Origin of the sequence: Nostoc sp. NMS4 (genome assembly GCF_017115095.1) — a bacterium.
Taxonomy (GTDB): Bacteria; Cyanobacteriota; Cyanobacteriia; order Cyanobacteriales; family Nostocaceae; genus Nostoc.
This window is the reverse complement of the sequence record NZ_JABXKI010000165.1, coordinates 1-57,671: the sequence shown is the minus strand read 5'-3', so window position 1 is coordinate 57,671 and position 57,671 is coordinate 1. Positions and strand designations below refer to the sequence as shown.

Here is a 57,671-nt window from a genome sequence, read left to right as displayed (position 1 = left end):
TCCATGTGTGCATCAGCGATGACGACCAGTGGCGCATTGTATACTATATATTCCAGTACTTCAAGTATTGCTGCACGGTGTTGTTTGCAAGTATTACTGTGTAGTAGGTGGGTAAGGTATTGGCAGGCTTCATCTATAAATATGCAGCCGTAGGTGAGAGACTGAGTATTCAGCTTATGCAAGCTGTCAATAGTAATACTAAGGGCTTGGGCTTGAGCTAAACCTGTGTAACCCAAATCAGAGTACATGGCGGTTTTGAGTCGTTCGGCAAGATTTTTCAGCAAATTTACGCGATGCCCATTGTTGAGGAACCGCGCGTCGGGGTTTTGGTTACGCCACCAGCGCATAAGTTCAGTTTTGCCTGTACCCATGTCGCTCCAGAGTACAACCAGTCCTGATTTTGGGAAATTGAAGGTAGGGGATTTCTTCGATTTGGATGAATCAACTTCGCCAGAATTGGTAGACTCCTTGTTTCTTTGATGTCCTTTTATAGATGGCGTGAAAAGTTGTTCCTTTTCAAGCTCATAAAGCTCAGGCACTCTCAAGCATTTTTCTTCAAGTTCAGGAATGCACAAAGCCTCAGAGAGATACTTGATATTAATAGTGACATCTGGTTTGTATTTGCTAAGTCCCCATTTCTTAGCCCGATACGAGCGCTGGTAATCGGCAAGTGATTTGGCATCGTCTATAATTGCAGTTAGTAGTGCATTGGCATCTTCACTGCGACTAACTACAAAATCATCAACGCCTTTTTCTGGCCCCGGCAGTAATGCAACTTCACAAAAGCAACCTGCCGATTCGATTGCTTTTGCAGTGCGAACAGTGGCTTGAAACACCGACCACCTGGTTTTAGAAGAAGTTTCGTAGTCGAATAAAATAATGAACTTGCGCCCCGCCTGAGCCATTGGTACTAAGTCAGGATGCAACCGTTCATCAAAATCTTGTTTGCCCACGCGCCCGTTCCAAATTCCCGGAAGTGCGATCGCTACAAACCCCAGACTCAGCAAGCAAGCGGCTTTCTTCTCCCCTTCGCATAATATTATCGGAATCTCTGGATGCTGTTTCACCCACTCCCAAAATATTAGTGGATTGAGTTTATCCAGTAAGCGCAGGGCCAAAAGGGAATGATAGCGCTTAATTAAATAACGTTTTGCTACTTTGTCCCAGATGGGGTTAGCAACATCAAAGTAGGTAACGCGGTTGGGGGTTTTGGGGGGTGACTCGTATTTGACGGGTTTACCTTTCTCCCAATCAATGCGCGGGAAGTTGGGCTTAATCCGCCCCCACTCCATTGGTTGCCAGTTTTTAAACGGGTCAAGAGATTGAATCCATGTTCCTCCCAGCAATAGATGCTGATATTGCCTTATGTATGCATCTGTGACTCGACCTGCATTTTTTCGAGGGATTTTGTTGGAGATAAACAGGTAATCGTAAATTGATTCTCCTTCGATGTGGAAGAAGCAGCTCTCAATCAGGGCTGGATGAATGGCACTACCAACATATAACTCATGGTATTCAGCAGCCTTGAGATTGTTTGGGTATTCAATTGGGTGTAATATCTGCTCAATTGATACCTTGCAATCTGGTTTCGGCTCGAATGGCTCTTTGTTGCCACTCTTAATTGCATTTTTATTTGTATTCACATTCAATACCTTTATTTTTCCATGACAATCTGAGCGACATTGCACCTATGCCGCATTCATCAGTCATCAAGTATCCGCATTATCAGCGATAAGGACGGAGCATTTATTTACAGCGAATTGCAATCAAATGTGCCACAACTAAAAGCAATACTGGGCTTTGTTTTAGGATTTATTTTTGTGGCGGGTTTGCTCGAAAACTGCTGTAAGTTGCATAAAATCTCCCTCTGTACTGCGGGAGCAGAACCCGTAGGGTTATCCTTACAGCGAATCAACCTCGAAAAATGAATGACGATCAGCTTAACTGTTAACTGTTAACTGTTTTTCCTTTTCTTTTGTGATTAAATCAGTCTCCTGGGTGGTAAGTTCAGCCCAGTAGTCTGCTTTGATCACCTCGTATTTTTCAGCCACAGCCCAAAATTCCTGCCATGTAAACTCAAGACGAGCAAGTACTTGCCTAATTTCCCTAATAGCCACAGGTAATAGTTGTAATTGCTCCGTCCTTGTTGCGATCGCTTCTTTTGTGGGTTCACTCCCCAAAATTATCGCTGCCGCCTTGAGAGCTTGGGTGTTGTTCATGGCAACGCTTAGGTTTTTCAGTGCCATGCCCATGAGCCGTAGACATTCTTGGGCATTTTCTTTGGGGGGTTCGGCTGCAAGAGTTCGCAAATCAATGGTTTTTTCTAACGCCTCTTTGACTTGCTTGTTCAACACAATAGTCGCCTGTTGCGTCATAGTATTTCCCCACTGCTGTTGAGGGCGTTCAAGTAGTGCGTTTTCTAGTTCCTGGATACGTTGGTGGAGTTGCTGATTCTCAATATCGAGCTTTCTCAACCCCTCCATTTCATCCAATCGCTGCTGCAACTGGATATTTTGCTCCCTCTGCTGCTTGTACAGGTCTTGCAGAGATTGGATTTGCTCACTTACTTGGGCTTCGGCTCTAGCCCCCGCTTCTGCTTGTAGTCCAATCCTCAATTCCTGCTCTAGGCGCTCTAACTCAAGTTTGTGTTGCTCTTTGAGTGCTGCGATCGCTTCGGCATAAACTTTAGGATATGTACGCTCAGTCGATTGGGACACAATTGCGGCATCCAAATCAGTGTTGTTTACCAGCAGCCTTTCACCATCAGAGAAGGTGACAATCTGCTGCGAATTATTCGGAGCCGAAGCCTCAATTACTCCCGATTCTCCATAACGGGGATGTTCTGGTGATGAAATTGTGACTTTCATGTTTTTGGGAACCAATGGTTCCTGATTTTTGGGAACCAATGGTTCCTGATGGAATGGCTTTCTGCCTAAAGGCATTGGGGCAACAATATTAGCCGCAGCTGCGAAATCTGATTCACTAGGGTCTGGGTTTGATTCAAGAGCCAGTGTGATCGCAGCAATAAGTTTTTCTGGTTCTTTGGCTAACCTCAAAAGAGGACGGGCTTGGCGCTCATTTTTAATCTGTGACCCCAACTCCCCTGCTGCAACAATAACTTTTGATGCCCCTAAGAGTTGATTTATACGCCGATAGCCGCCATATATATGCAATTCGCCTTGGCAATATTTTTCAAAGTTTTTGTATCCAGCGATTCTGTACATCTGCTCGTCATGCATGATGCGAACCTGTTCTACTGCTTGCAACTCAAATTGGTCAAGAGCAGCGAAGGTGTCTTTGATACTACTGTTGAGATCATCGTAATGAAGTTCTGATTTGGTTTCTCTATCTACTGTCAGCATGTTTCTCTCCTGTCGTGATCACTAGGAGAGGTGTTTGAAAAAATTTTTGATGTAGCCTTAACCCGGACACCCTGTTGTATTGGCCTTATGTCATTTTTCACGATATTTTTCCCTGATAACTTGGTTGACAAGCTTTTACTCGGGGGTTGTATCAGTTATCAGTTATCAAAGACTCTGACTGATAAGTGGTAACTGTTATTCGCGCTGCTACATCTTTTAACTACAAAATTCGGAATCTTTCTTAACCAAACTTAACTTTACCTAAAATTTATGAATTTTGACAGCAAAAACATCCCGCAAGGAATGGACTTTCCAAGCGGCAGACCCTATAATGGATCTGGCAGCGCGGTAAAAACTCTCGGACAATTTTAGTAGTCGCACCAGTGGCCAAACTTTAGCGACAACTTCTTTTGTTCCTTCGAGATCAAACCCGCTCTAGATCAATATGAAATTTGCAATACGCAGAAAGCGCGACTCCTTAGTGGCGCTTTCTGCGTTAGGTTGTCGTACTGTTGTATCTTCACCTCCATGCCTCCTTTCAATTAGCTTGATTTTACAGAAGTTCTGGTCGTTTTACTCAGTTGAGCTAAGAGCTTTCACTCAAATGTATTAGTAGAAGATATTTGGTTTAGGTTAAGATACCTAGACACAAGCTTTTCAAAACAAACCCATTGAGTTAATCAGTGATCAAAAATACCCGCATGCGGTGTTCCTTGGTTGACGCTGGTCAACTTCTTTCACAGTTTTATGCTCAAGCTAGACCGGATAATGTACTAGAGATGCGTTAAATCTCCCTATTAAGATGTAGCATTTAAATCATATAGCCTAGAAAGGTAATTTGAGAACCTAGCTTCAGTTAATAATTGTGAATTTTGTAGACATTTTAAGTACTAATGAGTAAAATGTAACTGTATGTATACCTACTTACGTAAGGAAAAGTCGGCATGAATTCAAGCCAAGTTTTAGACGTAAAAAGAGTATTAGCTGTATTAGAAGAACAAGTGTTTCAATCTACGGGAAGGTATTTAACAGAAGTAGAAAAAGTTCTTATTAAGGGAGTTTGGGATAGTAAAGATTATAAAGAGATGGCAAGTGATTCGGGGTATAACGCATACTATTTGCAGCAGAAAGTAGCTCCACCACTATGGAGTATGCTTTCAGGAATTATTGGTGATGGAGTGAAAGTAACAAAAATATCGTTGAAATCTATTTTGCTTAAACTAGCAAAGAGCGATTATCTGAAGGAAGAGGCATCCAGACTGGATAACGATAGTTTCGTTGGGAATATTAGAATTTATGGGGAGCTGCCTAAAATCAAATCTTTTTATGGACGAAAAGATGAAATTAACTATTTTAAGAAACAAATTACTCTATTTAAAGAGCGCTGTATAGTTTTTACTGGAGTTGGAGGAATAGGAAAAACTTTATTAGCCGCTAGATTGGTTGAAGAAATACTTTTTGATTCTTTAAACAGTATATATGAATGTGTAATCTGGAAAACAATTAATCATTCGTTATCAATTGATGAGTTAGTCATTGATTTAAATAAAAATTTTGACATAGAAGCAAATGAAAATTCTTTTATAGATAGCATATCTTTACTATCAAAACAGCTTCATTTACATCGTTGTCTGCTAGTAATTGATGGATTTGAAAAGCTATTGTTAGCAGATGATTTTGGAAAAAGATTACAATATGAAAAATTCCTTTTAAGACTTACAGAAGGAAAGCATCAAAGCTGCATTATTATAACAAGTCAGTTGCCTTTAAAAGAATTTGCTTCTGTGACTACAAAACTACCTATTCGCTCTTTCAAATTAGAAGGTTTAGATGTAAATACAGGAATGCAAATATTACAAGAAAAAGGTTTAACTGGGCAGGAATGTAAGCGATTAATTGAAAATTATCATGGTAATCCATCAAGTTTAGAAGCGTTGGCTGACAGAATTAATCGTTTTTTTGAAGGGAGTGTTAAAACGTTTTTTAGATATCAAACTACTATGATTGATCCTCAACTTGAAACAATGCTACATCAGCAATTTGGACAAGTTGGACTTTTAAGTAATCTTCAAAGGCAAATAATGATTTATTTAGCAGAAGAAATGTCACAAAATTCGACTCCCATTCAATTCTCTAAACTCATTGATAATTTAAAAGAGCGAGTAGATTTAAAGTTGTCAGTTTTTGAACTAATAACAGCAATAGAAGTTTTAGAACAACGCTCGTTAATTGAAATTGCTGGGAAATCAAACAAACGAGAAGCTAGTTATAGTTTACAAGCATCTATTAAGAAGTATATTTTAGTTGATCCATTGGGATTAGTGCATAAAATACCAGATACAATACAAACAAGGGAAGTTACCTTGTGGGCTACTGCATAAATCCTCTTTGCACCCAGCGTCATAATCCTGATAGCGCTGAAAATTGTTTAGCATGTGGAAATCCATTGATAATAAACGGGCGTATTCGTTTGCTGCGCCCGTTGCGTTCTTTAGAGCAAAATCCATATACTTACACAGATGTCTTTGAGATAGAGGATACTGGCACAGAAGAACATCCTCAGCCTCAGATAAGAGTAATGAAAGTATTAAGATGGATTGATGATTCTAAGTTAGTTGAGCTACTTAAAAGAGAATCACTCATATTACAAATCCTAGACCATCCTGGGATTCCCAAGTCTAATAGGGAAGATTATTTCACATTTAGACTGAATGATAATCTTCTAGAACTACATTGTCTAGTTATGCATAAGTTTGAAGGAGAGAACTTAACTCAGTGGGTACAATCTTACGGACGAATTAGCCAAGATACGGCTTATGAATGGTTATTGCAGTTGATGGAGATTCTTGATTTAGTTCATCGGTCTGGTTTCTTCCACAGAGATATCAAACCAGAAAACATTGTTCATCAACCCGATGGGAATTTAGCACTTGTTGACTTTGGTGGAGCAAGACAGCTTAGTAGAACCTACTTTGCGAAAGTTAGTACCAGTGGAGGAACTACTACAGGATTCGGTAATGGTTACGAAATAACTGCTGTTAGGACAGCTTGTTACTCTCCCTTAGAGCAAATTCATGGACAAGCTGTACCACAGTCAGACTTTTACGCTTTAGGTAGAACTTTTGTTTACTTAGTCACAGGTATTTCTTTAATTGAAATCAAAATGGACGAGCACACAGGAAGACTAATTTGGAGAGATAAAGCACTTCACATAGATAAATTTTTGGCTGATTTACTTGATGATATGATGGCTCCTTTTGTAGGGCAGCGCCCACAAAGTACTCAAATAATAATACAGCGTTTGGAGCGCTTACCTAGTAAATCAAAGCTTAATCGAGTAATTAAATCAAAGCCATTTCAAATTAGTGCGTTTGTATTAGGCTTAATGAGTATTGTTGGTTTGATATATGCATCTTTACCTCTAGTAGCAAAATATTATTTAGATTCCGGTAAAAAAGCTTATGCAGAAAATCAATTTGACCAAGCTGAGAACGATTTTCAAAAAGCAGTGAATTTGAATAATAGCTTAAAATACACAGTAGCAGATTATTTTTTTAATCAAGGTAAAGAAGCTTATAAAGAAAATAGGAATGCCGATGCGGAGAAAGACTTTCAAAGAGCAATAAAGTATGGACATAATTTAACTAACTCAGTCTCATTTTTTTACTTTGAGAAGGGTTTACAGCATCAAAATGAGCCTAAGATTGCTAGAAATAATTACGAACTAGCTATAAAATATAATCCTAAAGATGATAGTGCTTATAATAATTTAGCAATTGCATGTCAGCAGTTACATGACTACAATTGTGTTAACAAAACTTACGAGATAATTTTTAAATTAAAACCTAATAAATGGGAATCACATTACGGATTAGGTGATTTTTATGATAGACAGGGAGAATATGATTTAGCACAAAAGCAATATGAAATCGCTATCAGAAGTAGCGATCAAGCAATATTTGCTGTTGCAGGTTTAGCAAGATTGAAAAATAAAAAAGGGGATTACAACGCCGCAGCTACTTTAGCGTTAAGCGGGTTAAAAAAAACTAATAATAAAGAGTTGCAAGCATCGTTGTATAAAGATTTAGGATGGGCAAGGTTAATGCAAAATAAGTTAAATGAAGCACAAAAATATTTAGAAAAAGCAACAAAGTTAGACAGTGAAAGAACAGATGCATATTGTTTACTATCTCAAATAGAAGAATCATTAGGCCAACTTAATTACGCCAGAGCTTATATAGATGCTTGTATATTGACTAAATCTAGCCTACCAGAAGTGTTTGTCTGGAGAGAAGAATTACTAGATCGCATACTTGACAAATGATAAGATGCTAAGACAATTTATGTTTGTCAAACAATGAAAAAGCTGATTTTTTTGGGGGGAATGTGCTGTTTAACTTCTCTAATACTAATTCACCTACCATTGCTAGCCAATGTACCGCTCATAAGAGTAAGAAGAAATCAGGCTCGTTGTGAGCCACAGTTAGGAAGGATAGTAAGCAAAGGCGACAAACGATTTGAAGTAGGAAGTTTAATTTGTAAGGGAGATGAATTAGAGGTTTTAAATGGTGGTTCTGTACAATTCTTATGTTTTAGTTCTGGAAAATTTTTAAATTTACCTAGTGGGACTATTCCTCTTGATAAATGTGCAGAATCTGAACAAGCCTCATCTCCTTGCAATCCAAGCAACACTGATGGATGTCGCATACAAAAAGGTGGCACAGAAGGGAGCGATGAGCCAACAATCATTTCTCCTTATAGCACATCAACATTGAATTCTCGTCCCGAAATAATTTGGACTGCTGTTAAGGGTGCTACTTCTTACAAAGTCAAAGTAAAAAGTTACGAGTTTGGGTGGGAGAAAGTTGTAAATCAAACTCGGCTTGCCTACCCAAGTGATGAAAAGGAATTTCAACCAGGTACTCCATATACAATAGATGTTTTTGCATATATTGATGGTCAAGCTTTTAGCTATGATGAAACGTTTGTGGACGTATTGTCTGTAGCAAAGCAAGAACAAATTGCACAAAAGATTAAACGCATCAAAGACTTAGGGCTACCTCCAGATGAAACTATTCTTGACATAGATGTTATCTATACGGCAGAAAATCTTTTAAATGAAACAATTGAGATGTTAAAAACGGCAACAGCAACTAATAGCCAAAATCCGACTCTTTACAGAGTACTGGGCGATCGCTATCTCAAGTCCAAGTTACCAAAGGAGGCGAAACCCGAATACCTGACCGCAGCTGAGTTAGCCAAAAGCAGTAAGAATTCCAAAGAGTTAGAAAAAGCCCAATCAGGGCTAAAATTAGTGGAATTTTACAACCAGCTTCCAACCAGTAGGAACCCACCCCAATAATAAGGCTTTTTATATTTAGGATTTGACAGTAAACTCAATTGCGCCTGACGTAGTGCTTCTGCTTTTGGCAAGCCATTGTTCAAACCTTTATAAAATTCTTGCATAAGCAAAGCGGTAGAATTGGCATCCACGCGCCACAAAGTAGCAACAGTACTACGCGCACCTGCGGTAGCAGCTATTCCCGCAATACCCATTGCTGACTGCTTGTTGCCTTTAGCAGTTTCGCAGGCGCTGAGAACAAGTAACTCAATTGCATCTTGACTATTTTCAGTTTTACCTCTGATTAAGCTGTCAAAGTCTCTAATATTAATTAGCTTGTCATAGGCAACCAGTACTGTTTTGAGTGGGTCAGAACTAAATTGACCGTGGGTAGTAATATGTACAATAGGAAAATTATTTTGAGTTAGTTCTTCTTTGAACCTTTTAAGGGTAAACTTCTTGTCTAACAAGGCAACTGACGATAAGGTTTGTTTTTCTACATTTTCTATTTCTTGTTTAGATGGGAGCAAATTCTCCATATTTTTAGGTGCATTTGGATCTATAGAACTGGGGCTTAGTTTTGATAGTCCAGCTATTAAAGCTATCATCTGGTTTTCATGCAAGACTCTAGGCTGTCTAATTCTGGAACCTAAAGTTTCTGCAATACTGTAACGCTCTATTAGATAATGTTTTCCATCATATAACAATGCCATTGGTATGCTTTGGAAAGATTTATCTAAAGTGAATACGAGTGTTCCTGATGGGGGTAGATATGTTTTAATTGGTGCAATTAGCTTTTCATAAATTCCTTGAGAAGAAGTAGTAATGCTACTTTCGCCTACTTCAGAAAAATTTTCATTTTGTAAAGCTTCTAAAAGATGATCTATCTGGAATCGAACTAGTTTAGATTCAATAGAATGGTGGTGAAGTGAGCCATCTGTTGACTGAGTAATTACTTCTATAGTATCCCCTAAATCAATAATGTGAATAACTGTTGGGGCGCTATTGAGGTTCTGAAGCTGATTCAAAGCAACAAGGTCAAGCTTGCCACATCGAAGAAAGTTTTCTAAGCGTGCTATCTGCAATCCTTCATTTATCTCTATTACTTTTTTTAAATCAGGACTAGGAGATGCTAAGAGTAATCGCATATAATTGCGATAGGTCGGCTCCATTTCCTCCTGAAACGATAACTGTAAATCTCCGTTACTTGACAAAAGACTATCACGAACTTGAGTCATGTTTGCGATCGCAGCATTATAGTTCTGAATCGCTAACTCAGTTTTTCCCTGCTTTTGGTAAATTAGTCCTAACTGCTGCTGCCATTGGTAGGCGATATCCGAAGCCCGAATTGATTGAGCAAATCCTAGAGCCTTCTGAAAATATGCCTGTTTTTGTTCTGTTTGAGTTGATAATTTACCCAAAGTACCAAAACTATAGGATAACCATCGGATACTATTAATAGTTTCAGCCATTTTTAAGGCTAATTTAGTATATCGAATCGCTACTGATTTCAATTGTTCATCTGGAATCTGGCTGAGGTTATTAGCAAAATTCAACCGAGCATGAATAGATGGCTCAGGTGATAACTCCAAAAAGGCAGAAGAATTTTCATCTATTTGATTCACCAATACTCGAATTTGTTGATTAACTTTCAGATGGAGGTTTGCTTGATTTGGTTGATGACTTAGCCATTTTTCCCAACTTATCAGTAAAGTCAAATGATTCAACTGAGCTTGCAGTTTCGCTGATTTCGAGATATTTGGTATGTTTTCTAGTATTTGGTAATACAAGAGTGATTTTTGCGCCTTTTGTGGAATAATATTAGCAATCTGCTCTCGAAAAAGTGGTTCCTCTATCCAAGAAGATTTATCTTGCAATTGCTGATAAATTGACTGTTCGATATTACCCAGAGACAGATAAATCCCACTAATCTTTGATGAGGATACAAGTTTTGCCAGCGTTAATGTTTCTTGTAGAACTGTTTCCGATTCAGTAAACTTCCCCAAAATCCGCAAGACTTCTCCTAGATTCTGTAATCCAAGCAAGTTAACTGATGTTGGTTTCTGCTTACCGATTACTGCCGTCAGTTGCTCTTTTTGAGCAAGAGCGGGTTGCTGCAAAGTCGGATCGCAAATATCTAGAATTGTATTCAACTTTAAAGCTTCTAAAAGAGTATTGCAAGCTTGTTTATGTAATCCTAATGCTTGGAAAGCAAGGTTTTGATTAATTAGGCTTTCCGTAACTCCCTCTTGGTCGTTTAGTTGGCGATAAATTTTGGTAGATTCCTGCCAAATTTTTAAAGCTTCATTCGCCTGATCTAGAGCTAATTGTTCGTGACCTGAAGAAGTCAGGGATACCGCTTGATTTTTGAGAAATTCTTCTTCTTTTTTTACAGTCTGGGCAGGGGAAGATGATTGAATTAAAATTAGAGACAGCCCTAGAATGCCTGAGAAAAGATATTTAAAGCAACATTGAGGTGAGATCATTTTTATATCTTTTGATCACTGAGATCCTGAAAAACAAGAACTTGCAGACAGTGAAGCATTATCCCAGGTTGGATTTGCTTGGTCTGTCGTCAAAACTAAATTCCCTTGAGAATCCCGAATCAAAACGTTGGCTTCTATGATTTGTGTAGCTTGGTTACTTATTAATGATTTAGGATTATGTGAATTATTAAAAACTGGAACTGGAACAGAGTTACTTTGCTCAACATTGTTAGACATCAGGTTGTTAGGCTTAGATTGGAGATTGCGAGTACTACTAACTCGAAAACTACTTACTTCTGTGCCTGCTGGTGACTGACAAACTGGGGTGATTTGAGGAGTTATTGGAATTACTTCTGCTTTTAGTTGAGTAGAGTAAATGTTAGTATCAGCGATGTTGTATTTAACCGTACCGTTAATTCCATACTTGGAACTAGCTGTTATTAAGCTATTAAGGGAAAGGAATAGTCCCTTAGCATTAATTGTGATATTCCCACCACGACCCTCAAAGGCATTTGCGGTGATTCTGCTATTTTTTATTGCAACTAGGATATCTGTGTTGATAGTGATGTTGCCGCCGTCACCATTACCCCCAGCAGTTGCAGTAATGATACTGTCACGTAATTGTAAGTCACCAGAGTGTAAGAAAATGTCGCCTCCTTCGCCCTTTGTGCCGCCCTCTGTGCCAGCTGTGATAGTACCTCTGTCTAGATTGATACTGTCTGCGTTGATTCGGAGGGTTCCTGCATTTCCTTGTCCTGGCTGAAAGTTGAGATTTTTTGGAATTTTTTCACCACCAATATTTACTCTCCCACCATCAGTGACAGTTAATCGTTCTGCTTCGATTGTCAGATTTCCGGCCTTTCCAGTTCCTCCAGTTCGAGCTGATATTCTGCTAGGAGAATTACCAGTTAATGACTTTCCGGTTACTTGCACTTCTTCGTGAGCAGTTATAGATACGTTGCCTCCCGAACCCTGCCCAAATGTGCCTGATGATATCACTCCTCCAGAGCGTAGACTTAACCGCGCAGTTTCAATCTTGATGTTACCGCCAGAACCGGTAGATCCTCGTTGGGCCAAACTTGTTATGGAACTGCCTGCATTCGCTGTTGGTTTTCGCAGCACTTCCACTGAATCATGAGCTAAGACCTTTATGGAACCAGCATTTCCAAAGCCATACGTACCAGCAGCGATCCCTGCTCCATCCCGGACATTTAACCGCCCAGTTTCAATATTGATGTTGCCACCCGATCCGGTAGCTCTTGGGTAAACTAGGCTCGATATACCAGTGTTGAAAAACGAATCAACTTCTGGTAATCCCACCAGGTTCACTGAATCTGAAGCATTAATTTTCAATGTTCCTCCCGTTCCTGCTCCTAATGTGCTGGACTCAATCTGAGAACCACCGTCTAGCATTAGCTTCATGGCTTGTATTTGAATATTGCCACCACCATTCCCACTGGCATCAACTGCTGCTGCTCCAGATAACTGGATCTCTCCAAAGGCTGAGATGCCTGAATATCCCAACGTCCAGCCTTTATCTGTAGGAATCAGATTGACCAAACCCGCTCCAGCCACGCTGCCTAATTCAATCTGTCCCCCTGTTGTTTTAAGCGTTCCACTTGAGAGTAATATATTACCACCCACCAAAGCTAAGGTTTGATTTGGCTGCACGCGCAGACCAGAACTAGTATCTATGAGGTTTGAAGTTTTTCTTATACCTTGTCCGTCTCCAAAGACGCGAATATTTCCAGCATTTGTCCCAAATCCTAATCCCACAGGCACGCTCACTGTCAACAGAGGTTCTGCACCACTAAGGGGTTTAGCATCGAAGGAGATGCCATCAGCAAATTTAATATTACTGGCAGTAGTGCCGAAAAACGAGCCGCCAATGTTCAGTGAAGCATTCAGCCCAAAAATAATCCCATTGGGATTAATAAGAAATACGTTGGCTATGCCGTTAGCTCGAATTAAACCATCAATATTAGATACTGAGCTACCCGTCACTCTTGTCAAAATGTTTTGGATGTCTGGGGCATTTTTGAAATAGACTGCGCTTCCTGTGGGTACAGAAAACTGTTCAAAGCTATGGAACAAATTGCTTCCGGCTTGGGTTCCTCCAGTTATCGCACTGGTATTATTACCCTCTATTGTGACGCTGGAGTTGACTCTTAGGGTTGCATCTGGAACAATTTGTGCCGCAATTGGCTCCCAAGGCAATAAACAAAACAAAGTGCTGCCCTTAATAAGCCAGGATAAAGCTTTTGTCATAAATCATAGTAAAAGTTTCTCGGTTGGTTTCTGAATTATTTTTAGTACAGACTTGCACCCTGCACCCGAATGATTACCAATCATACAGATTAATAGTAGCGGTAGCGTCTTGTCAAATTGGATTGGAGACAGAGGCTTTTTCTCTAGTGGTAAAACTGTTAATATTTTCTAAAATCCGAGCGAAAGTGATCGGGAGTAAAATACGTTTGTGGATTTATCAGTGATGAACAGAAAACGTAGTGAGTCCTTTAATGAAGTTGCAGAAATCTATGATGCAGCACGCCCTAGCTATCCATCTCAATTGATTGAAGATGTAATTGAGATGGCTAATCTTCCAGATTCAGCTTCAATTTTAGATATTGGAACAGGGACAGGTAAGGGAACTGTTCCATTTGCTGAAAAGGGCTATGCTATCTCCTGTTTAGAGCCAGGTGAAAGACTGATTGCAATAGCATCTCAAAATATGCGTTTATATCCAAAGGTGACATTTGAGACAGTGACTTTAGAGGATTGGAACTTACGCCCAAAAGCCTTTGATTTAGCAATATCTGCTCAAGCCTTTCATTGGGTAAATCGTGAAAAAGGGTATCCAAAAGTTGCACAAGCTTTAAAAGAAAAAGGTTATATTGCGTTTTTTTGGAATTTCTCTATTTTACCCGATACTTCAATATTTCAGGCGCTCAAAGAAACGTTTAAAAAATATGTATCTACAACAATATCTAATGCTAAACCATCCTCAGTTGAATCACTAATAAAAAAAAGAGAAAACTGGATATTAAATAGTTTTTGTTTCAAAAACCTAGTGGTCAAACAATATCCTTGGTCTATTGATTATGATGCAGAGCGATATCTAGGTCTTCTGAAAACTCAAACTGCTTATCAAGAATTTACTGAAACTGAAAAGCAGGATTTTTCTGATGCTATTATACAGATATTAAATGCTCACGGTGGATATGTTACTAAACCCTATTTATCGGTTCTTTTCTTTGCTCAAAAAATTTAAATAAGCCCTTTCATTCTAAATAAAACTCAATATCGAGTGTGGGTTACAACTCATCTCAAACCCGATACGGAAAAACTACGGGTTTCAACCTAGATGAGATTTATATAGTTACCCCAAATGTAATACTCGCTGTTAAATAATCAATCATTAGCCGTTGTTTTACCCATGTGCTGAAGAGGGTATTTTCTAGAATAAGCTGAAATTGAATTCAGTTGGCAGAAGTCAGAAATCAGAATTGAATTCAGGCTCCTGACAACTGAAGTCTTTCTTGTTAACTGTGGTATTGGACTGATTTTCGTCAAAGTATTCTTCCATCGGTGCAAAATATAAAAAGCAATGAAAACCCCAACCTGTTTAAAGGATGGGGGCATAAATAAAAACACTATATTTCATGATCACACAATTCAATATTTGTTCGACTGCTGTCAGCCTAGAGGTGGGGCAATGAACAAACCACCATCTAGACGCAAGAAAGTTATCCCTCTGGCATCTGGTGAACCAAAGCCAGCAACCGACTCTGCTCCCGAAAATACTTCTGGCCAAGACAACCTAGCCTCAGCAACGATTACGGTGACTGCTGTTGAAATAAGAGAGTTGACCGAGGAAGAACAAAGCTTACGCTTGCAATTGGAACGTCAGGTAGAAAGGGCATTTTTGTCAGCAGGTCAGGCGCTGATGGAGTTGCGGGACAGACGGCTGTACCGTTCCACGCACCGGACTTTCGAGGAGTATTGCCGCGAACGCTTCAATTATAGTCGTGACGCGGCGTACTTGAAGATTTCGGCAACTGTGGTTTATGAGAATCTTCAAAAGTTTTTGCCGACCAATGGTCGGCAAATTCCAATGCCGACCAACGAACGACAATTGCGGTTTTTGGCGAAAGCAGAGTTGGAACCGGCTGTGCAAGCGGATGTCTGGCAGCAGGCAGTAGAGCAAGCTGGCAATAAGATTCCATCCGGTCGCATAGTGAAAGATGTTGTGGATAGGATACGTGAAAGGACGAAAGTACCCAATCCTTACCATATTGGTGAAATATGCATTCTTCTGCCTAAAGATGACCCAGACTTAAGGGGTAAAGCGGGTTATTGGGGCGTGGTAACTCATGTTGGCGAATATAGTTGTACAGTCCAGACATGGGACGGCGATTATACCGTGAAGATTGAACACCTGAAATCACTGGAATTGCTTGATGAAGATTGCCAATTCATGCAGCAGCTATGTGTGAGGTTACGGCAGTTGCATCAAGTGGCCAGCCGTGAAGAAGCTGTGGATTGGCTGTTGCAGGGGTTGGGGAAACAAGCTAAACCGTATCTGTCATCCTTGCAGGCAAAGCTGCTGGCTGCTGTGGAACGGGAGTACAAAATCGAGTGGAGGCAACAGAAATGATGGTGCAGCGAGGAAACAATAATTTAATGCAACAAAGTTTACTTAACGAGTTCACTTTCAAATATTTCTCGCCACAATTCAAATTCTGGACAATTGCACCAAAGGGTAACGAACCCATCAAAAAGTTTAATTTCTGAATTTTTAACTCCCCTCGGAAGAACTTGGATCAAGATAGGAATATCCAAATCACATTTCCAATCTTCTATTTCTTTTTGAAGTTGGGCAATAGTGTCTTGATGGAATCCTCGGTCGTTGTTAGAACACTGAACAAGTAAACATCCACTATCAGAATCTTTGACTCGCTTGATTGAGAAATTAATCTGCGTCCACATTGATTGGACTTCATTGAAAATATTAGGCAAACCATAGTGATTGCCTAATATTGCCTTTCGGCGTTTCGATTCACCCATAAGTCCCCCTCAGCAATACAAATTTTGACAAGGATGACGAAGAAGATAAGGAATCTTCTGACGACGAGTAAGCTCAATAGCGCTCAGACTAACCCTCTGGGGGTTATTAACTACTAATACTATTGTAACGATAAATCAAGGGTTTCAAGCATTTTGCAGTTGCAGGGGTTGAGGATTTTGCTAAACCGTATCTGTCATCCTTGCAGGCAAAGCTGCCAGCAGTTGAGAGAGAGTACAACCTTGTTTGGAGACAGCAAAAGTGACGATACAGCTAGTAAACAAGAGGTTAATCCAACAAATCCACAATGCAACAGTGCAATAAATAACTCGTTGTATGAAAGCGGTAAGCGAAACGATCCATTACCTGGGTGATACTGGCAAAAGCGCATCAATGAAACTCATTGGTAACTCTATAGTGGCAACCAAAATTGAAGCTTTAGGGGAAGGGCTGATTGCTTATTAGGTCTAGTTGTGTTCTGTTTTGGTCGTATCTTGCGATTGTGATTCTTTCGTTTCCGGCATTTTCAGCCACAACCAAAGAAGTCCGATCGCAGCGATAACGCCTAATGTGATAAAACCAACTTTATAACCTGCTGCTTTGACCAAAAAACCGCTTGCTAGGTTGCTAATAGCAGCACCGATGCCAATCATCGTATTGATTGCTCCTTGTGCCAGATTAAATCGCCCGGTTCCTTGGGTTAAATCTGCAACAATAATTACAACTAGTACTGTAAAAATACCCGATGCAATGCCGTCTAACACTTGTACTGAAACTAAAAACCAAGGGTTGTGGCTTATAAGCTAATCGGCATTTAAGTTGCATAAAAGCAGGGCTGAAGCCCTTACTACAAGCGAATCATTCTGGAAAAATGAATGACGATTAGCTTAGTATAAAGCCCAGTCCGAACTAAAACAGCAGTAAAAGCAATTAGTAGTAATGGTTTTCTGCCCCAACGGTTGGCGGCCGTTCCTGCCCAACCAGCTACGGGAATCATCGTTAACTGTGTCACCACAATGGCAGCAGAAATGTAGAGTGAGGGAGTGTTTTGCTGTCCTGCGGTTAACTCTTGACTAACTAAAGGTAGTAGCGCCCCATTCGCCAGATAGAACATAACTACAGACAAAGCAAAGATGATCAACGTGCGATTACCCAACAAATCCTTAACCGTAGCACGTTCTTTATTGTCATTTTCTGGCTCATCACCGCGAGCCTTTGTATTGTCAATATCTTGATTGCGAATCTGAAAGACTGAAAAAATGGTAACAACACACAAAACTACTAAAAAGTAAAAAATCCAAATTCGTCCAGCAAATTGTCCTAACAAACCAGCAACAATTGCTGCACACACGTTGCCTGTATGGTTAAATACTTCGTTGCGCCCTACCCGCTTGTTTAAACGGTCTTTTCCTACCACTCCCAGCGAGATAGCTGAAACTGTTGGGACAACGATTACTGCTGATATACCAATGACAGCCTGAGCTGCCACCACAGCAGGCAAAGCCGAAAAGTTGACAATCACCATATAGCTAATTGCAACAGCTAGAGTAGCTGTTGCAATCATTAACCGTTTATGACGTGAGGCATCAACTAGCGCCCCCGTTGGTGTTTGTGCCAGAATTCCAGCAATGCTAGTGGTCGATAGAGCAATACCTACTTGGGCTGGATTCCAATGACGATCTGATGCTAAGAAAATTGCCAAGTAAGGTTCAAAAACATCTCGCACATCGCCCAAAGAAAGGTTGAGCCGATCCAAACTACGAACAGATGTGGTTTTAGAATTACTCAAGGAATGTTTATAACGACCAAAAAGCAGGTTATTAATCTTACGTTTAAGTTTTTGCATAAATCTGCTTTGGTCTGATTAGTTACTATTAAAATATAAATCTTAATAATATGTCATATTATTTATCTCATTCTTAAGACTGATTATTAGTAAAAAAATTAACTAAGATAGATGATTTAAGTATGATTTTCTAGTCTGAAATTTGACGTTAGCAAAAATATATAAAGAATATTCCTTGATTAGTAAAGCTTTTAATGAGAGTAGACAGACTTGAGTTTTTGATAGCTGATGTTTGGAGAGTTTTAATCAACACTAATCATACTGTAGGTAGAGCCAAAACAAATGAGAGAATATCCAAAATAGAGTTACAAATATTAATAATTTCTGATCGTGGATGAAATCTTGTGTAGCTGCTCCTGGAGATGGAAAAATGGTTTTTATGGAAAGTAAACGCTTGCTCTCCGTTGCTGACTTTCCATCTGTACAGCAGGGTAAAGAATTTTCTCAAACTTTAGTCCAAATACCACCGTCACCGCATTGTGAAGTTTGTGTAATCGTTCCAGTTCGCAATGAAGCTCAGACGTTGGCAGCAACCCTTACTGCCTTGATAAATCAAGTTGATCTACAAGGACAGCTTTTAGATCCCAGACGCTACGAAATAATTTTGTTGGCAAATAATTGTACCGATGATTCAGCAGCTATAGCCCGGAGTTTCGCAGGACAACATCCAGATATAGCACTGCATGTAGTGGAAAAAACTCTGCCTCCTGAACAAGCCTATATTGGTCGAGTGCGTCAGATTTTAATGGATGAAGCCTACCGCCGTTTGTGTAGCTTAGGACGCACAAGGGGGGTAATTGCTTCAACTGATGGAGACTCGCAGGTAAGCCCAAGTTGGATTGCTGCTAATCTGTATGAAATTAACTGTGGTGCTGATGCTGTAGGTGGGCGAATTCTTGTTGAGCGCTCTGGCCGTGCGGATCTACACCCTTACGCCAGAGCTTGCTATCTGCATGAAGTCGGCTACCGCTATTTAATTACCGAGTTAGAAACTTATCTCGATCCCGACCCCTATGACAGATTTCCCGGACATTATCAACACTATGGAGCAAGTTTAGCAGTAACAGCAGAAATGTATGCACTGGCTGGAGGCTTACCACCAGTGCGGACTCCTGAAGATGTAGCTTTTTACCGTGCTTTGGTACGGGTAAATGCCCGTTTTCGCCACAGTTCTCTAGTGCGAGTAGTAACTTCGGCAAGACAATTTGGACGTACCAATGTTGGTTTAGCAAATCAGCTGAATGAATGGATAGAAATGGGACGGCAACAGCAATCATTTGTAGTCGAGCCAGCAGGGGCGATCGAAACTCGTTTTGTTGCCCGCCGCCAATTACGAGTGATGTGGTGGTGCGTTCTTGATGGGTATCAGCCAGATCATAAGAGCGTCGTATCCTTGGCAGAGATGCTGGGAGTTTCAGTCCAATGGCTTATAGAAAAATTGACCCAACCTTATACCTTTGGTCACTTGTTTGAACAAGTCGAAGAACGCCAGCAGTCAGAACAAATTTGGGCTTCGCGCTGGAAATTTGTGGAAATTGAACAAGCAATTGGAGACTTGCGCTTGTGTCTTGAGAGTTTACGGCTCAGTCGGAGCAAACTCCAAAGAAATTCGACCCCGGATGATTTGGAACCACGTAAAGAGCTTTACCCTACGAAAAGCCTAGAAAATGGGGGTCTTAAACCCTTGATCGAATGGCACTAAGTTAACATACAGCCCTTACCCTAACTGCTTCCCAGCCTGGAGGCTCCGCCTCCTCTTTCTTGAGCAGAGGCAGAGCCTCTGGGAATCCGTTCCCAGCCTACACGCTGGGAACGAGGCTACACAAGCCTTTAGGCTTTTCTTAGTGCCATTCGTTCCTGGTTATCTTGCCAGACAACTGGAGGGCTACTGAAAGCCCACGTTGTACGCGATAGCGTCAGCATCGGGTAGTTTACACTCGCTCGAATAAATCAAGTCGATATTCTTCATCCCGTTGACCTTTTAAATGCCGCAGTTTATTTGGGGTCAATTCAAAAAACGAGTCATGAACTTCATCCCCACTCAATGGATAATCACGAGCATAGAGTGTCCAATGAACTAAAAGTAGATGTCCTCCAGGTTCCAGGTGTTCCAAAATGTACTCTTGGGATTTTTTCAGGTCTTCCCAGCACCAGTAATAGCCAACTTCCGAGACTAGGGTCAAATCAAACATCTCATCAGGATATTGCTCTGGGACACGCATAATCTGGAACTTGATATTGGAGAGATGCTGACAGCGCTCTTTTGCTCTATCCTGCGCCAGTTCTGATACATCAACTGAGAGTAGTGAGTCACAACGTTCTTGCAGTTTTTCAGTCAAAACGCCAATGGAACCACCGATTTCAAAGGCAGACCGATAGCGCTCTTTGGGTAAAGCTGCGATTGTGGCAGCATATTTGTTAGCTTCGTAAACACTTGTCTCAAACTTCCACGGGTCAGGATTTTCGCTGTAGAGTTTATCAAAGTAGCTAGGTGGTAGCGAATTAGATTGTAACGGGTTCATCGGTTTTCCTCTATATAAACTTCCCAAGGATGAGTAAAGTTTGCTAACATTTCGGGAGTTAGGCGAAAGCCTTCTGGATCATCATCAATTAAGTCTGTAGTTTGGGAACGATAAGCAGCGATCGCTTGCTGTTTTAACTCCACCACTGTGCTAATATTCAACCGCCAGGTTGTCACCTCAAGAGATCCTGGCAGACTCTTTCGTTGGTCACAGTCCCAATCCCAAATCGGATACTCAATCAATCGGGGGGATAAGGGCAAGTCATCCAGCACTGTGTGAATTAACTTCCACGTCCCTCGGTGGTCTGCATGAGGATCATATCGCCAGGGTAAAAAGATAATTTGTGGGGCGATTTCTGTGATGTAAGCACGACAACTAGCTATTGCAGTTTGATACTGTGTTGGTATTGACCCATCCTGCATTCTACAGAAGGTGACATCATTAACCTCTACACCCAGTAATTTTAATGCTGATAGCGTTTCCGCTTCCCGCAGAGTTCGCAGTTTATCTGGTGGATATTTCTGGGAACGAGGGTGTGAAAGAGTACCATCACTGATGACTAACACTTGCACATGACAATTTAAAGACCGTAACAGAGCGATCGCCCCCCCACAACCTAATGTCTCGTCATCAGGATGGGGGGCGACAATCAGTGCCGGACTACAAGCGATCTCGTTAACTGAACCCCAGGGCAAAACATTAGGATTGTCTAGTGGTAATGCAATCAAGCCGAATTCATTCATCATTCCAAAGCATTGAAGCCGGATTACTTTCATGCAAGACATATTGCCCGACATTTGCCAAAGCCGCATCAAAGGCAGGTTGACGCAGATATAGAGTCAAATCTCGGATAATGCGTTCCATCGGGTTTGGTGGTAGTAAGCCGCGAGTTCCAACAGAACGCTGACATAAATGCATCACATCAATGCAAATTTGTTCAATTGCTGTCCTGACCATGTTTGCATAGGCAACAAGTTGGTTTGCTTGCGGGTGGAGAACAGTAGGATCGCCACCAAACACTGGCGCATAGGCTGCTACTCGATCCGCAGCCCCCCGCAGCCAGAGATTACCACTTTCAATGGCGATCGCCATTCTGCCAAGCCGTTCCTGTTGATATGGATCGTTTGTATATTCCAACTTTTGGAGATACTGACGAGTTAGGTTAAACAGTGCTTCTGCCCCACCTAGTTGTACAGCAGCAAACCGAATCACTCCAACAGATAACCAAGGCTGTCGATAGTAATCTCCTGGCTGGCCGATTAAATAGCTCTGATCCAACTCGACACCGCTAAAATCCACTTTGTAACTAGCAGTAGCTCGCATCCCAGAAGGTTGCCACCAAGCGGGATCGCTAACTGTTGTCACTTCGTCCATTGGCACAATGCACATTTGCCAACCGCCTTCTGGCAATACTCCATTCACAAAAGGACGTTCAACATAGCCAGTACCAGTACAAAATGTTTTAGAACCTTCCAGGCGATAACGCCCATTTTCACAAGGAATTATCTTCACACCATCAGAGGCTTCAGCATTCCAAACGCCAAATATTTTCTGGCGATCGCGGGCATCACGGGCGCAGCTTGTGATTTGTTCTATAGAACCAAAAGTCTGAATCAGTTGTAGGGCATTGATATGTCCTTCATAAATTCGCCCAACTGCCAGATTGCCATGCCCTATCTGCTTTAATAGCATTAAAAGCTCGTAGGTAACATTAGCATCAATTCCTGCACCCCATCCGCCTAATTCTTTCGCCAATGGTGCAGTCAATAACCCAGCCTTAGCAATTAGCTCAAACTCTTGCTTAGGAAAAGCAGTATTGCAATCTATTGCAGTGGCATTGTTTAAACAATAATCCGCAATTTCTGTGGCATGTTTTAGATCCAGAGCAATGTTAGAACCATACCATTTGGGAATGACGGTATTCTTTAATAATTGGATGCTAATAGCCGACTCCTTTCTGTAATATTTCTTTATATCTTGTTAATAGTAATTAAATTAAATCGGTTAGCATCTCTATCTTTTGTCTGATTATATACTCCACAAAAGGGAGATTATTGTATGCATAAATTATTTTTTAGCGTAGGACAACTGTAGAAAGTAAAATTCTCTTTCAGAGGTTCGTGGTGTTCAGATCCCCGACTTCGCGGAAGTTGTCGGGGATCTCGCAGCCTGGCAAAATTAATGGCACAGACCACTAGTAGGATGAGTACTTTATTCTTTGGAAGCCTTTTATGCTGGAACTTGATCTTTTTCTTGCCGCATCCAGAAACGATGTTGAGCGATCGCATCAAAACTCAAAGGTAGCCTCAGAGCCTTGCTGCCGATTTTATGCAGCCTGACCTGGTTTGAGGACAATCTTAATGCAATTGTCTTTCTTGTCTTTGAAGATTTCGTAGCCGTGGGGAGCTTGCTCTAGCGGCAAACGGTGGGTAATTACAAACGAGGGATCAATATCGCCGTTTTGAACGCGATCGAGTAGCCTTTCTAAATATCGATGTACGTGCGTCTGTCCTGTTTTCATGGTTAAGCCTTTGTTCATAAAAGCACCCATTGGTATCTTGTCTACAAAGCCTGTGTAAACACCGGGAACCGACACCGTGCCGCCTTTACGACAGGCAACGATCGCTTGACGCAATACATTGGGGCGATCGGTTTCCAGTCGCACCGCTTGCATCGCTTTGTCATAAAAGCCTTCTAAACCCATGCCGTGAGCTTCCATTCCTACCGCATCCATGACCGAATCAGGCCCCATTCCCCCAGTCATTTCTTTGAGAGCTTCACCCACCTCGATTTCTTCATAGTTCAGAATTTCTGCTCCCCCATCTTTTGCCATCTGGAGCCTTTCGGGAACGCGATCAATGGCAATTACACGTCCAGCACCCAGCATGAAGGCACTTCTAATGGCAAACTGCCCAACTGGGCCGCAACCCCAAATTGCCACCGTATCCCCTGGTTCGATGTTGCAATTTTCGGCTGCCATATAACCAGTAGGGAAAATATCAGTGAAAAACAGGACTTGTTCATCTGCTAGTCCATCGGGAATCTTGAATAACCCAACATCGGCAAAGGGAACGCGGGCATATTCCGCTTGACCTCCTGCGTAACCCCCGGTCAAATGGGAGTAGCCAAAAAGACCCGATGGGGAATGACCCATCATTTTTTCTGCCATCCAAGCGTTGGGGTTAGAATTATCGCACAACGACCATAAATCCCGATTGCAGAAGAAACACGAGCCGCAGGAAATTGTAAAGGGAACAACGACGCGATCGCCCATGGCAAGGTCTTTGCCTTTGTTATGGATATTTCCATTTTTAAAAGCACTCCCTAGTTCAACGATCTCTCCCATGAATTCATGTCCCAAGATGTCGCCTGGTTTCATCGCCGGGTTGAAACCGTTATACAAATGTAAATCAGAACCACAGATCGCCGTTGACGTGATTTTCACAATCGCATCACGCGGATTAATGATTTTAGGATCGGGTACGGTTTCAACCTCAACCTTGTTTGTACCTTGCCAACAAACTGCTTTCATTGCTTGAGTTTCCTAAAGTTAAGTTGTTCGTCAAATGTGAAATCTATTTACGGAGTTGGGTTGAATATTTATCCTTTCCCCTTTGGTTGACCTTCTGTTGTCGCAATCTCCCCCGTTTCCATCAGCATTTTGAAGCGGTGTAAATCATCTCCTAGCTGCTGTTCGGGTGATTCACCAAAGAGTTTGGCGATCGCATCTCCGATCAATCCACCAGGTGGATTGTATTCAGTGACGACTTTCACCTCAGTACCGCGATCGTTCAGTGCTGGCTTGAAGTGGACAGAACCAGAGTTTGCAATATCTGCGCCTTCAACTGAAGTCCAACTAATCAATTGGTTTTCACGATCTTCAACAATATTTGCATCCCATTCAACACTTTTGCCTAACGGTGCGCTAGTTATCCAGTGCGATTGCTTGTCGTTATATACTTTCACGTCTTTGATATGCTTTGTAAAACTGGGCAAGTTCTCAAAGTTATGCCAAAAGCGGTAAAGTTCTTCTGCTGGCTTGTTGATCGTGACAGTTTTTTCAACCTTAATGCGTTGATTCATAACAATTGTCTCATTAGGGGCTTATCGATCAAATATCGAGCGCAGTCCGGCCGCCGTTTCACTAGTTTCCTGCTTTGCCTTATTAACCAAGGCTCTCATGCCAAAGAGTTTATGTGTAACGTTAGGCTAGTTGGTTGCTCTGGAAGCAATAGGTAATCATGTTCAAGCAGTTACTATGACAATCTAAGTAAGTTTGAATAAACTGCTGCATCTATGGATTTACTTGGTGTAGTTAAGCCTGGGTTATGACATTTAACATTTATTAACGATGCTATTTCATCTTAGGAAGACACTTGATGAATCACCTCTAGCGTGAGAGTATTTGTAGCGATCGCCTATCTCTGTTTAAGGGCTGATTGCGTATTGGGTCTAGTTATGTATTTTTTTGGTTGTATCTAGCCATTGTGCTTCTTTTGTTTAAAGCAAAGGAATCTTGGGCAGTTTTGGCAAGACGTGCTGGAATTAAAGGAAGCTCTAACGATTAAATCACAACCAAATTTTTCAGCCCTTGCTCTGTTCGTTTAAGGAAGATAACTTAATCCGCCGACTTTCACGCGATAGTGGTACTAAAACTGGGGCAAGACTTTGAGCATTGCTTTCTTTAAAGCTTTCCACCACCGTAGATAATTCTGCAATTGTCGATGCCTCAAATACGCTACGCAAAGGCAACTCCACGTGTAAGGCGTCGCGCACTCTAGAGACAAGCTGAGTTGCCAGTAATGAATGACCCCCTAATTCAAAGAAATTATCATAAATTCCTACGCTCTTAAGTCCCAAAATCTCGACAAAAATTTTCACCAGCACTTGTTCAACAGGAGTTCGAGGTGCGATGTAATTTTCAGGCAATTGGGGCTTGATTGCATTATGGAATGCTCTTAAGGCGCGGCGATTGACTTTACCATTAGCTGTTAGAGGTAAAGACTCCAATACTACAAAACCTGATGGCATCATGTACTCAGGCAGTTTTTGTGCTATGTAATTCTGCAATTGCGGCACTAACTTACGCGCTGCTTTGGTTTGTAGGGGATTATTGCCGTAAGACTGCCAAGGCCGAGAGAGAGTCGTGCTATGGGGAAAAATAGTTCTTTTACCTACTTCATCTTGCCGTACAAAAACTACATCATAATGTCCTTGAGTACTTGAATGTGACCAAGTAATATCAACGCTATAAGGTACGTTGAGCGCATAGAAATCTTCTGGATCTACTCCGAAATTTTCTAGTTCTTGCAAAGCTTTACGTATTTGACCTACAGTTTTAAAACTTTTTACATCTGATAGCCATTCTACTGTTTTAATTGCTGACATCAGCCGCGCATTAGGTATATTGATAATGCTTAATATTTCTGGTTGATTCTCAATTAATAACTGGCGCACTGCTGAGACTGTTAAATTATCTTCAGACCAGTTCAGCACTGAATAATTTTCAGAATTACTAACAATTTCGGCACTAATATGAAGAATCACATTGTAACGAAACTCAGTTAACTCATTGTGATATTTACCTCGCATCAGTTGGATTTGTACATGATTAATTTGCGAAAAGCGTTGCTTGATTGCAGTAAAAAAATCTGGGTCAATAACTAACTCTGTTTCTTGAAATATTTGCCTTTGTACCCGTTGTTGCAACTCGAAGCAGGTAAGGGAAGGTTCAGCTTGATACAGTTGGACTGACGCATGGAAAGCTTGCAAGAGTGTCAAACTACGCACATCCCCTATGAAGATAAAGCCACCTGGAGCAGTTGCCTGCACAGCACCTTCTAATACACTAATCAGATAATCAATAGTAGGGAAATATTGTACAACTGAGTTCAGAATTACTACATCAAAAGCTGCTGTTTCTACTTTATCGAAGTCAGTAGCCATTTGCTGATACAGTGTTACCTGCGGCATTTCTTGTTTTTGTAGCTGTTGCTGAATGCAGTTAAGTGAAACTGAGGAAAAGTCTGTTCCCCAATATTTAGTGCAGTGAGGTGCAATTCTAAATAGAATCAAACCTGTCCCACAACCAATTTCTAACACTCGTTTGGGTTGCAAAGCCAAAATCTGCTCGACTTGGTTATCCACCCACTCACGCATCTGCTCTGCTGGAATAGGCTGATTTGTGTAACTACTATTCCAGCCGACAAAATTGAATGTAGGATCTGAATCAGTAGATTGATTATAAGTTTCGTTATACAGCATCTGCCATTGCAAAACCTGCTCATTCTGCAATTGCATTAATTGCAAATTCTTCTGTTCGTTACTGTATTCAGTTTTTGGTACTACATAAGCTACTAGGCGCTTTTCCTGTTCATCCTCACTAGTTATTACTACAGTTTGCTGCACTGCTGGATGCTGACTCAGTACCGCTTCAATTTCTCCCAACTCAATACGATAGCCACGAATTTTTACCTGATCGTCGAGGCGGCCTAAAAATTCAATGTTGCCATCTACTCGATAGCGAACTAAATCACCTGTTTTATAAAGTCGCGCTTTTAACTTATTAGTAAAAGAATGATAGATGAAAGATTCAGCAGTTAAGTCAGGATGGTTTAAATAACCTCGTGCTAACCCATCACCACTTATGTACAACTCCCCCGGAACGCCAATAGGTACTGGTTGTAAATGTTTATCTAATATGTAAACTTTTGTATTGGCGATCGCATGACCAATTGCAGGTGCTAAATTACCTTTATTATTAACAGAAATATGACCAGAAGTTGTTACAACTGTATTCTCAGTTGGCCCGTAATTGTTAAATACTTGGAAAGAGTGAGAAGCTAAAGGATATTGATTTAGTTTGCCTCCACCTGTGAGTAATATTCGTAAAGCTGCGCTCTGAGGAAAATCTAATAACAGAATTTTCTCTGCTAAAGGTGTTGGGATGAAAGAAATTGTTATTGCTTTTGATACTAGCCAATCTCGGAGATAGTCAGGCGATCGCCTAGTTTCATCATCTACAAAATAAATGTTTGCTCCAGTACTCAGATAAGGCCAAATTTCCCAACCGCAAGCGTCAAAGGCAACTCCAGAAATCTGCGTTGCTCGATCAAGGGGTGAAACTGCAAACGCTTTTTGATGCCAAAATACTAAATTTAACAATCCTCTATGTTCAATTTTAACCCCTTTAGGTTTTCCAGTTGACCCAGAGGTATAAATGACATAAGCGAGGTTATCTACTGTAACTTTACTAGTAAGATTATCTTCAATCTCTTGAGAAAGAATCTCCCAATCCTTATCTAAACAGATTATTTGTGAATTATAGTTTTTCAGGCGTTCAAGCCATCGCTCGTGAGTTAATAAAACTGAGACTTGAGCATCTTCAAGCATAAAGTTTAAACGTTCAGATGGATAGCTTGGATCTAAAGGTACATAAGCTCCACCTGTTTTCAGTATGCCCAACATCCCGATTATCATATTAAAAGAGCGTTCTACACAAAGTCCTACTAAAACTTCACTTTTAACTCCTAATTTTTTGAGATAATGTGCAAGTTTATTACTGCGTATATTTAACTCTTTGTAGCTAAGTTGCTCATCGCCAAATACTAGTGCAGTTGCCTCACCATTCTGCTCTGCTACGCTCTCAATTAACTGATGAATACACTTATCTTGAGAATAAATTGCCTGGGTATTGTTCCATTCAACTAATAAATTGTGTAGCTCAGATTCGCTTAAAATTGGTAAATTTGTAATTCGGTCTTCTGGATTTGCAACTATACCCTCCAGTAATATTTGGAAGTGTCCTAGCATCCTGGAGATAGTAGTGTCATCGAATAAATCAGTGCTGTAAATTACAAAACCACTAATTCCTTCTGAGCTATCTGCCCATAACCCATTTTGAGTATTTGGCTCCCACAAGTGGAACTCCAAATCAAAGCGTGTTGTTTCCGTTTCAAATGGTAGCGGACTTAAAGTTAAATTAGGTAACTCTAAGGCTTTCATCGGCGCATTTTGGAGCGCAAAAACAACTTGAAATAGCGGATTTTGATTCAAATTACGCTCTGGATGCAGTTCTTCTACAAGTTTCTCAAAAGGTAAATCTTGATGGCTATATGCTCCTAAAGCTACCTCTTTAACTCGACTCAATAGTTTCCGAAAAGTTGGGTTTCCTGATACATCGGTACGCAGTACTAAGCTATTGACAAAAAAACCAATTAATCCCTCAATTTCACTACGGTTGCGATTGGCAATAGGTGAACCAATAGCAATATCTTCTTGTTGTGTGTAGCGGTAAAGTAAAGCTTGGAATGCTGCTAGTAGGGTTATGAATAAAGTTACTCCTTCTTGTTGTCCGAGAGCTAAAAGTGCTTTGCTCAAACTTTTTGATAATTGCAGAGGTTGCCTTGCACCCTGATAAGTTTGAACAGCTAGTCTTGGTCTGTCGGTTGGCAGGTTTAGCATAGAAATGCCGTCTAATTGGTTCTGCCAGTAACTCAGTTGTTTTTTTAATACTCCCCCTTGCAACCATTGGCGTTGCCAGTATGCAAAGTCTGCATATTGGATTGTAAGTTTCGGTAGAGGAGAAGGCTGATTGCTGGCAAAGGCTGTGTAGAGTGCTGCTATCTCTTGAATCAGCACCCCAATAGACCAACCATCGGAGACAATGTGGTGCATAGTCAGCAGCAGGATGTATTGTGTTTCATCCAGCCACAGCAGTTTTACTTGCAGCAACGAATCAGTTGATAAATTGAAAGGACGTTGAGCTTCTTGCGTAGTGAGTCGTCGTGCTTGTATTTCTCGTTCGGCTTGTGGCAGTTGCCGTAAATCTATTATTGGTAAAGGTATTGTTAGGGTAGGATTAATTACCTGAATTGGTTGCCCTGTCTGTACGATAATAGTAGTGCGTAAAGCTTCATGTCGTTGCACGATTTCGTTAAAAGTTTGCTCTAGCGCGGCTAATTTCAGCGAACCTGTTAAATGTAGTGCTAGTGGAATGTTATAGAAAGGATTATTAGGGATTAATTGGTCAAGAAACCACAATCGTTGTTGAGCAAAAGAGAGAGGAAGATTTTCTGACCGCGAAATAGGTACAAGAGGTCTAAAGCTGTGGTTATTAGTACGATTAGATACTTCTAAAAATTCAATAATTTCTGCTTTCCGCTCTTGAATCTCTGCACGCAGTTCTGGTGTAAGAATTCCATCAGGGGCGTTAGCGCGAAACTTTTCACCATCAATAAAAAATTGAATATCTAAGCTGTGAAGATAAGTTAAAAACTCAACCGTATTCAAAATTAAACCCCTTCGCAAGTATTGTTATTTATTAGAAGTTAGTAGGCAGCTATGCTGGAGGAATATTGCTTGTGTCATCAGCTTTTTAACATTTCTCAACTGGATAGTTCTTTTTGCCAAGCTGCACTGCTTATAACCTAACCCAGCATTTTTATCACACTTCTAAGACTGTATAAATCATTCCTGGGAATGAAACTTGGATGATTATAACTATGGTATGAAGCTAAAAGACAAGGCAGTGAACAAGGTATCGCAAGGTTTAGGCTCATGATATTAATGCCTCATAATTTTCTGCTTATATGGCTGGTTCAACTGCTGTCGATTGCGGTAATTGGCGGGGGGAGCTATATTCTCTATGAGTGGTACGAAGGAGAACTTGTAGGAACATTTTACTTAGTGGCTGGGCTAGTAATGGTTCTGTGGACTTTTGGCGGTCGTTTTATCAGTTTGCCACTGCTGCGCCGTCCTGGAGCCGATGAACCTAAGTTTATGCGTAGCAAAACTGTGCAACGTTTGCCACGACCTGATGGTAGTGTACTGCAAGTAGAGTTTTTTGGCCCTGAAGATGGTCAACCAATTATCTTGTCACACGGTTGGGGTCCAAACAGTACTGTATGGTATTATGCCAAGCGACAATTGAGCGATCGCTTTCGAGTAATAGTTTGGGATTTACCAGGGTTAGGAAAATCCTCTAAACCGAAAAACAACGATCACTCTATAGAAAAATATGCCCGTGACTTAGAAGCTGTGGTTGCGTTGGTGACAGCCTCAGCCAAAGGGAGTATCGCCGGGGATAAACCTGTTATCCTAGTAGGCCACAGCATGGGTGGAATGATTAATTTAACATTCTGTCGCCTGTTTCCAGAGCAATTAGGGAGTCGGGTGGCTGGCTTAATTCTTGTAGATACTACTTACACCAATCCGGTTAAAACTTGTATCTTTAGCAATTTGGTACGCAAATTGCAGAAACCGTTACTCGAACCTGTGTTGTACCTGACTATCGTGTTGTGGCCAATTTTTTGGTTGATGACTTGGCTCTCGTATTTCAATGGTTCGCTGTACATCACCGTCGAACTATCTGGATTTACGGGTGCTGAAACACGGGGTCAACTAAGTTTTGCAGGTTTATTATCAGCATTGGGTTCACCTGGTGTTCTGGCTCGTGGCACACTGGCAATGTTCAACTTTGATGAAACAGACACACTTGCAACTATTAACGTACCTGTGTTGGTTGTTTGTGGTGATTCAGATATAGCAACTAAACCTGTGGCGAGCGATCGCATGAGAGCTGAACTACCGAACTCTCAACGAGTTACCATTAACCCAGGCGGACACATGGCATTAATGGAGCAAAACCAGCAGTTTGCCGAAGCGGTTAGCGCATTTTGTGCAGGCTGCTCAAACTCAAGTGTTTCTCCTTAAAATTCCTAGAGCAGTAAAACTTGCTAGAGTAGATTTTTAATGATTGAAATAGGCGTAAATAGGTAAACCAAAATTTTCAATAATAACGAATTTACTGGGTTTAAGTTTTTGCTCTAGCTAGCTTTGCCACACTAGTAAAATTCTACCTCTTCTCGCTCCTGACCCGTAGTTCCAACTTTATCTAAACCTTTTGCCGCCCAAAAAGTTGTTTCAATGTATTTAGTAAGTTGTTCAACAGTTGGTGCTGCAAACAAATTGCGTACAGGTACATCTATTTGGAAGGTATCGCGGATTCGAGAAATTAACTGAGTCGCCAAGAGAGAATGACCACCTAATTCAAAGAAATTGTCGTTGATACCTACTTGCTCTTTTCCCAAGACTTTAGCCCAAATTTCTGCAAGTAACTTTTCAACTTGCGATCGGGGTGCCACATAATCAAGATTATTAAAAGTAATTGTATCAGGCGTGGGTAAAGCACGGCGATCCACTTTGCCATTAGGTGTTAGAGGTAGAGATTCCAGTAACATATAAGCTCTTGGCATCATATATTCTGGTAACTTTTCTTTGAGAAATTGACGAAGTAAGGATGCAAAGCTTTGCACGTCTTGCGTCGGCATCTGTTCCAGGTTGGGAACAATATAAGCCACCAAGTACTTATCATCAGGTACATCCTCAGCAGTAATGACCACTGTTTCTTTGACTGCTGAATGTTGATTCAACACCGCTTCAATCTCTGACAACTCAATGCGGAAGCCGCGAATTTTTACTTGATTGTCAACGCGACCTAAAAATTCAATATTCCCATCTGGTAAATAGCGGGCTAAATCACCCGTTTTATAAAGACGTGTTTTTGGTTTATTACTAAAAGGATGAGCAATAAAGTGTTTAGCAGTTAATTCAGTGTGATTGAGATATTCTCGTGCCAGCCCCTCCCCACCCATATATAATTCACCAGTAACACCAATAGGCACAGGTTGTAAATGGGTATCTAATATATAAATCTGCGTGTTTGTAATGGGGATACCAATAGGTAAAGATGCGGCTGATGGTAACTCTTCTACGCAGTAATAAGAGGAGAATGTTGTATTTTCTGTAGGTCCATAAACATGAATTAAGTGCTTTGGCGCACCAGATTGGAGAATCTTCTTAATCCATCTCTTATCAACAGTTTCGCCACCAAACAGTAAATATTTCAAGGTCGCAAAAGCTTGCGGAACATCTCTAACAATCTGTTGAAATAAGGCGGTGGTCAAAAATAGAATGTTGATACCTTTTTCTCGTACTTGTAATGCCAATTTATGAGGCGAAATGGTTACATCTTTACTAATCCCTACAAGTTGAGCGCCGTTAAGTAGCGCTCCCCAAATCTCGAATGTCGCAGCATCAAAAGAAGTGTTTGAGGCTTGGGCAATTTTATCAGATGGTGAAAACTTTATATAATTCGTATTGCACACTAACCGATTTACAGCTTTGTGAGGTACAGCAACTCCCTTGGGTTTTCCTGTAGAACCAGAGGTGTAAATAATATATGCTAAATTATCACTATTTAAATCGCTTTTGGGATTGTCTTGCTTTTCTTGGGTAATAATTTCCCAGTCTTTATCTATAAAAATAATTAGTTTTGAGAAACCTTTAAAATGCTTGAGCAAGTTTTCTTGTGTTAACAACACTGAAACTTGTGCATCTTCAAGCATAAAATTTAGGCGTTCTTCGGGATAGCTGGGGTCTAATGGAACATACGCTCCCCCTGCTTTAAGAATTCCCAATAACCCAATTATCATTTCTATAGACTGTGAAATACAAATGCCAACTAAAACTTCTGTACCTACTCCTATTTTTTGTAAGTGGTGCGCTAGTTTATTGCTACAAGTATTCAACTCTTGATAAGTAAGTTGTTTGTTAGCAAAGTTGACTGCTATAGAATCAGGATACTGCTGTACCTTTTCTTCAAACAATTGATGGATAGACTTATATTGAGGATAATCTGCTTGGGTATTATTCCATTCCACCAATACCTGATGTAACTCCGCTTCACTTAATAACTGTAAATTTGCAATTCGTTCTTCTGGATTTGCAACAATAGCTGACAACAGAGCTTTAAAATGTTCCACCATCCGGCTAATAGTAGCTTTATCAAATAAATCTGTGTTGTAAACCATTACGCCTCGGAGACCTTCAGAAGACTCCCAGTTTCCGCCCCATAAGCTCCTAAAATCCTCAGAACACTTCCACAGATGCAGTTCCAAATCAAAACGTGTTTTTTTCAAATCAATATTCATAAAGCTGGGTACTAATCCAGGCAGTTCTAGCGCTGACATTGGCGCATTCTGGAAACCAAATACTACTTGAAATAAAGGATGGTGGCTCAAGTTTCGCTCTGGATGTAGTTCTTCAACTAACTTTTCAAACGGCAAATCTTGGTGGCTGTATGCTCCTAAAGTTACCTCCCGTACTCTGCCTAGTAGTTCCCGAAAAGTGGGATTTTCAGATAAGTTGCTACGTAGCACCAAACTATTGACAAAAAACCCAATTATCCCTTCGATTTCGCTGCGATTGCGGTTAGCAATTGGTGAACCTAGCGCGATATTTTCTTGGTGTGTATAGCGGTAAAGTAATGTTTTAAATGCTGCCACCAATGTCATAAATAGGGTAACACCTTCTTGCTGTGACAGCTTTTCTAATGCGTCAATTAGCTTGAGTGGTAACTCTAGAAATTGTGTTGCTCCTTGATAGCTTTGTATAGCTGGTCTTGGTTTGTCAGTAGGTAAATGCAATATGGAAATACCGTTTAGTTGCTCCCGCCAGTAAGCTAACTGGGTTTGCAGTACTTCTCCTTGCAGCCACTCGCGCTGCCAGTGAGCAAAATCGGCGTACTGAAGAGGCAGTTCTAATAGAGGAGAAGGCTGGTTTTGTGCAAAAGCTGCGTACAGCGTTCCCAATTCCCGAATCAGTACCCCCATAGACCAATCGTCGCAGATAATGTGGTGCATATTCAGTAATAGAATATGTTCTGTCTCAGAAAGGACGAGGAGTATTACTCGCAGTAATGGCCCGGAGGATAAATCGAAGGGATGTTCTATCTCTGCGGTAATAATGGACTTTGCTTTAACCTCTTGTTCATCATCTGGCAATTGCTGGAGGTCTAATACAGAAAGAGGTATTGTTAAGCTGGGTGCAATCGCCTGTAGGGGTTGCCCATCCGACACAATAAATGTTGTGCGTAAGGTTTCGTGGCGACGCACGATTTCGTTAAAAGTCTGTTCTAGTGCGGCTAATTTCAGCGAACCGGTCAAACGAATTACTGTCGGCACATTGTAGATACCATTGTCGGGGATCAACTGGTCGAGAAACCATAGCCGTTGTTGAGCAAAAGATGCTGGAAAAACGAAGACTTCTTCAGAAGACATATTGATCCTTATTTTAAATTCTGTGCTTTCTCAATACAAGCTCTTAGCTGTGCGGCGAGAATTTGGATATGGGGTTTTCTCAGCATAGTTAGGTGATTGCCAGGAATATGATGAATTTCCGTTCGTCCTACAGTTAGCTGATCCCAACCCATACTCGGATCTTCCTTGGCAATGCTTGATTGAACGTTTGTTCTGAAAAGATTAATTCGTTTAGGGTAGGCTTTCGGAACGTAGTTAAGGACTGCTTGGCTATTGGCATAAAAAACACGAAGCATTGGGCGAATTGCTAACTCGCTTAAAAGTCTTAACTTGGATTCTTCAGGTATAATGTTGACTGTGGCATCCTCTTTTAGGATGAAGTGAGAGAACAGATTTGCTTGGAACTGTACAATTTTATTAAAATTAGTCAACTGAGAAGTTAAACTGTTAATTTGATTCTTAGCGATCGCGATGATTAGATAAAAATAATCGAGAAAAAAAGGCCATATATATCGCGCCACTGTCGTCAGCATAAACTTGAAACCACTACCTAAAGAAGGTATATTGCCTGGAATTGGTGCTAAAGTGTCAAGCAAAGCGAGTAGAGCCACTTCTTCCCCAGACTTTTGGAGTTGTTGAGCCATTTCAAAAGCAACCCAACCTCCAAAAGACCAACCTCCTAAAAAATAAGGGCCTTTAGGCTGCACTCTCCGCAATGCTTCAATGTAGTGGGTAGCCATATCTTCAATCCGAGTTAGTGGAGAACTTTTTCCGTCAAGTCCAATAGGTTGTAGCCCATAAAATGGTTGATTTTTTCCCAAATTCTGAGCTAATTCGTAATAAGGAAAGACAACACCAAAAATCGGATGTATGCAGAAAAAAGGTGGACTTGAACCAGCAGGTTGAATCGGAACTAAGGGCGACCACGGGAGAGAATCTGCTTTTGAAGATAGAGCAGTTGATAAACTTTCAATTGTCGGATTTAAAAATAAGCTAGATAGCGGCAATTCACGCTCAAAATGCTTGTGTATCTGCTTCATCAGGCGTACAGTTAACAGCGAATCTCCTCCCAAATCGAAGAAGTTATCGTAAATACCTACACGCTCAATATTAAGCACTTCAGCCCAAATTTTTGCCAAGGTTGATTCGGTTGGAGTCCGAGGAGCTATAAATGTTTTATCTATTAAGCCGCTAGCCGGACTGTCGAGTTCTGTTAGCGCCAAACGATCCACTTTACCACTAGCTGTTAGCGGCAAAGGATCTAGTACTACAAAAGCTTTTGGGATCATGTATTCTGGTAATTTTTCTTTTAAGAATTTACGTAGTAGAGACGTAAAATTTTGCGTCTCTATATTGGGAACAATATAAGCCACCAAGTACTTATCACCAGATACGTTTTCTTTAACAATTACTACTGCTTTTTGCACACTCTGATGCTGACTCAGGACTGTTTCAATTTCTGACAACTCAATGCGGAATCCACGGATTTTTACTTGATTATCGATGCGTCCTAAAAATTCAATATTACCGTCCGTTCGATACCGAGCTAAATCACCTGTCTTGTAAAGTCGCGCTCCCTTTTTATCACTAAAAGGATTGGGAATAAACTTTTCAATAGTTAATTCAGGGCGATTAAGATAGCCTTGTGCTAATCCCTCACCAGCTATGTATAATTCACCACTAATTCCAATTGGTAAACCTTGTAAATATTTATCTAATATATAAATTTGAGTATTAGCAATAGGGCGACCAATGGGCGGCTTTTCACTCATAGTACTAATCTCTGCAACGGTTGACCAAACTGTTGCTTCAGTAAGTCCGTAAGCATTAAAAAACCGACGCTGAGAGTTCCACCAACGTCTTACAATATCATCAGTGCAATATTCGCCTGCACATATAATAGTTTGTAATGCCGGAAGTGATTCTGTAGGTAGGACTGCTAATACTGCTGGCGGAAGGGTGACGTGAGTAATAGCTTTTTCTCGCAATAATTGGAGCAAAGGTTGTCCGGGTAAAAGGGATTCTTTGTTTGCTAAATAAAGAGTTGCTCCTGTTTGCAGTGCCATGACAATCTCAAAAATTGAGGCATCGAAACTTAATGAGGCGAATTGCAAAATTCGGTTACTCGGTTGTAAGTTGAAAATTTCAATCTGAGATGCCGATAAGTTGGATAATCCTCGATGCTGAAGCAAAACACCTTTAGGTTTTCCTGTTGAGCCAGAGGTGTAGATAACATAAGCTAGGTTATCAAATGTTACGCAGCTAGTTGGGTTTTCTTGACTGTGTTGTGTAATAGTTGCCCAATCTTCATCTATGTAAACTATAGACAAGAGATCCCCCCAATCCCCCTTTTTAAGGGGGGCTAAAGAGCAATGAGTGAGCAATATTGAAACTTGTGCATCTTCTAGGATGAACTTAAGACGTTCTTGAGGTAGGCTCGGATCTACAGGCAGGTATGCTCCACCTGCTTTGAGAATGCCTAATAGGGCGACGATCGCTTCTGGGGAACGCTCTACGCAAATACCTACTAAAACGTCAGGGACTACCCCCAATTTTTTCAGATAATGTGCAAGTTGGTTGCTACGTATATTTAACTCTTTGTAGCTGAGTTGTTCATTGTCAAAAACTAGTGCTATCGCATCGGGAGTTTTTTCTACCTGCGCTTCAAAGAACTGATGAAAACACTTGTTCTCTGGATAGTCTCGTTTAGTGTCATTCCAATCAATTAATAACTCTTGTCGTTCTTGCACAGTAAGCAAAGACAAATCTGAAATCCGCTGTTCAGGATTAACAACAATGCTTTCTAGCAGCGTTTGGAAATGTCCTAGCATTCGCGTAATGGTTTTGTCATCAAATAAATCGGTGCTATAAACCATTTGTCCTTTCAAACTTTCCAAGTCTTGCCACAAATGGAATTCTAAATCAAGTTTTGCAGTTTTACTATCGAATTCAAATAGCGAAAGCGTTAACCCAGATAACTCTAGAGTTTCGATAGGAGTGTTTTGTAGGCTAAATACAACCTGAAAAAAAGGATGATAGCTCAAATCTCGCTCTGGGTGAAGTTCCTCCACCAACTTTTCAAAAGGCAAGTCCTGATGACTGTATGCTTCTAAAGTTATCTCTCGCACTCGATTCAACAATTCTCGAAACGTCGCCTTGGCTGAGAAATCTGTACGTAAAACTAAGGTATTGACAAAAAAACCAATTAATCCTTCTAGTTCGCTACGATTGCGATTAGCAATAGGTGAACCAACTGCAATATCCTCTTGCTGCGTGTAGCGATAAAGCAAAGTCTGAAACGCTGCCAGCATTGTCATGAATAAGGTAACGCCTTCTTGGTAACTCAGTGCCTCTAGCGCTTGAGTTAAGGAGTGTGGTAGCTCTAAAAATTGTTTTGCACCTCTGTAGCTAGGAACTGCTGGTCTTAGTCGGTCGGTGGGGAGATTCAATACCGAAATCCCGTTTAATTGCTTTTGCCAATAAACTAACTGGCTTTGTAGAAGCGAGGTGCCGTTTGCTGCCACTCCTTGTAGCCACTCCCGTTGCCATTGAGCGAAATCTGCATATTGAATGGGTAGTTCTGGTAGGAGCATAGATACGGAGTAGCTAGTCGTCAGACATCGCTTATCCCCTGCCAAGGCTTTGTATAATACCCCCAATTCTTTAATTAGCACTCCAATTGACCAGCCATCGGCAACTATGTGATGTAGATTTAGCAGCAGCAGATATTCTGCTTCATCCAGTTGCAGCAGCTTTACTCGCAGCAATGGCCCAATGGTGAGATTAAAAGGATGTTGAGCCTCTTGGGTTACGATTTGCTGCATTCGTGTGTCGCGTTCTGGGCTGTCGAAATTGCGTAGGTCTATTAAGGGAAGAGGTATGGTTAAGCTAGGTGCAATCGCTTGTACTGGTTGCTGCTCTACCATAACAAACCTAGTACGTAACGTTTCGTGGCGACGTACAATTTCGTTGAATGTCTGCTTTAAGGCGATGAAGTTGAGGGAACCTGTCAGGTGAAGTGCTGTTGACACGTTGTAAAATGGATTCCCCGGTGCTAACTGGTCGAGAAACCACAATCGCTGCTGGGCAAAAGAAGTGGGAAAAACGAAAACCTCTGCTTCCTCAGAAAAATTAAGTTCTTCATCATCTGTGAGACTACTGTAAATATACTGGCTCATAAGTGAATGGCAAACAGTTGTGGTGGAATTTGTGGAAACTTTTTCTCAGTCCATCTTGTTGTCAATGCTTCGATAGGAGTTTAGCTTTGAAGAATTAATGGTTCTCGGATCAGTAAATCAGTTATCAGTGATGCCCATTTCAGAAGCTGGGGAGGAGGAAGATTTTGGCAATGAAAATTTCTTAAATACCCGCTTGAAATAGAGACAGTTCTTCTGACGATACATTTCCCCTCCATCACATATAAAACTGAGTTGACAAGCTGTGCATAAGCCCAGATTTCTTGCTTGTGAGAAATCCGGGTGATAAATTATTGCTAAGTTGTGCAAAATTAGCTGTGGGTGTCGAGTCAATCCAGTAAGAAATGTGCTTTCCTGATATATTAGCCATATTTTTTCAAGATAGTGTTCGATAAAGGCAATACTTTGATAACATAATTAGTCTTCAAAACAAGATTTCAAGACTTAGTTTTACTTGCTTAGTTATTTAAATTTTCAGGAATGAAGCACAATTTTTTCTGAATTACGATTTATACCAAAATTTTTCATATTCATATTTATATTTAAAATAGGCGTATTAACATAGAAAATAAAAGTATCTTACGGATAAGTTTTATTGATAAATTAGAAGATGTATATCAATCTTAAGGCATAGATCAACGAGTAGGGCAAATGCATCCAACCGACCTTCCATACCCTAAAGAAAGAACTCTTGCAAAAGTTTTTTGTGATATGATCCAGTCTTTGCCAATTTGCGATTAGGACTTTGATTATGTGAGAAGAAAAAGGACTTATACAAAACGTCTTGCACGCAAAATAATACAAAAGGTTTTAGAAAAAGATATTCACTGTAAATTAAGTCAGAATTCGGAATTGGGAAGTCGGAAGTGAATCAATACTTTTTGGGGAAAGGGGAAAGGGACTCATGGTAAAGGGAAAAAAACCTTATAGATTGGGACTTCTACTCCTTTTGCTCAAACCCAATTTTTAACCGAGTAGTATTGGGAAGTGAATTACCTCCGACTTCCGACTTATAAATGCTGTACAATGCCGTTGAAGATGTCCGAAGTTAGAGAGCTTTTCACCCAGACATTATGGTTATGATAAAAATCACCACGCTGTTCTAGTGTAAACCCACCCAGCAATAATCCCAACCAGACTTCTACCATCGGCATTTGCAACACACGTTGCAGTTTAACTAAAGAAATCTCATCTTTGACATTTATCAGGTAGTTAGCGATCGCACTCTGCCATTTTTCCACATCCTCATCTGATGCCAAATTGCGGACATCTTCTAAAGTTGTCACCTCATCAAGCATTGCCAAAACATTTGCTTTTTCAACAGGTGCTGCTACAGAATCACCCTCCTGGTTAGGAGATGAAAATTGGTGTGGACCATGTGGTTTAAAGGTTTGTGGTGTTTGCGGTTCAATCAAATCATCTAAATCTAGGTGCATTGTTGTCCGCACTAGACCAGCAAAGAGATCGGTGCTAACAACAGGCCCCAAAAGACTATTGCGATCGCGGGTATCTTGCAACAGCACTTCGGCACGAGACTTGAGAATATCCGCAATTTGAGTGAAGGCAAGCGCTGCGGTTAATAACTGTGCCTCTAAGGGTAGTTTTTCTAGCTCGGCATCTAAACATTCCCACATTGGTGCTAGTGTTGATGTCGCTGGAGATTCGGACAACTCATCAAGCACATCCCAAATTGTTAATTGGCGGTATGTGGTCATCTCTAGGATTCTGGATGTAACGGGCAGGGTCGTACTGGGCAGTAGCTTGAGGCAATCTCAAACATATCCTTATATTGATACAGTGAAACACTGTATTGTTTTGCAAAAGCCTGCAACACCTGATCTGTATAGGCGCGGATCTTGCCAGCCGTTAGTCCAAAGCAGTGAATTGGTTCCAGGCGACAAACAGGTTTTTGCCCCAGCCAGAGTTCTGCCGACATAGCGTGTAATGGTTTATCCCCTGGTTCTTTATACAAATACAGCACTGCAAAATATGTTGCTGGTGGTTCGACTGCGATCGCATCAATTTCTGCTGAATTATTCTGGGAGCGGTGGCGATAGAATGAGCGGCGATTGTGGCATACAAGAGGATTCCAACATCCATCCCCTGCTGTTCCATGTAAAACTTTAGCTTGGGCAGTTGGTAACTTGGCGCATAACTGACATTTGGGATCAAGTGGCTTGGGCATACCTTACTCCGCTTCTTCGCCAATCGCACGATAGTAAGCAGCGATCGCCGCCTCTTGTTCACTCCGTAAAGTATAGCGCCGAAACGCTTTCTCACTTTGATGTCCCGTTAGCTTACGCGCATGGCTGGGGTCAACTCCCAATAGCAATAAATCAGTAGCGTAGGTGTGACGAAAGGAGTGAGGATGTAAATCCTCAATGTGAGCTATTTCACCGATTTTTTCCACAGCGAAGTAAATGCCGTGATAACTCAAGCGTTCACCCTTGTATGAAGCATGGTGTGAAATCATCAATGGGCTAAGGCTGGACAACACCTCTCCTTGCTGTGAGCGCAATTGTAAATAATCTGCCACGACTTCTCGGCTTTCTTTTCGCAGTGGCACTAAGCGTGGTTCATTGGTTTTGGTGTCCGGTAAAAACAGCAGCTTGCCATCAAATGACCCAACATTTAGCTGCACAACTTCCCCAGCCCGGAGTCCATGACTGAGAATGTGAAGCAGTGCTGTATCCCGTTGCTTTGTTTCTCCCAGCAATTCCAACGCTGACCAAACCTGTTCCATCTCTTCTGGGGTTAAACTCTGGGCTGGTGGCAGGGGCACTTTTTCCAGCTTGATCCCCAGTGTCGGATTAGCAGTAATAATTTCAGGATACGTGTAACACATCCATTTGAAAAAGCTTTTGAGTGCCGCAATTGAGGCATTGATGCTGCTTTTTGAAAGGGGATTACCTGCGTCAGTCCGCAGTTCATCCCGCAGGTACTCTTTATATAGTGCAAGGTGACGTGGGCGTAGCTCATGATAGTGCAGCTCACTCCACGCCAAAAACCGCTTCAGTTCGCGTTCGTAAAGCTTGCGGCTGTTGGGTGCGAGATTGTTGCTGCGTAAAAATTCCAGTACTTTTACCCACCGAATATCGGTTGGTGGTCTTGTACTAGCCGTGCGCCCAGTCAGCAATGCTGTTTCAGCGTTCAGAGGAATGAGTTTAATCGGAGGCAACGAATCTGCGTTATAGTTCATTCTTTTCTTCAAAAGTCTTCAAAAGTCTTCAGAAGTCGGAAGTCGGAAGTCGGAAGTCGGAAGTAAGAATGTGTAACCTAGCTAGGGGGTATCGCTTTCGAGTTCATAGTACTTGTAAATTCTGAGTCCTTATCTCTTGCAACCACTATCTTTTTACTGCGAAGTTTATTGCCATTTAATCTCTCTTTAATTTTGCGAGTAGAAGCAACTCAATTGAAGTCGGAGGTCGGAAGTCGGAAGTCGGAAGTAGAAAATAGTGATGAGGAACTGGCTTTTGAGTTAAATAACTAAGGTTTAGTTGCGCTCTGTGGCATCCAACTTTGAAAATTTATTCTCATTTAATCTATTCTTAATTTTGCGCGTAGAGGCTACAAGTATCTTCACTATCTCATCTGCTTCTTTAAGTAATGACTCAAATTTAGATTTCTCAACGACTTCTGATTCAATTAAAATCTCTAACCAGTATTCAGTTTCGCGTGCTTCTTTCAAAGCAATTTCCATTTTATGCAAAAAATCTTTATCAGACTGAGCCGAACGAGATTCATGCACGTTAGCACCAATGCTCGTACCAGAACGTAACAGTTGCTTTGATAATGTGCGGCAAACGCCCGCTTTTTCATCAAGAAAGCTACAAGCCTTAATGATTCTGATCGCAAACGCTTTAGTCCTGTCAGTAATACTAATGTCTTTATCCATACTTATACCCGATGTACTTTATCTTTCTTTATTCTTACTTCCGACTTCCGACTTCCGACTTCCGACTTCAACCATAATACCTGATCGCGGATACAAAATAAGATACCCTTATCTTTTATCCGACTAAAAATACGATAAAAACTACTTTCCCCAGCAAAGAGGCAGGGGAGCAGTGTGACTTACACCATAAGTTGTCCGTTACGGACAGCTTATGGTTGAAAATTATGTGACTTAAAGGTACATATTGCCGAAAATTAAAGGATAAGCTTGCCGAACCTAGAGCCTGACTGCTTTTGTGGTCAAATGCCCGTTTTGCAAGAGTGCGATCGCCACCGAAAAAGGCGGTTACGCCATCGCAAAGCACAAAAATGCTCACATTGCCTACATTTAGCGTGAAACTCGCGGCAAACTTATTCTTTAATGAGATTCGACCAATAATTTAGAATTAATCGAAATAATAATGCTTTCAGCCTTTAGTGCGGCAATACGTACCTTTAAGTCACAAATTATCCAAAGTTTGTAGGCGGCAAAAATTGTGACGGTTCTTTAGCAACCAGATCCTCGACATCATCGAACCACATAAACTGCCAAGTCAGTCTGTCTCTGCGATGAGAGGAAACATCTCCTATCAACAGATGCCGCCATGAATTTTCTGAGTTTTCTGCCACTACCTGTTCATCAAGGTTTTGGTTGATTCTAAAACCACCTAACCATAAATGACAGCTTGAGCAATATCCTGGGCGAGAACACCTAGTCAATGGTGGAAATTGCTTGTCACAGTGAGGACACTGCTCAATCAGAGTTTGATGTTCGTGGTGGGGGCAAAATTTGATTGTGTTGACTAACCACAGCAGTGGATTGTAGATGATTCGATTCTGGGTACGCCAACTGGTGTAACACAATGGACACCAAGCTTGGTACAAGCGCAGAAAACTAAACTCAAAGGTCAAACTTGCCCACTTTAGAGGTGACAAATTAGCTAAATCTCGACGTAAAGTTAACTCTTCAAGAACCTGAATTAGAGTTTTAGCAAAAATACCTCTGATTTCATTTGCAGCTGCTAAAGAGTGGTGAATTCCAAAAAAATTATTAATGATGTCTATGGGACTTGTCTGAGACATTTTTTGCCCCATCAAGGGAAGAATCTGAGACAAAATTAATTGTTCGGTAGTAGTAGAATGATGTTCAGCAAGACGAGCTACATACCCGCTCAAGCTTTCTACGTAGATTGTACCAATGCCAATAGGTTCTAAAGGGAACAACCGACTACGTTGTGGAATAACTGGTTTTTCTAAGTTCCACAACTCGTAATTAGTATAATGATTAACTAACATCTAGATTAATGCCTACAGTATCTCTTTTAGCAAGACGCTTTCCGACACGGCCCCTTTTCACAGGTGGCTGGCTTAAATCTTCAGGTGCTAAAGTTTCGATTTGAGTTTGTATTTGATTTCCTACCTCGTTACGCCAACGCTGTTCTCCAGCTTTTGCCTCTTGTTGAATTTGTTCACGTCGTGAAGAAGAGTACTCGTTATGTTGAATATGCTTCCAACTTAAGGTCAGGGCATTGTCTGCCAACGCAGTTCGTAAAGCTCTTGTTAACCAAGTTTTGAGGATACCAATACAACCCAACGAATAATCCAAAATATACTCGTACTTTTCTACCAGAGATGGTTCTTCAATTAATGGTAAATGCGTTTGGAATGTTTGAAGTATCCGAATAAATTCAGTTACATCTTCTTTGCTATCTGAACAATAACGAGGTAAATGAATGTCCTCACTGCGTCGGCTGACTTGACCACTAAGACGGCAACAGTTCAGCAAATCATAAGTACCAAATAAAATATGTACAGTACCAGTAATATTGGCAATAGATTTTATCCAGTTCATCTGGTGTAACATTTGCTTCCCACCAGCTAGCATTACTAGGTGTTGAGCTTCGTCTACCATTAATGCTGTCAGTTGATGATGCCGCATAGCTTGTTCTAAAGCACGACGTACAATATCAGAACTTTTGGAAGCAAAGTATGTGGTAGAAGCAATTGCATGATTTTGGAAATTAGGTTTACTGTTCGTAGTGCTTAAAGTTACTGAAAGCTGTTCCAAAGATTCTAAAACCCTTAAGTAGTAATCCTTGTAATTAAACTTTCCACCTTCTGCTGGAATTGCTTCTATTCCTGCAACTGGAATTTGGCAGGTATTGTGACTCATGGATGTTAATGCCTCTTCCAATAACAGTTTTTCGGCTCGCAGCCTTAAAGTCGTTTTGCCCACACCTGCCGGTCCAACAACAAACAGAACACAAATATCTGTTTGTTGTTGAAGATTGATTAATAAAGCATCTAAAGCTTGCCTTAAACGTAAATGCCCAACTGTAATGTTATGAAAATAGTCCAACCGCTCTGTTGAGGATTTTGTTAGCAATTCTTGTGGAAATGGACGTTGGAAATTCATTACCACAGCTCCTGTTGAGAGTACGGTTGGATTCGCCTGGGATTAATTTCTTGAGCCTCTAATTTATTTGGCAGTCTTAGTTCTTCTGTAATATTATTTTTAATGTCGGCTAAATCTTCTTTAACAACAGATTGTGCTTGTTTCACTATTTTAGAAGACACAATTTGACGAACTCCAGTTGCTGCAAAATCTCGTAATCGTTGTATTTGTAAAGTCTCTTGAGCTTCGGCTGATTCTAGATACTGTGCTAAGTCCTTAGCCTTAATTGTGACTTTCTGGTTGTACTGCTTTTTCTGCTGACGTATTTCAATGCTAGCAAGCCGAATTTCTCGTTGGGAATGTCCTTGTAACGATGAATAATGTTGTGAAATACAACGCACCCAAGCATTTTTGACATAGGCATAAGCCGTACCCACATCCCAGGGATCATATCTAATAGGTACTTGGGTTCCTTCAACTTCAGGATGGAGAAAAGAATCATCTATTGACCAGTAGTAAATATGATTAACTTTTACCCCAAGCTTTGGTACAACTTTGGCACTTCCTTTTGGAGTTGATGGCAAAGTAAAAATCTGAAAATTTTCATCATTAACAATTCTTTGACCAAAGCGCATTCCACTTTGAGTTAGCCCCTTTTCAAATGCAACACATGGTGATTGTCCTAGTGCAGGATGTTCTCTCTGGTCATAAATGACATAAATATATTCACAAAAATACTCATATATTTCCGGTAACGTCCATACAGCTTGTGCTTTTGGATTATTCGTCTTATTCACTAAGCGAATTTGCTTTGTAATTTGGGTGTTTCCTTTCAGGTTGTAGAAGAATTCAGTATGACTGGTGCCAAAAAAACGTTCAATTATTGAACCAAATCTAGGACTAGCAACAGGGCGTTGTTTCTTTATACAACCAAATGCTGCTAAAAGAGTTTCAAAGTAAATACTGCCAAATTCTACACCGTTATCTACTACCAAAGTTTCTGGTAACCGTCCTAGTCTCTGCACGCAAATTCGTAACACCATCATGCAGGAGCGATAGGACGGCGGGTCAAAAGTTAAATAGATAGCTAAAATACGCCGGGAGAAAGCATCAATCAAAACGGTTGCCCAAGGTCTACCCAAACAACATCCTGTCCTTTGGCAAACTAACTCAATATCTAACTCGGTATGGTCAATGTGACAAATTTCAAAGGGACGACTTCCGTGGCAAGGTGTCGAGAACGTTAATTCATGATAAAACGAGCTTTTTTGGTAAGCTGCCCGATTGCCTTGCCTCTTACGAGTTTGTCTATGATCTGCTCTACTGTTGATGCGCTTGTAAAACGTAGTACGGCTGGGGCAAGGGTCTGTTTTTCCCGCTTTTTCCCACTCTCTTGCCAGAATACCGTAAGTTGTCAGTTTATTTCTCTGTTTAAAATTCTCGTAATGCTGCTCAATAATTTTATCGATGAACTCCCAAGTTTGATCTGAAAATCGCTCAACACGGTTTCCTTTGTCTTTACGATTTGGCAACAAACCAATGTAACCCCAACCATAGGTTTCCTCTGCGGAATGATATTTTGCTTTCCATCTGCGAATTGTTCGCTCAGACACAGGACTATTGGTTGGCGGATCTTTATGCAGATATGGTTCAATGATTTTCTGGCGGTAGTTAGCTACGGCTAAGTCTTCTGGGCTAGCGCATTTTAGCTGTTCCCAAATTTGAGTTGATTTTACTCCTTGAGCTTCAATGCCAGTAATTTCTTTTTGTGAAATTAGTGTTTCAAAGTCTGTATGGCTTAACCCAATTAGATGATTTTCACCTTGCAAAACAATTTTTTTCTCTCCAATCTGAATTACAGATAAACTTTTTCCATCCCAGAACACTGTTGCACCAACCGCCACATCAATCTGTTGCCCCTTATCAAGGGTGGCAGCAGCCTTTTTAGACATGATTAAGTTATAAGCTTCTGCTACCTGCTGGCTACTAAACAGATGAACTTTTTCTGGTTCACTCAACTCTATGCCTTTCAAATCTACATATAACTGCTTTGTTGCAATCAAGGCATAAATATCATCTACCCAACTGGTACTTGTTGATGAGAGTAATTGTTTCAGGGTCATCCCCGGATTAGCTGTAACAGATTCAATAATTTTTGTCCTTGCTTCTGGATTAACTATATTCTCTTGGCTCAAGTAAACTCTGAGAAACTGATGGTTTCGGTAAGCAATCCAGTTTATTTCCTGATCTGTACGAAGGTGATAGTAAAGCCCCAATGATTGAACTTTAGTTTCTACCGGTGGAGCCTGCCATTTACCATTTTCGTTTTGTTGATACCTTGTGGGTTGTTTGTGAGTGAGTGTTTTGAGACGTTCGCTAGTTTTCCATTCTTCAAACCCTGCACAGTTATGCCGAATCACTAAGAAATCAGGAATATGACTCGTCACCACCCTACGCCCGCTTTTCGACTCAAATGATATGCTTAGACGAACTGGTTGATCATAGTACTCCAGAACATCTTCGTCGTTTTCGTACTCTACGATCGCAGGCAATTCTACTTTGTGGGACTCAAACTGAATCGTTTTTCCCATTTTGTGGCTTGGGTAGCTACCACAAACATTTTTCGCCCCGCCACCTACTTTCCTTACAGGCTCCGAACAACGGATTTGCTGTACAAATTCTTTTGTCGTCTCTGGTAAACCGAGCCGATGACACCATTGTTCAAATTCTTGGTCACTGAGCATACAGAAATCTGTAACTTTCGGACTGTTTATGCTTGAATAATGAACTTTCGGTCACTTTATCATTTCAAAACACTACTTTTACTGTTCGGCTACTAAACGTAATAATCCGCTTTTGGACTTCTACTGCGGACAACTTATGGTTTCAAAAACGGACAGCTTATGGTGTAAGTCACAAGCAGGGGAGCAGAGGGGCAGAGGAGAAAGAATCCTAACGTTTCATTAACCAAGGTGTTGGGTTGGCAATCATATTTACTAGACCACCTAAAATTTGGTTGTAAGTTCCATATAGTTCTCTACCTGATTCGACAGAGAGATAGTTACATTTAACAGCGAACTCAATCCAAGTCTGAGTTTCAGCAGCTTCGGACTCGCAATCATTCAGTTTCGCTGACATTTGCTGCCTCATAACGACGTTTTCGCCAAGCCTCTGCCATATTTGCACACACAGAACGGGACGAGCGGCGAATCTGATCGGTTAATGAATAACGCTCCTCAACAGGAAACTTTTTGGAGAGTTCAAAGATTTTCATGGCGGCATCGAAAGCCATTTGATAAACTTTCAAGTCTTTATGACTTTTAATCGGTTCTTTCTCCATCTCCTCTGCCCCTCTGCCCCTCTGCCCCTCTGCCCCTCTGCTCACTACTTTTCCAACATGCGATCGCTGACTGAGCATATTGGCAACGAGAATAGAAACTATTGCGCTGCCGATGAATTTTGGTTATCCCTGGTATCGCTTGTAATGCGTAAGTCAAGCAATATACAGGTGAAGTGCTAACTTCTAGTTATAATTAGCCGTAACTTATTATAGGCACAATTAACTATAGCTTTGACTGAGTGCAAAGATAGTTTACAAAAGTTGCTCAGGCGGCAATACTGCGTGGATAACTGCAACCGCCTTGATGCAGAACCGTCTGGGAATACAATTTGTCTGCTTTAATTACAAAAATCATCTACCCGAATATCTCGCCAGACATCAGACACTTGCCAGCCGGAATTTCCCACCGATTGTACTGGAGGATTGTCAAGGAATGGAACATAGTCAGGAACTCTAGGCTCTGAAATTGCTACTGGTTTCTCCTCAACCTCAACTACAGGGGCAGTAGAATTGTCAGTATTAGCTTCAAGAAGTTGGTCTTCTGCCTCCTCGATTAACTTCATCTGTCTCAGGGTAAGCTTGTCGGATTTTTTGATGATTTTTTTTGCATCTGTATCATTAGAAGTTTTCATTGGCTGTTCCCTCGAAGGCATTGGCTTAAAATTTGAATGACACAGTAGATTTGTAGAAATTCGGGTGTTAATAAAAAGTACGGAATTAACACTCTACAGCAAATTTATGGAAAATACGAGTCCCTTACTTAGGAATTTAGCAATTATCTGGCAAAAAAGCAGCACCAAAGATGTTTTAAGTAAATCGGTAGAGCGATTGAGCTAAGTCTCGTCAGTTTGATGGATGCCTTAAAGTGCTGAAACTGGTGAAATTGTTAATCAAGAAAACGTTTAATTTAAAACTTGTAGAGTATTTATGATACAAATACCAATCGTCCGTCAAATCCTATTAGATCCCGATAGTGGATTGATACCATATCTTAGCGAACAACTTCAAACACAGAGATTTTCCCATTTTAAGGCTCAGTTTGGTTTTCATGTAGATGAGTATTGTACGCAAGTTACCTCTAATGATGATTCTTCACAAATACAAACGAAACTTTTGTTCACTCTCAAGTTATCGATTGTTATAGATAGCCAAACTGCCTCTTCGGAGGCGACGTTACACGCTCTTGAGTTTCAAGAATTGCTAGATGCACAAATTATTAGATGGAGCCAGGACAACGAAAAACTGCTTAAACCAATCTCAGAAATTAAAGGGGCGCTCAGTCAACTATTAGAAATACCGTTCCACGGTGGTTATGTTCCAGGTTTTGAAATTACGAGGCAGTTTTATCTAATTTATACTGCTGGTACTACAGGGTTAAGCCAATCAGAGGAGCCTCAATCTTCATTGCATAGTCCAGGCGAACGCACTCCCGTTAGCGGACAGTACGAAGTAATCAATTCTAATGGAAAAGGCACAGGGCTAGAGGTAACATCAATTAGTGGGCATCCGTTTCCTCCGACGAGTGAACCTGACCAATCATATAGGTTAGTTGACTCTACGAAGCACAAAAACTCTAATAAGTAGCAGATCGAAGCTTTGGCTATCTGATTAACTATAGTTATGATGTTTAATTCCATATTGATATCGGCGGATACAGCGCTTCCGGCTATTATGCAATACAGTTTTCCTCTTGCCCCTGGACTATCATAGCTGCCGGAAGTGCTGTAATGGCAGTGAAAGCCAAATGCAGTGTTTAAATTTATACGCCATCAATAAATTTAGTTGCTCTGTAACCTCAATTAATCAATTTTCAATTACGTCTACAATTGCGTTAGCGCAGCCTTAGCGACGTTCGCGTAGCGTCTCGCAGAGAAGGAGCGTCACTGCGAATTGTGAATTGTTCGGTCAGTGTTTACCAATAGCATATTATCTGCCGTCTTAGTGGCTATTCATAAAATCAAGAATGGAAATGCGATCGCCATACAGCCAATGTTCATACTAGCTAAAATAAATCTGAGAGTGGGCAATAAAAGTTAATAAACATCAAAAATGCTTGAGAAAGAAGTGAACGTCAGAGATAGTTTTCACTCAAAACAGCCTGGGGGCGGCAGCGATCCAAATAGTTTTGATTGTAAAGAGGCATGGTATCCCATCCATTACCTAGAGGACTTAGACAAATCAAAACCAACCCCTTTTACAGTGTTGGGAAGAGATATTGTAATTTGGTGGGATAAACTTGCCCAATCTTGGAGAAGCTTTGAAGACCAGTGTCCTCATCGTTTAGCACCGTTGTCCGAAGGCAGGATTAGTGACGATGGGCTGTTGGAATGTCCCTATCACGGTTGGGCTTTTTCTGGCGATGGAAATTGTCAAAGGATTCCTCAACAGGTCGAAGGTGGAACAGCAGAGACATCAAAACGAGCTTGTGTGGTATCATTGCCAACTATTGAAAAACAAGGGCTGCTATTTGTATACGTTGGTGAATATGAAAATGCTGCCAAAACCGAAGTTCCAATAATTGAACCATTAGAAGAATCTCCAGAAGGATGGGTTGTAATTAATACATTTAGAGATGTACCTTATGATGCATTAACACTGCTAGAAAATATACTAGATCCTAGCCACATATCCTTTACACACCATAAAACGGTAGGAAATAGGGCAAATGCGGCACCTTTGGAGCTTGAAGTGATTGAATCTGGAAAACATGGATTCAAAGGGATTTGGAAACAAGGTTTGAAACCAGGGCAATCAGGAGAGTTATCTACAACCTTCGTCGCTCCAAGTTTAATGTGGCATGACATCAACTCCCAGCGCGGCAGAATTCTAACCGTTGTTTATGCTACACCCATACGTAAAGGAGAATGTCGTGTATTTGCACGTTTTCCTTTTAAGTTTCCTGATAAACTTCCAGGTTGGTTTATTAAGCTCAGACCGCGTTGGTATTACCACATTGGACAAAATGGTGTTTTAGAAGACGATCAAATTTTTCTCCACTATCAAGAAAGGTATCTTGAAGCTAAAGGAGGTAGCGCGAACTTTACTAAAGCCTTTTACCTTCCAACCAAAGCAGATAGTTTTGTATTTGAGTTGCGTCAGTGGGTAAACCAATATAACGCTGAACCGTTTGGCAAAGAGACTTTTTCTCCTCCATTGGCAAAGTCCGTGCTGCTGGAGAGATATCATTCTCATACAGAAAAATGTGCCAGTTGTAGCTCGGCGCTTTCTATTATTGAGCGATTGAGATTTGGGAGTGGAGTTGCAACAGTATTTACTTTGGCTTGGATTCCAATGCTTTTTTTATTTTTTCAGACAACATCAGTTGTAGTAGTTGTGATTGAAACTCTAGCTCCCTTAATCTTTGCACTAGCATGGATGGGACTTAGTAAATTGGTTATTCAGTTTTATGATGGACGAACCATACCTCCACGAAACCGACCGGAAAAAAACTGAAATCTAATAATAACAGAAAAATATGAATAAGCTCATCTTAATTACAGGCATAAGTAAAGGTCTAGGTTATGCAATGGCTGAGGGTTTTATTCAACAGGGACATACTGTTATTGGTTGCGCCCGTTCATCAGATGCTATTGATAAAATACGCCAGAAATTTAGTGCTATCAACGATTTCACATCTGTAGATGTGGCAAATGAACCGCTTGTAAAAAAATGGGCCCAAGACGTACTTCAAAAATATTCACCGCCAGATATAGTGATAAATAATGCGGCAATTACCAATTATCCAGCACCTTTGTGGGAAATACCATCTGAAGAATTTTCTGATCTGATAGATATCAATATCAAAGGAGTAGCGAATATAATTCGCCATTTCGTACCAGCAATGGTGAAAAAGAAACGGGGTATTATTGTTAACTTTAGTTCTGGCTGGGGACGTTCGACTTCACCCCAAGTTGCACCATATTGTGCTTCCAAGTGGGCAATAGAAGGATTAACTCGTTCTTTGGCACAAGAATTGCCAACTGGTATGGCAGCTATACCCCTCAATCCGGGGATTATTCATACAGATATGCTTTCTATTAGCTTTGGAGAAGAAGCTGCTAATTATACACCTGTGTCCGATTGGGTATTGAAAGCTGTTCCGTTTATTCTCAATTTAAAACCCAAAGATAATGGGATTCCTTTGACCATTTCATGAAATTGGTCATGCGTGAATTGTTTTGACCAGTTACGAAAAAACGGGCTGATCTAAACTGTATTGGTTTATCGCCCAGAGGCACAGGAAATTAGTACAATTTTTGAATCATTACGTTTTCAGCAGGAAAAAGCATTTGAGCCAAAGTCTACCTATAGCACCAAGCCGGAAACTGAAGATTACGATCCTAACAGTAGGTTCAAGGGGAGACTTGCAACCATACTGCGCTTTGGCTATTGGCTTGAAACGTGCTGGACATGAAGTAACCGTAGCAACCCATGAGAACTTTGAGTTATTTGTGAGGAAGTTCGATTTAAAGTTTGCGGCGATCGCTGGCAATATGGAAGAGTTTTTGCAATCGAAACAAGGGCAGCGATTGATAGCGGGAGAAAAGTTGAAAAAAGAAGAAGGAGATAAGCTTTTACTTCAACAGTTGGAATCAGCTTGGAGTGCGTGTCAGGGAAGTGAGGTAATTATCTACACGCCGTTAGCTACCTTTGGATATCACATCGCAGAGAAATTAGGCGTACCCTGCTTTTTTGCATCAGTTTTGCCGTTGAGTCCTACAGGGATGTTTGGGTTTTTGAGATTTGCTCAAATAACTAAAAACCCGCTAAAGAAAGCGATCAACTATGGCAGCTACTTACTAGTAGAGTTTTTGCACTGGCAAAGATATCGAAAATTGCTCAATCACTTCAGAACAGAGACTTTGAAATTGCCGCCTCTACCATATTTCGGCAGACGCTTCAGACAGAAGACTCCGGCAAATGTATCACGAATCCCTGTATTGTACGGGTTTAGTTCGCACGTCATCCCAAGACCCCGTGACTGGCCTGCATGGGTGTATGTAACTGGTTTTTGGTTTATTGACCAAGCCTCCGAATACGAGCCACCTCTGGAACTAGAGGATTTTCTGGGACGAAAGCAATTGCCTTTGTGTTTTGGATTTGGGAGCATGACGATGCCGAATCCAGAATATCTCACACATTACATCGTGGAAGCCTTAAAGAAAACCCATCAAGGCGGGATTATATTATCAGGCTGGGGTAACGTTGGAAGAACGGTGAATATAAAAGATTCGCTACGAGTGTTTGTGATCAAGGAAGTTCCGCATGATTGGTTATTTCCTCAAGTGCCAGCAGTAGTACATCACGGAGGAGCTAGTACAACTGCGGCAGTGTTACGTGCTGGGACACCATCAGTTACCGTACCTTTTTTTGCAGATCAGCCAGTTTGGGGAGAAAAGCTAACTCGGTTGGGAGTCAGCCCTGCGCCGATACCGTACAAGAAGGTGTCAGAAAAAACTTTAGCAGCAGCAATTGAAGTAGTACTGGGTGATGAGGTCATGCGGTGTAAAGCCCAGGAGTTAGGCCAGAAGATTAGGGATGAGGATGGTGTGGCGAATGCTGTTGAAGTTTTCCATCGCCATCTAGGTTTGATTGGGTGAGAAATTGCAGACAATTAAATCATCACACCCACCCACAACAACAGTAAATGTCCCAAGTTAAAGTTGATACCGTACTCTGTGTCAACAGCAGTGTCCTAATGGTTTTTTACACGCCAGGGCATTGCTGGCAGTTTCGGATTATCAGCCGGACAGGTGGCATATTCGGGGAACAAAAGATTTTTTACACGGCGGAGGCAGCGTTGCGGATGGGGTTGGAGTGGTTGCGGGATGAACGGTGATGAGTGCGTATATGCGATCGCCTTCCTTGTCCCTTGCCACAACCACCCCTCGAAAGCCTATGATTGCCAGCCTGGAATAATTGCGAATATTATTTTACACTATTAATTAACGGTTTCTGATTGTGTGGTGTGCCAATCTGAAGCCTTAGAACGGATTATTTGAAGCTCATCAAAAGAGATTCGCTCTAAGTTACGCAAGATTTGAGTCATGCGTGGCTGGTTTTTAAGCAAGTCATAATGACGAGCCAGAAAGTCCCAATAAAAAAAGTTGAAAGGACAAGCATTATCCGTACTGCGCTGGCGATGGTTATAAGCACAATTTTTACAATAGTCGCTCATATTGTTGATGTAGTTAGCAGAAGCAGCATAAGGCTTAGATGCAATCATTCCACCATCAGCAAACTGCCCCATGCCAATGACATTGGTTTGCATTACCCAATCGTAGCCATCAATAAAAGCAGCATGAAACCAGTCTTCAAGTTCTTGGGGGGAGATACCTGCTATCATTGCAAAGTTGTTCAACACCATCAACCGTTGAATATGATGAGCATAACCTATTTGTTTAACCTGAGTAAGAATTTGGTGCAGACAATTCATCTGTGTATCGCCAGTCCAATAAAAAGCAGGCAGTGGATGAGTGTGGTTAAACCAGTTACGTTCTGAATAGTCATCATCTAGGTAAACATAAACACCGTGCATATACTCTCGCCAGCCAAGCACCTGACGGATAAAGCCTTCAATGCTGTTTAGCTCCCAGTCGCTGCTATTGTTTAAATATGCAAGTTCTGCCGCCTGAACAACTTCCAAGGGATGAAGCAATCCAATGTTGAGATAAGGCGAAAGCATCGCGTGCCACATTGTCTGTTCGCCAGTCACCATCGCGTCCTGGTATGGCCCGAATGAAGACAAACGTGTTTCGATAAAAAACTTCATTACTTGTAGTGCTTGCTGTCGCGTTACACCCCAGCCGAAGGGTTCAAGGAGCCAGTAACTTTGATTGTCCTGGAATGCCTCTGATTGCTTAATGAAGTCAATTACATCTTGTGTAATTGAGTCTGGTTCAAACCATAAAGCTTCGGGTAAGGTCAGTTTGCCTTTTGGTGGTTTGCGATTTTGTTTGTCAAAGTTCCATCGACCACCAACAGGTTGGTTGCCGGACATAAGAATGTTGAACCGCTTTCGTCCCTGGCGGTAAAAGTCCTCCATGATTAGGCGTTTGCGTCCACTTGCCCAGTCAATGAACTCCTGATCACTCCAGATAAAACGGTTATTTGGTGTAAAAGTGACTTGAATTGTCAAGTTTAACTTTTGAATTAATGTAGCAAAAGGGCGATCTGTTGGAGTCATCACCCGCAGTTCGGTAATTTGGTATTGCTCAATCCATTGGAGTAAAGGTGTATTGAAGTCTTGGCTTTGAGCGTATGTTACTGGGAAGCCAAGCGATCGCAATTCGGCAGCAAAGTGACGCATGGCTGACCAGACCAATACCAGTTTTTGCAAGTGATAAGGAAGTTGCCCTGCATGGGCAAGAGATTCGATAAAAATCACAGGAGTCTGTTGGTGTTGTTGTAGGCAACTCTCTAGCGCTGACTGCCCAGCCCAAAGTTGATCTCCGAGAACCCAAACACCAATAGTCATGCCTTTGCTCCCTCTGATACCGTGCGTTGGCAACGTGATGACAAAATGCTACTCAATCAAGTGTAACTTTATTGCTACAAAAACTTTCTCAATGAAAAAGCAGATGAAAGCCCAAAACTCGCTCTAGTGCTAATGTACTATTGGAGTGAGAAATTTCTCAAATATATCGAATCACAAATTAAAGAGAGAATAGTCGTTCTCGCCGCTTGGTAGAAATGGTAATACTTCAAAAACAATTTTTGAGATAGCCAAAGCGCTGTTTGAGTCGATTGACTTGGAGAATCGCAGTATTAGGTTGCTGGGGATTTCGTTATCTAATCTGGATAATGCCAAACAGACCCAAGTGATTCAATTGCCGTTATTTGAGAATGCAGATATCACTTGGGAGTGATTGACTTAGTTCTATTTTTATGGGTCTACCTAAAACAAAAATCTATTACACTTCAAGGGAAGTATTTCAAAAATTGAAAGCAACAGGCATTGATTTCATGCCCCTCAAGGAAGGGTTTTCATACCATTCAATCTGATCTGTATCTAACCGCAGATTAGGCAAGCGTTGGACAATGGTATTTATAGCTATTTGTGCCTCAAGTCTGCCGAGGGATGCGCCGAGGCAAAAGTGGGTTCCTTTGCCAAAAGCTAAATGTGGGTTTTGTGAACGTGTAATATCTAATTTGTCGGGATTGAAGAATTGCTCAGGGTCACGGTTAGCAGCACCAATCGCTAGAAATAGGCGCTGCCCTTGGCGAATTTGTTGACCATTGATTTCGAGATCGGTAAGTGCTATGCGGGCTTGCCGTTGTACTGGGCTATCGTAGCGCAAAAACTCCTCCACAGCAGTTGTGATTAAGGAAGGGTCATTCTTTAACTTTTGCATCTGACTGGGATTTGCGAGTAAAGCAAGTAAGCCATTAGCAATTAAGTTAGTGGTAGTTTCATGGCCTGCAAAGGTTAAGAAAACACAATTTGATAAAATTTCTTCGTCTGAGAGTGAATTTTCTTTCTCTTGTGCAAAGATGAGGCTACTTATGAGATCATCTTGGGGTTGACAACGACGTTCTTCCAGTATGAAGTGGAAGTATTGTTTCATTTCCAGAATACTTTTTTTAGCATTAGTCAAAATTTCTGTGTCCATACGGAACAGTCCAAAAAATTTAGCTAAATCTGATGACCATTTCTTAAACTGTTCGTAGTCTTCGGAATTTGCACCCAGCATTTGTGCAATAACGATTGCAGGTATTGGGTAAGCTAAATCATGAATAATATCTATGTTACCCCGTTTATAAATACTATCGATAAGTTGGTTTACTAAAGAGTGAATACTGGGTGCCATACTGCCAATAATATGAGGAGTGAATGCTTTATTAAATAGCGTGCGTAGACGTGTGTGTTCTGGGGGGTCGCAAAACAGCATCCACTTTGATAAACTTTCCAAAAGTGGAAATATATTCTGTTGCTCTAATTGGGATAATTTGCTAATTGGCGGACGTTTAGCCGAAATCCGTTTGTCTTGCATTGCAAATGCAACGTCCTGATAACGCATCAGATACCAGCTAGGGTGTTGACTCTAAGGGTTTTAAGGTGGTAAATTTTCATGCAATAAGTACGT

39 protein-coding genes and 3 pseudogenes (1 of these 42 running past the window's edge) are annotated in these 57,671 nt (G+C 41.1%); 14 read left to right on the top strand and 28 right to left on the bottom strand.

From position 1 onward, the window contains the following. Nucleotides 1-1,559, bottom strand: partial view of a plasmid replication protein, CyRepA1 family gene (locus tag HWQ37_RS14090; protein ID WP_292748213.1) — the start only. 1,894 nt of this gene lie to the left of the window's left edge; 1,559 of the gene's 3,453 nt are visible here — the first part of the coding sequence; its start codon is at nucleotides 1,557-1,559; the stop codon falls past the left edge of the window. Between the two features lie 123 nt (nucleotides 1,560-1,682). Here HWQ37_RS14090 and HWQ37_RS14085 point away from each other — a divergent pair, with 123 nt between their 5' ends. Next, nucleotides 1,683-1,928 carry a hypothetical protein gene (locus HWQ37_RS14085; RefSeq protein ID WP_292748207.1) on the top strand — a complete coding sequence of 82 codons (246 nt, stop codon included), beginning with the start codon at nucleotides 1,683-1,685 and terminating at the stop codon, nucleotides 1,926-1,928. A gap of 12 nt (nucleotides 1,929-1,940) precedes the next feature. Here the strand turns inward: HWQ37_RS14085 and HWQ37_RS14080 are convergent, their stop codons facing one another. Further along, entirely contained in the window at nucleotides 1,941-3,362 is a 1,422-nt protein-coding gene (locus tag HWQ37_RS14080) for a hypothetical protein (RefSeq protein ID WP_292748206.1), read from the bottom strand. Nucleotides 3,363-4,306: 944 nt separating this feature from the next. Here HWQ37_RS14080 and HWQ37_RS14075 point away from each other — a divergent pair. The 3 genes from HWQ37_RS14075 to HWQ37_RS14065 are packed head-to-tail and all read left to right on the top strand — an operon-like array spanning nucleotide 4,307 to nucleotide 8,724. Then, nucleotides 4,307-5,743: an NB-ARC domain-containing protein gene (locus HWQ37_RS14075; RefSeq protein ID WP_292748205.1), complete on the top strand. Its 1,437-nt coding sequence runs from the start codon at nucleotides 4,307-4,309 to the stop codon at nucleotides 5,741-5,743. Next, nucleotides 5,728-7,686 (top strand): protein kinase domain-containing protein, encoded by a 1,959-nt coding sequence (locus tag HWQ37_RS14070; RefSeq protein ID WP_292748204.1) that lies wholly within the window; start codon nucleotides 5,728-5,730, stop codon nucleotides 7,684-7,686. Before HWQ37_RS14075 ends, HWQ37_RS14070 begins: the two co-directional genes overlap by 16 nt. A gap of 33 nt (nucleotides 7,687-7,719) precedes the next feature. Then, nucleotides 7,720-8,724: a hypothetical protein gene (locus HWQ37_RS14065; RefSeq protein ID WP_292748203.1), complete on the top strand. Its 1,005-nt coding sequence runs from the start codon at nucleotides 7,720-7,722 to the stop codon at nucleotides 8,722-8,724. Here the strand turns inward: HWQ37_RS14065 and HWQ37_RS14060 are convergent. Together HWQ37_RS14060 and HWQ37_RS14055 are read right to left on the bottom strand one after the other, a co-directional pair. Next, nucleotides 8,685-11,189, bottom strand: coding sequence for a CHAT domain-containing protein (locus HWQ37_RS14060; RefSeq protein WP_292748202.1), 2,505 nt, complete (start codon nucleotides 11,187-11,189; stop codon nucleotides 8,685-8,687). The genes HWQ37_RS14065 and HWQ37_RS14060 overlap by 40 nt on opposite strands. A gap of 15 nt (nucleotides 11,190-11,204) precedes the next feature. Then, nucleotides 11,205-13,457, bottom strand: coding sequence for a two-partner secretion domain-containing protein (locus HWQ37_RS14055; RefSeq protein WP_292748201.1), 2,253 nt, complete (start codon nucleotides 13,455-13,457; stop codon nucleotides 11,205-11,207). Between the two features lie 223 nt (nucleotides 13,458-13,680). On the opposite strand from HWQ37_RS14055, the gene HWQ37_RS14050 reads away from it, so the two are divergent. Then, nucleotides 13,681-14,460: a class I SAM-dependent methyltransferase gene (locus tag HWQ37_RS14050; protein ID WP_292748200.1), complete on the top strand. Its 780-nt coding sequence runs from the start codon at nucleotides 13,681-13,683 to the stop codon at nucleotides 14,458-14,460. A 444-nt stretch (nucleotides 14,461-14,904) separates the two neighbouring features. Further along, a complete protein-coding gene (locus HWQ37_RS14045) occupies nucleotides 14,905-15,846 on the top strand; it encodes a hypothetical protein (protein ID WP_292748199.1) in 942 nt (313 codons plus the stop codon). 38 nt (nucleotides 15,847-15,884) lie between these two features. On the opposite strand, the gene HWQ37_RS14040 is transcribed toward HWQ37_RS14045, so the two are convergent. The 3 genes from HWQ37_RS14040 to HWQ37_RS14030 form a co-directional block, all read right to left on the bottom strand. Further along, nucleotides 15,885-16,256: a hypothetical protein gene (locus HWQ37_RS14040; protein ID WP_292748198.1), complete on the bottom strand. Its 372-nt coding sequence runs from the start codon at nucleotides 16,254-16,256 to the stop codon at nucleotides 15,885-15,887. 465 nt (nucleotides 16,257-16,721) lie between these two features. Beyond that, entirely contained in the window at nucleotides 16,722-17,054 is a 333-nt protein-coding gene (locus HWQ37_RS14035) for an MFS transporter (RefSeq protein ID WP_292748212.1), read from the bottom strand. A gap of 47 nt (nucleotides 17,055-17,101) precedes the next feature. Beyond that, complete coding sequence (locus tag HWQ37_RS14030) at nucleotides 17,102-18,100, bottom strand: MFS transporter (protein WP_292748197.1); 999 nt, start codon at nucleotides 18,098-18,100, stop codon at nucleotides 17,102-17,104. Nucleotides 18,101-18,434: 334 nt separating this feature from the next. Here HWQ37_RS14030 and HWQ37_RS14025 point away from each other — a divergent pair, with 334 nt between their 5' ends. Then, the gene (locus HWQ37_RS14025; RefSeq protein WP_292748196.1) at nucleotides 18,435-19,802 is read left to right on the top strand and encodes a glycosyltransferase family A protein; all 1,368 of its coding nucleotides are present in this window, start codon (nucleotides 18,435-18,437) and stop codon (nucleotides 19,800-19,802) included. 229 nt (nucleotides 19,803-20,031) lie between these two features. Here HWQ37_RS14025 and HWQ37_RS14020 read toward each other — a convergent pair whose 3' ends face one another. From HWQ37_RS14020 to HWQ37_RS13990, 7 genes are all read right to left on the bottom strand, one after another. Next, a complete protein-coding gene (locus HWQ37_RS14020; RefSeq protein ID WP_292748195.1) occupies nucleotides 20,032-20,622 on the bottom strand; it encodes a class I SAM-dependent DNA methyltransferase in 591 nt (196 codons plus the stop codon). Continuing rightward, nucleotides 20,619-21,368 carry a PIG-L deacetylase family protein gene (locus tag HWQ37_RS14015; RefSeq protein ID WP_292748194.1) on the bottom strand — a complete coding sequence of 250 codons (750 nt, stop codon included), beginning with the start codon at nucleotides 21,366-21,368 and terminating at the stop codon, nucleotides 20,619-20,621. The genes HWQ37_RS14020 and HWQ37_RS14015 overlap by 4 nt, the downstream gene beginning before the upstream one ends. Next, nucleotides 21,358-22,482 (bottom strand): acyl-CoA dehydrogenase family protein, encoded by a 1,125-nt coding sequence (locus HWQ37_RS14010; protein ID WP_292748211.1) that lies wholly within the window; start codon nucleotides 22,480-22,482, stop codon nucleotides 21,358-21,360. Before HWQ37_RS14010 ends, HWQ37_RS14015 begins: the two co-directional genes overlap by 11 nt. 369 nt (nucleotides 22,483-22,851) lie before the next feature. Beyond that, nucleotides 22,852-22,977, bottom strand: a complete 126-nt coding sequence (locus HWQ37_RS14005; protein WP_292748193.1) for a hypothetical protein — start codon at nucleotides 22,975-22,977, stop codon at nucleotides 22,852-22,854. After that, entirely contained in the window at nucleotides 22,949-24,154 is a 1,206-nt protein-coding gene (locus HWQ37_RS14000) for a zinc-dependent alcohol dehydrogenase (protein WP_292748192.1), read from the bottom strand. Before HWQ37_RS14000 ends, HWQ37_RS14005 begins: the two co-directional genes overlap by 29 nt. Before the next feature lie 68 nt (nucleotides 24,155-24,222). Then, on the bottom strand, nucleotides 24,223-24,705 hold the full coding sequence (locus HWQ37_RS13995; RefSeq protein WP_292748191.1) for an SRPBCC family protein: 483 nt from the start codon (nucleotides 24,703-24,705) through the stop codon (nucleotides 24,223-24,225). Nucleotides 24,706-25,206: 501 nt separating this feature from the next. Next, nucleotides 25,207-29,913 carry a non-ribosomal peptide synthetase gene (locus HWQ37_RS13990; RefSeq protein ID WP_292748190.1) on the bottom strand — a complete coding sequence of 1,569 codons (4,707 nt, stop codon included), beginning with the start codon at nucleotides 29,911-29,913 and terminating at the stop codon, nucleotides 25,207-25,209. A gap of 276 nt (nucleotides 29,914-30,189) precedes the next feature. Here HWQ37_RS13990 and HWQ37_RS13985 point away from each other — a divergent pair, with 276 nt between their 5' ends. After that, nucleotides 30,190-31,335, top strand: coding sequence for an alpha/beta fold hydrolase (locus HWQ37_RS13985; RefSeq protein ID WP_292748189.1), 1,146 nt, complete (start codon nucleotides 30,190-30,192; stop codon nucleotides 31,333-31,335). Nucleotides 31,336-31,466: 131 nt separating this feature from the next. Here HWQ37_RS13985 and HWQ37_RS13980 read toward each other — a convergent pair whose 3' ends face one another. The 12 genes and pseudogenes from HWQ37_RS13980 to HWQ37_RS13925 form a co-directional block, all read right to left on the bottom strand. After that, nucleotides 31,467-34,742, bottom strand: a complete 3,276-nt coding sequence (locus HWQ37_RS13980; protein ID WP_292748188.1) for a non-ribosomal peptide synthetase — start codon at nucleotides 34,740-34,742, stop codon at nucleotides 31,467-31,469. 8 nt (nucleotides 34,743-34,750) lie between these two features. Then, nucleotides 34,751-38,899 (bottom strand): non-ribosomal peptide synthetase, encoded by a 4,149-nt coding sequence (locus tag HWQ37_RS13975; protein WP_292748187.1) that lies wholly within the window; start codon nucleotides 38,897-38,899, stop codon nucleotides 34,751-34,753. A 235-nt stretch (nucleotides 38,900-39,134) separates the two neighbouring features. After that, the gene (locus HWQ37_RS13970) at nucleotides 39,135-39,287 is read right to left on the bottom strand and encodes a hypothetical protein (RefSeq protein WP_292748186.1); all 153 of its coding nucleotides are present in this window, start codon (nucleotides 39,285-39,287) and stop codon (nucleotides 39,135-39,137) included. Between the two features lie 640 nt (nucleotides 39,288-39,927). Next, a complete protein-coding gene (locus tag HWQ37_RS13965; protein WP_292748185.1) occupies nucleotides 39,928-40,632 on the bottom strand; it encodes a hypothetical protein in 705 nt (234 codons plus the stop codon). A gap of 2 nt (nucleotides 40,633-40,634) precedes the next feature. Beyond that, nucleotides 40,635-41,102, bottom strand: coding sequence for a hypothetical protein (locus tag HWQ37_RS13960; RefSeq protein ID WP_292748184.1), 468 nt, complete (start codon nucleotides 41,100-41,102; stop codon nucleotides 40,635-40,637). Between the two features lie 3 nt (nucleotides 41,103-41,105). After that, nucleotides 41,106-42,116: a tyrosine-type recombinase/integrase gene (locus tag HWQ37_RS13955; RefSeq protein ID WP_292748183.1), complete on the bottom strand. Its 1,011-nt coding sequence runs from the start codon at nucleotides 42,114-42,116 to the stop codon at nucleotides 41,106-41,108. Nucleotides 42,117-42,410: 294 nt separating this feature from the next. Further along, nucleotides 42,411-42,812 carry a four helix bundle protein gene (locus HWQ37_RS13950; protein WP_292748182.1) on the bottom strand — a complete coding sequence of 134 codons (402 nt, stop codon included), beginning with the start codon at nucleotides 42,810-42,812 and terminating at the stop codon, nucleotides 42,411-42,413. Between the two features lie 506 nt (nucleotides 42,813-43,318). Next, entirely contained in the window at nucleotides 43,319-44,146 is an 828-nt protein-coding gene (locus HWQ37_RS13945; protein ID WP_292748181.1) for a TniQ family protein, read from the bottom strand. Beyond that, nucleotides 44,136-45,266 (bottom strand): ATP-binding protein, encoded by a 1,131-nt coding sequence (locus HWQ37_RS13940; RefSeq protein ID WP_292748180.1) that lies wholly within the window; start codon nucleotides 45,264-45,266, stop codon nucleotides 44,136-44,138. Before HWQ37_RS13940 ends, HWQ37_RS13945 begins: the two co-directional genes overlap by 11 nt. After that, nucleotides 45,266-47,989 carry a TnsA endonuclease N-terminal domain-containing protein gene (locus HWQ37_RS13935; protein WP_292748179.1) on the bottom strand — a complete coding sequence of 908 codons (2,724 nt, stop codon included), beginning with the start codon at nucleotides 47,987-47,989 and terminating at the stop codon, nucleotides 45,266-45,268. The genes HWQ37_RS13940 and HWQ37_RS13935 overlap by 1 nt, the downstream gene beginning before the upstream one ends. A 208-nt stretch (nucleotides 47,990-48,197) precedes the next feature. Then, nucleotides 48,198-48,585: pseudogene (locus HWQ37_RS13930) on the bottom strand (four helix bundle protein). Between the two features lie 338 nt (nucleotides 48,586-48,923). After that, nucleotides 48,924-49,217 (bottom strand): hypothetical protein, encoded by a 294-nt coding sequence (locus tag HWQ37_RS13925; RefSeq protein WP_292748178.1) that lies wholly within the window; start codon nucleotides 49,215-49,217, stop codon nucleotides 48,924-48,926. Nucleotides 49,218-49,512: 295 nt separating this feature from the next. Between HWQ37_RS13925 and HWQ37_RS13920 the strand changes: the two genes are divergently transcribed. The 5 genes from HWQ37_RS13920 to HWQ37_RS13900 all read left to right on the top strand — a co-directional run bounded on the left by HWQ37_RS13920 (nucleotide 49,513) and on the right by HWQ37_RS13900 (nucleotide 54,424). Then, nucleotides 49,513-50,169 carry a hypothetical protein gene (locus HWQ37_RS13920; RefSeq protein WP_292748177.1) on the top strand — a complete coding sequence of 219 codons (657 nt, stop codon included), beginning with the start codon at nucleotides 49,513-49,515 and terminating at the stop codon, nucleotides 50,167-50,169. A gap of 465 nt (nucleotides 50,170-50,634) precedes the next feature. Continuing rightward, complete coding sequence (locus HWQ37_RS13915) at nucleotides 50,635-52,038, top strand: aromatic ring-hydroxylating dioxygenase subunit alpha (protein WP_292748176.1); 1,404 nt, start codon at nucleotides 50,635-50,637, stop codon at nucleotides 52,036-52,038. Between the two features lie 22 nt (nucleotides 52,039-52,060). Continuing rightward, nucleotides 52,061-52,741 carry an SDR family oxidoreductase gene (locus HWQ37_RS13910; RefSeq protein WP_292748175.1) on the top strand — a complete coding sequence of 227 codons (681 nt, stop codon included), beginning with the start codon at nucleotides 52,061-52,063 and terminating at the stop codon, nucleotides 52,739-52,741. A 100-nt stretch (nucleotides 52,742-52,841) separates the two neighbouring features. Beyond that, nucleotides 52,842-54,185 (top strand): glycosyltransferase, encoded by a 1,344-nt coding sequence (locus HWQ37_RS13905; RefSeq protein WP_363318117.1) that lies wholly within the window; start codon nucleotides 52,842-52,844, stop codon nucleotides 54,183-54,185. Nucleotides 54,186-54,232: 47 nt separating this feature from the next. Continuing rightward, nucleotides 54,233-54,424: a hypothetical protein gene (locus tag HWQ37_RS13900; protein WP_292748173.1), complete on the top strand. Its 192-nt coding sequence runs from the start codon at nucleotides 54,233-54,235 to the stop codon at nucleotides 54,422-54,424. Nucleotides 54,425-54,526: 102 nt separating this feature from the next. Here the strand turns inward: HWQ37_RS13900 and HWQ37_RS13895 are convergent, their stop codons facing one another. Beyond that, nucleotides 54,527-56,062, bottom strand: a complete 1,536-nt coding sequence (locus tag HWQ37_RS13895) for a cryptochrome/photolyase family protein (protein ID WP_292748171.1) — start codon at nucleotides 56,060-56,062, stop codon at nucleotides 54,527-54,529. Between the two features lie 217 nt (nucleotides 56,063-56,279). On the opposite strand from HWQ37_RS13895, the pseudogene HWQ37_RS13890 reads away from it, so the two are divergent. Continuing rightward, nucleotides 56,280-56,453 (top strand): annotated as a pseudogene (locus HWQ37_RS13890) (DinB/UmuC family translesion DNA polymerase); the annotation flags it as partial. 66 nt (nucleotides 56,454-56,519) lie between these two features. Here HWQ37_RS13890 and HWQ37_RS13885 read toward each other — a convergent pair. Then, nucleotides 56,520-57,614, bottom strand: a pseudogene (locus HWQ37_RS13885) (cytochrome P450); the annotation flags it as partial. Nucleotides 57,615-57,671: the final 57 nt, after the last annotated feature.

Bases quoted from the DNA above. Each gene is read 5' to 3' on its own strand.
- HWQ37_RS14075 (WP_292748205.1), top strand. From the start codon at position 4,307: ATGAATTCAAGCCAAGTTTTAGACGTAAAAAGAGTATTAGCTGTATTA.
- HWQ37_RS14015 (WP_292748194.1), bottom strand. From the start codon at position 21,368: ATGATGAATGAATTCGGCTTGATTGCATTACCACTAGACAATCCTAAT.
- HWQ37_RS13975 (WP_292748187.1), bottom strand. From the start codon at position 38,899: ATGAGCCAGTATATTTACAGTAGTCTCACAGATGATGAAGAACTTAAT.
- HWQ37_RS13960 (WP_292748184.1), bottom strand. From the start codon at position 41,102: ATGCCCAAGCCACTTGATCCCAAATGTCAGTTATGCGCCAAGTTACCA.
- HWQ37_RS13940 (WP_292748180.1), bottom strand. From the start codon at position 45,266: ATGAATTTCCAACGTCCATTTCCACAAGAATTGCTAACAAAATCCTCA.
- HWQ37_RS14020 (WP_292748195.1), bottom strand. From the start codon at position 20,622: ATGAACCCGTTACAATCTAATTCGCTACCACCTAGCTACTTTGATAAA.
- HWQ37_RS14045 (WP_292748199.1), top strand. From the start codon at position 14,905: ATGAACAAACCACCATCTAGACGCAAGAAAGTTATCCCTCTGGCATCT.
- HWQ37_RS14050 (WP_292748200.1), top strand. From the start codon at position 13,681: ATGAACAGAAAACGTAGTGAGTCCTTTAATGAAGTTGCAGAAATCTAT.
- HWQ37_RS13900 (WP_292748173.1), top strand. From the start codon at position 54,233: ATGTCCCAAGTTAAAGTTGATACCGTACTCTGTGTCAACAGCAGTGTC.
- HWQ37_RS14065 (WP_292748203.1), top strand. From the start codon at position 7,720: ATGAAAAAGCTGATTTTTTTGGGGGGAATGTGCTGTTTAACTTCTCTA.
- HWQ37_RS14060 (WP_292748202.1), bottom strand. From the start codon at position 11,189: ATGATCTCACCTCAATGTTGCTTTAAATATCTTTTCTCAGGCATTCTA.
- HWQ37_RS13995 (WP_292748191.1), bottom strand. From the start codon at position 24,705: ATGAATCAACGCATTAAGGTTGAAAAAACTGTCACGATCAACAAGCCA.
- HWQ37_RS13920 (WP_292748177.1), top strand. From the start codon at position 49,513: ATGATACAAATACCAATCGTCCGTCAAATCCTATTAGATCCCGATAGT.
- HWQ37_RS13925 (WP_292748178.1), bottom strand. From the start codon at position 49,217: ATGAAAACTTCTAATGATACAGATGCAAAAAAAATCATCAAAAAATCC.
- HWQ37_RS14030 (WP_292748197.1), bottom strand. From the start codon at position 18,100: ATGCAAAAACTTAAACGTAAGATTAATAACCTGCTTTTTGGTCGTTAT.
- HWQ37_RS13935 (WP_292748179.1), bottom strand. From the start codon at position 47,989: ATGCTCAGTGACCAAGAATTTGAACAATGGTGTCATCGGCTCGGTTTA.
- HWQ37_RS13915 (WP_292748176.1), top strand. From the start codon at position 50,635: ATGCTTGAGAAAGAAGTGAACGTCAGAGATAGTTTTCACTCAAAACAG.
- HWQ37_RS14040 (WP_292748198.1), bottom strand. From the start codon at position 16,256: ATGGGTGAATCGAAACGCCGAAAGGCAATATTAGGCAATCACTATGGT.
- HWQ37_RS14080 (WP_292748206.1), bottom strand. From the start codon at position 3,362: ATGCTGACAGTAGATAGAGAAACCAAATCAGAACTTCATTACGATGAT.
- HWQ37_RS14000 (WP_292748192.1), bottom strand. From the start codon at position 24,154: ATGAAAGCAGTTTGTTGGCAAGGTACAAACAAGGTTGAGGTTGAAACC.
- HWQ37_RS13980 (WP_292748188.1), bottom strand. From the start codon at position 34,742: ATGTCTTCTGAAGAAGTCTTCGTTTTTCCAGCATCTTTTGCTCAACAA.
- HWQ37_RS13965 (WP_292748185.1), bottom strand. From the start codon at position 40,632: ATGACCACATACCGCCAATTAACAATTTGGGATGTGCTTGATGAGTTG.
- HWQ37_RS13955 (WP_292748183.1), bottom strand. From the start codon at position 42,116: ATGAACTATAACGCAGATTCGTTGCCTCCGATTAAACTCATTCCTCTG.
- HWQ37_RS13945 (WP_292748181.1), bottom strand. From the start codon at position 44,146: ATGTTAGTTAATCATTATACTAATTACGAGTTGTGGAACTTAGAAAAA.
- HWQ37_RS13985 (WP_292748189.1), top strand. From the start codon at position 30,190: ATGCCTCATAATTTTCTGCTTATATGGCTGGTTCAACTGCTGTCGATT.
- HWQ37_RS13910 (WP_292748175.1), top strand. From the start codon at position 52,061: ATGAATAAGCTCATCTTAATTACAGGCATAAGTAAAGGTCTAGGTTAT.
- HWQ37_RS13950 (WP_292748182.1), bottom strand. From the start codon at position 42,812: ATGGATAAAGACATTAGTATTACTGACAGGACTAAAGCGTTTGCGATC.
- HWQ37_RS13895 (WP_292748171.1), bottom strand. From the start codon at position 56,062: ATGACTATTGGTGTTTGGGTTCTCGGAGATCAACTTTGGGCTGGGCAG.
- HWQ37_RS14025 (WP_292748196.1), top strand. From the start codon at position 18,435: ATGAAATCTTGTGTAGCTGCTCCTGGAGATGGAAAAATGGTTTTTATG.
- HWQ37_RS13970 (WP_292748186.1), bottom strand. From the start codon at position 39,287: ATGGCTAATATATCAGGAAAGCACATTTCTTACTGGATTGACTCGACA.
- HWQ37_RS14055 (WP_292748201.1), bottom strand. From the start codon at position 13,457: ATGACAAAAGCTTTATCCTGGCTTATTAAGGGCAGCACTTTGTTTTGT.